A 57401-nucleotide genomic window follows, 5' to 3' on the forward strand; every position below is an offset into this window, starting at 1 on the left:
TATCCGGGTCAGTTCGATCATCCTGAGGTCGTGAAAACCATCGAGCAGGCCTTTGAGAGGTGCAAGGCCATCGGCATGCCCATTGGGCTCATGGATCTCAATGTAGAAGCCGCGAAGCGCTGGATCGAATTGGGATCAAGCTTTACCGCTGTGGCAGTGGATCAAGTTTTGCTCAGCCAGTCCATACTCGCGCTTCGTGCTGAGTTTTGACCCCGCAGAACCAAACGAACTGGATTAGGGAAGAACCAACAGCCAGAAAGATGCGATGATCACGGTCAGTGCAGTCCCGATCAAAACGGACGACGCAATCACCAGCTGCGCGACCCATTTATGATGGTGGGGCAATACACCCGATCAGGTCTGCAAAATGCTGTATTGGCTCAGCAGCAAGCCCAATCAAACTTGCACAAACTAGATCGCAAACTTGCGCCCAAGCAATTGCCGACTTGACAGACTCAACGAGGACAGGCACGTCGGTTTGAGATGGTTCTCGACGTGCCTCGGCACATAGGGATGAAAAGGGAACGCTGTGCGGCGCAACATATGTGCCAATTCAGCGACTGCCCCCGCAACTGTGAACGGTAAGCGCTCTGTCAAACCACTGGCCCCCATTCGGGCTGGGAAGGGATAGACCGATACAAGCCGTAAGTCAGGAGACCTGCCATCGAATGTGTAACTTAACCCGGGCGGGGTGGCTCGGAAGGTAGCTAATATGACTTCTTTTTCGGCCGTAGCCGTTCAAAAATCTGGCTCCTTTTTCGCCCCGCACATGCGCGGAGGGCGACATGGGCAAAACGACGTCTCATAGAATTACAGTTTGTACGAGCTGCAAGCACAAGGGCACGAGCTGTAAGCCGGGCTTTGATCTCATCAAGAAACTACGCAGCGCCATCGAAATGGCAGGTGATGCGATTCCCGAGGATTTTGAAATCTCTGGGGTCGCCTGCATGGCAGGGTGCGACCGGCCCTGCACCGTGGCGTACTATGGTTCGCAAAAGGCGACCTACCTGTTCGGCGATATTGACCCGGACACCGACATTCAGGACCTGGTCGAATTCGCTCAGCAATACGCCTATCTCCACGACGGCTGGTGTTCTTCGGTCGATCGTCCCGGCAAGCTGCGCAAGTCGACGCTCGCGCGGGTACCTTCGAGCATGATCGCGCTGGAACCGACAGAGGAGTTTGCGCATTGAGCCACGCGAAACTCACAGTCGAGAACCTCAGCTGGCGCCCCTCGCGAAAAGCGCCTTTTATTCTGCATCCCACCAGTTTTACGCTGGACTGCGGGCGTATCCTTGGTGTCGTTGGCGCAAATGGCGCGGGTAAATCCACGCTGCTTCGGTCCTTGTATCGCTATCAGGCCCCAACGACGGGCACGATCAAAGTCGACGACCAAGACATCTGGGCGATCGCGCCAAGGTCCGCGGCCCGCATTGTTGCGGCGGTCTTGCAGGAACAACCCAACGACTTTGCTCTGACCGTCCGAGACATCGTGACCCTTGGTCGCCTCCCCCATCGTTTGGGATTTTCCTCGCCGGGCCAGACTTGTGCGCAGATCATCGAAAGGGTTCTTGAACAGGCAGACCTGTCAGAGCTCGCAGATCGACAGCTTGGCACGCTGTCAGGCGGAGAACGCCAGCGCGTCATGATGGCCCGCGCCCTCGCGCAAGAGCCGCGTCTGTTGGTTTTGGACGAGCCCACGAACCACCTCGACATCCAACACCAGCTCGAGCTTTTGCAGCTGGTGAAAGATATGGATGTGACGGTCGTCGTCTCTTTGCACGACCTCAATGTAGCCGCAGCCTATTGCGATGATATTTTGGTGATGGAACACGGCCACACAATCGCATTCGGACCTCCTGAAGAGGTTCTGACAGAAACTCTGGTCTCTGGCGCATTCAGCGTGACTGCTCAGCTTGAAAAGCTAAGCAAAAGCCAGAACAACCACTTCTCTTTCCAATTAAATTCTTGAAAGGTTCCCCAATGAAACTCCTCCCTCTCGCTATGGGGCTGTCTTGTGTTGCGTCAGTGACGCTTGCTGAGACCACGGTGCAAAGCTGTGACCGCGAGGTAACTTTTGACGGCGTGCCACAGGCCGCGATCTCTAACGACGTCAACCTGACTGAAATGATGCTGGTGCTGGGACTGGCGGACAAAATGGTTGGCTACACAGGCATTTCCGGCTGGAAAACCCTGGACGAAGAGATGCGCGCGGGCGTTGAGGAACTGCCTGAGCTTTCGGCCAAATACCCAACCAAGGAAGTGCTGATCGGCGCGGATGCGGATTTCTTTTTTGCGGGCTGGAACTATGGCATGAAGGTCGGCGGCGAAGTCACGCCAGAGACCCTCGCGCCCTTTGGCATCGACGTCTATGAGCTGACCGAAAGCTGCATTCACATCAGTGAAAAAGGCAAAGCCAGCATGGATGATATGTACAATGACATCCTGAACCTCGGCACGATCTTTGACGTCAAAGACAAGGCCGAGGCCTTGGTTGACGGCTACAAGGCCGAGCTGGCCGAGTTCACCGGTTCTCTGGAAACCGCAGACGAGCCGCTGCGCGTGTTCGTTTATGACTCTGGCGAAGACACCCCGTTCACCGCAGGTCTTTACGCGATGCCAACCGCTCTGATCGAAGCAGCAGGCGGCACCAACATCATGAACGACTTTGAAAAAAGCTGGGGCACCGTCACTTGGGAAGCCGTGGTCGAGCGCAACCCAGAGGTCGTTGTGATCGTGAACTACGGCAATGTGACCGCCGAAGAAAAGCGTGCCTTCATGATGAACAACCCTGCTTTCGCAGATCTGGACGCCGTGAAAAACGACCGTTTCGTGACACTGGAATATGTTGAAGCGACCCCAGGTCCACGCAACATCAACGCGGTCAAGAAACTGGCCGACGGGTTCTGGAGCAACTGATGGTCCGCACCGAAGCCAGCAAAACCCGCCCGTTTAAATGGGCAGGCTCTTTGTCTCGCAACATTGTGCTTGCGGCGATTTTGCTGCTGGCTTCGGTCACCGTAGCCGTCAGCGTGGGCGCAGTTCCAGTGCCAGCGAGCACTGTCTGGGGGGTGGTGCTGAACAAGCTTTCCCCCGACTTGATTGAAACCAGCTGGTCTAAGGGCCGAACTGCGATTGTTTGGGACATCCGCTTCCCGCGCGCGTTGCTGGCCTTGATGGTTGGCGCTGGATTAGCCGCCGTGGGGGCGTCACTGCAAGCGGTGACACGCAACCCTCTGGCCGATCCGCATCTGCTGGGAATCTCATCTGGTGGCGCTTTTGGAGCGATCCTTGCATTACTGCACACGGGGCTTTTCCTTGGCCTTCTGACCGTGCCTCTGTTGGCCTTCGCAGGCGCATTGGTGGCAACCCTTTTGGTGCTTGCGGTGTCCAGCTTTGCTTCGGCCACAAGCGCCGACCGCCTCGTTCTGACGGGTGTTGCGATTTCCTTCATCATTATGGCCTGCGCCAATATTCTGATTTTTCTGGGCGATCCGCGCGCCACCCACACGGTCGTCTTTTGGATGCTCGGAGGCTTAGGCCTCGCGCAATGGTCCCACCTGATCTATCCGCTGATCATTCTGCTCCCCTGTCTGGGTTGGCTCTATGTCAGATCCGCTGACCTGAACGCGATGACCATTGGCGACGAAACAGCCGCCACTCTTGGCCTAAACGTCGTACGGTTCCGCCTGTCAGTCTTTGTAATTGGCGCGCTGATCACCGGGGTCATGGTGGCCTTTTCCGGTATGATCGGCTTCGTCGGCTTGATGATGCCCCATATCGCGCGGCTTTTGGTCGGTGGCGACTATCAGAAACTCATCCCCGTTTCAGCTTTGCTCGGAGCCGTTTTCGTGCTGTGGGCCGACATCGCCGCCCGCACGATCATGGCACCCGAGGACATGCCCATCGGCATCGTAACAGGCCTTATTGGCGGGTGTTTCTTTGTCTGGTTGCTGAGCAGACGCTAGGTGCAATCAGATCGCTGGCCCGCGATGGATTTCAGATATAGCCTAGACCCAGCGTAGCAGTTGCAAAGGGCCAGCACATGACGATCCCGCCATTTTCCACTCGGACTATGAACCTGGCCCATTTCCCCGAGCAACAGGCCCGTCGGCTTAAAGACCAGCCAGCGGTCATCTGGGGTGACAAGGTCTGGGATTGGGCCGCCTTTGATGCGCGCGTTAAGGCCATGGCCGCTGTTTTCGCAGATCATGGCGTCTCTAAAGGCGACCGGGTTCTGGTGCAGTCGCGCAATTGCAACCAGATGATCGAAAGCATGTATGCCTGCTTTCGCCTGGGTGCGGCATGGGTGCCCGCGAATTTTCGCGGCGCGCCCGATGATCTGGCGTGGATGGCCGAGCTTTCAGGGGCCAAGCTCCTTTTGTGCGACGCAGCCTTCCCCGAGCACGCGAAGGTCAAGGGCCCTGAAAAGATCATCGCAATCGGTGACGCCGATTTCGCGCCGAGCATTGACACCCTGATGGGCGAGGTCACATCTACGCCACCTCTGGCCGTGGTTGACCGCGACGATCTAGCTTGGCTGTTTTTCACATCCGGCACGTCTGGCCGACCCAAAGCCGCGATGCTTACTCAAGGGCAGTTGGGGTTCGTGATCAACAATCACCTCTGCGATCTGGTTCCCGGTGCTACAAAGGCGGACGCCTCGTTGGTGGTCGCGCCTTTGTCACATGGCGCGGGCATGCATCATCTGATGATCGCGGCCAAAGGCGCGCCGACGATCCTCCCCACCTCGCCACAGCTTGACACCGAGGAAATCTGGCGTCTGGTGGAGACATATGGCGTCACCAATATGTTCACAGTGCCCACCATACTCAAGCGTATGGTCGAGGCGCCCGAGGTCTCGCAGTTTGACCACAGCACGCTCAAGCACGTGATCTATGCCGGCGCGCCCATGTATCGGGCCGATCAGATCCGCGCGCTCGAAACTCTGGGGCCTGTGATCGTCCAATACTTCGGCCTCGGAGAGGTCACGGGCGCGATCACTGTCTTTCCAACCGAAGACCACAGCGCCACCGATCACAGCCGCGACGGCACCTGCGGCTATCCCCGCACCGGCATGCAGGTCGAGATCCAAGCCGAGGACGGCACCCCCTGCGCACCGAATGTCACCGGTGAAATCTGCGTCACCGGCCCTGCGGTCTTTGCGGGCTATTGGCAAAACCCGAAAGCCAATGCCGAGAGTTTCCGCAATGGCATGTTCCGCACCGGCGACCTTGGGCATATGGACCCCGACGGCTATGTCTATATCACCGGGCGGGCGTCAGACATGTATATCTCGGGCGGCTCCAACATCTATCCGCGCGAGATCGAAGAGAAGTTGTTGACCCATCCGTCAGTCTCCGAGGTGGCCATCTTTGGCATTCCTGATGACACCTGGGGAGAGATCGGCGTCGCGGTCGTGGCGTTGGAAATTGACGAAAATGTTCAAGCAGCCGAACTGGAGGCCTTTCTTAAGGACAAAATCGCGTCCTACAAGATGCCCCGTCAGTTCCATATCTGGGACGAGATCCCGAAGTCAGGCTACGGGAAAATGGCCAAACGTCTCGTGCGCGCGGAACTGGAACGGCGTCAATCAGGGGGCTTAGCCTGATGCGAACGATTAAACATCCGGGGCCGATCGCAGTTGAACGTCAACAGGTCGTGGCCTGCGAAGGCCGTCCCATCGCTGTGACACTTGCGGCGGGTATCCCACTGGAAACCGCAGTCGCCGAAGCCTTGAAAGATCAAGGGGTCGACAGTGCCTGGCTCACTCTTTCCGGGGCTCCGTTTGAGAGTCTGAACTACGTGATCCCCGACCACGCGCCGGACGACAAGCATGTGGCGTGGTACTCCAAAACCCACAGCCTTGAGAACGGCCTGATCACGCGTCTTGGCATTATCGTTGGGCAGCACAAAGGTCAGAGCTTTCTGCACGGCCACGGGCTATGGGGCGATGCGACAGTCGAGGACGCCTTCGGCCATATCCTCGCGCCCAACAGCGTTTTGTCTGAACCCGTTGTGGCAAAGGGCATCGGCTTGATCGGGGCTCAATTTGATCGACAACCCGATCCTGAGACGAACTTTGATCTGTTCACGGTAAAGAACTTGGATGCGCGAGACCAAGGCTATGCCGCGCTAAAATTGACGCCGAACCAGGACGTCACAATCGCGTTGGAAGCTGCGGTGCAAGACCTCGGTTGGGGCGCTGCCGAGTTTGTGGGATTGGGCAGCCTGATCGGAGCCGTGTTTGAGGACGGTTCTGTTTTGGACAGCCACGCCACCGAATTTCTGTTCACAGACGCGCGCGTTGGAGCTGATGCCCCCACGCCAGAAATCGTCATCGTAGGGATTGACGGCAGCGAGATCATGAGCGGCCGTCTCGCGCGAGGCGAAAACGCAATTTTAGTGACTGCTGAACTGGTTTTGCGACGCACCAGCTAAAGCGCGGAAACCAAGTCCGACATTGCAGATCGATAGCGCGAAAGGATTGCCTCTCGACGCACATGTAAACCGTCTTTCACCATATGTCGGCCCGCTGACCAGCAATCGGTGACAAGGTCATTGCCTCCCGCAAAACAAAACCCGTCCAGGAATTGATCTGGCCTTAGGGCGCAAAGAGACGGACGGTTTTGATCAAGCGCAACGAGATCCGCCCAAAGCCCGACTTTGATCTCTCCGGACGCGCGGCCAAGGGCCTGTGCGCCGCCCTTCGCAGCACCTAAATACAAAGCCTGTCCAACAGAGCCGGCCCTTTTGATCATAAGGTTGCGCTGCATGTCCCGCAGCCGTTGCGAATATTCCAGCGTTCGCAATTCTTCGGCCACAGAGATCCGCACGTTTGAATCCGAGCCCACGCCAAAAGCACCGCCGTGTTCGAGAAATTTGGGTCCGCTAAATGCTCCGTCTCCGAGGTTGGCTTCGGTGATCGGGCACAGACCCGCGACCGCGCCACTTTGGGCAAGCGCGGCGGTTTCAGCATCGCTCATATGCGTTGCATGAACGAGGCACCACCGCGTGTCGACCTCCACGTGATCAAGCAGCCATTCCACGGGGCGCGCACCTAGCTTGGCCTGCACCTCGTCGACTTCTCGTGTTTGTTCAGCAATATGGATGTGGACGGGGCCGCTGGGTGTGGCCTCAAGAACCTGTGTCAAATCGCCCGGAGAGGTTGCCCGCAAGGAATGAGGCGCGATGCCGAGATTGGAATCTTCCGGCAAATGACCCATCTGGGATACGCAGGCCTCGTGCAGTTTGAGAAAGCCCTCGACGTCGTTGGCAAATCGCAGTTGACCACCTGACAAGGGCTCTTGATTGACCCCGCCGTGGGTGTAGAGCACCGGCAAATGCGTCAGGCCAATGCCTGTGTCACTGGCCGCTGAAAACACACGCGCACTGAGTTCGGCCAGGTCGTCATAGGGCGCGCCACCCAGTTGCTGATGCACATAGTGGAATTCTCCGACCGAAGCGAATCCGGCCTCTTGCATCTCCATAAAGGCCAAGGCGGCGATGGCTTCGTAGTGGTCTGGCGTCAGGTGGTTCAGGAAGCGATACATGAGGTCGCGCCACGTCCAGAAACTCTCTTTGCCCGCCGCGCGCACTTCGGTCATTCCGGCCATGGCACGCTGGAACGTATGGCTGTGCAGGTTTGCGAGCGCAGGCAGTAGGATGTCGACGCGGTGGTCTTGAGAGGCGGGCTGCACACCGAGATTGATGGATGCGATTTTACCGTCGGCACTGGTCACCAGCGCGTCAGAAACCCAATTGTGCCCCATCAACATATGTCGGGCGTGAATACGCATCCCCTCAGCCCAAAATCGCAGGAAGCCGAAGACCGTTGACCCTTGCGCAGTCTTTCGCGGCCTCATATCCCGCATCCGCGTGACGCCAAACGCCAGAGGCCGGGTCATTCCACAAGACCCGCTTCAGACGCTCCGCTGCTTCATCAGAGCCATCCGCGCAGATCACGACACCTGCGTGTTGGCTGAACCCCATGCCAACGCCTCCGCCATGATGCAAGGAAACCCATGTCGCCCCTGACGCCGTGTTCACAAGTGCGTTCAGAAGCGGCCAGTCTGAAACCGCATCAGATCCGTCCATCATTGCCTCGGTCTCGCGGTTTGGCGACGCGACAGAGCCTGAATCCAAATGGTCGCGCCCAATCACAACCGGAGCCTTCAGTTCTCCGGTCTTGACCATCTCGTTGAAGGCCAGACCCAAGCGGTGGCGATCCCCTAGACCCACCCAGCAGATCCGTGCAGGTAGGCCCTGAAACGCGATGCGCTCGCGCGCCATATCGAGCCAATTGTGCAGATGGGTGTTGTCGGGCAGCAGCTCTTTGACCTTCTGGTCGGTCTTGTAAATATCCTCTGGATCACCGGACAAAGCGGCCCAACGAAACGGGCCAATACCTTTGCAAAAGAGCGGGCGGATATAGGCGGGCACAAAGCCCGGGAAGGCGAAAGCGTTCTTAAGCCCTTCTTCCAAAGCCACCTGGCGAATGTTGTTGCCGTAGTCGAGCGTCGGCACCCCATCGTTCCAGAAATCCACCATGGCCGCGACGTGCACTTTCATCGAGGCGCGGGCCGCGGCCTCGACCTCTTTCGGGGCGGTCTCTGCCTTGGCGCGCCATTCGGCGACGCTCCAGCCTTGCGGCAAATATCCATTCAGCGGGTCATGCGCCGAGGTCTGATCCGTCACGATATCCGGGCGAATGCCGCGCCTGTAGATCTCGGGGAAGACGTCAGCCGCGTTGCCAATAAGGCCAACGGATTTGGCCTCTCCTGCCTTTGTCCATTGCTCGATCATCGCAAGGGCGTCGTCCAGATTATGGGTAATCTCATCGACGTAGCGTGTACGCTTGCGGAACTCGGCGGATTTTTCGTCGCATTCCACGGCCAGACAGCAGGCCCCCGCCATGACGGCTGCCAAGGGTTGCGCGCCGCCCATACCCCCAAGACCGCCTGTCAGGATCCAGCGCCCTTTGAGGTCGCCGCCATAGTGCTGCCGGCCTGCCTCAATAAAGGTTTCATAAGTGCCCTGAACGATGCCCTGCGAGCCGATATAGATCCACGATCCCGCGGTCATCTGGCCATACATCGCGAGGCCCTTCTTATCGAGCGCGTTGAAGTGATCCCAATTTGCCCAATGCGGCACGAGGTTAGAATTCGCGATCAAGACCCGTGGTGCATCTTTGTGGGTCTTGATGATTGCGATGGGTTTGCCGGATTGCACGATCAGAGTCTCATCGGCCTCAAGATCCTTGAGGCTGTCGACGATCAGATCGAAATCCTTCCATGTCCGCGCCGCGCGGCCGATACCACCATAAACCACCAACTCATGCGGGTTCTCGGCTACATCCGGATGCAGGTTGTTCATCAACATCCGCAACGGCGCTTCCGTGAGCCAGCTTTTGGCATTGAGCTCGGTGCCTATCGGAGGAAAGACATCGCGGCTGTTCTTGCGAGGATCGCTCATTGGGTCACTCCTTTGCCAATGCGCCCGACAGGGCGAGGTCGTTTAGGGTTTCAAGCATGTGCTGCAGCACCGGGCGAACTTGATCCGCGCGGTCCTTGGCATAGGCCCAAGGTGCCGCCTCATGCATGTAGGCTCGCTGTGCGAGCTCCATTTGGATGGCATGGGTTCCGGCGTCAGGCCGCCCATAGTGGCGCGTGGTCCAGCCGCCTTTGAAGCGGCCGTTCAGAACAGAAGACATGCCCGAGGATTGCGCGGCGTCGTTCACTGCTGCCTCGATCTGAGGGGCACATGTTTCGCCCGAATTGGTTCCGGTGTTGAAGACAGGCAATTCTCCGTCAAACAAGAACGGGATGTTTGAACGGATCGAGTGGCAATCAAACAGGATCGCAACGCCATGCCTGGCCTTTGCGGTGTTCAAAGCATCCGACAAAGCCTTATGATACGGCGCGTGATAGGTCATACGGCGGGTTTCGATCTCGTCCTCAGACGGCTCTTGCCCGTGCTTCCAGATGGGCCGCCCATCGAAATCGGTCAAAGGCACCAGCGTCGTCGTGTTTTGGCCCGGATAGAGCGACAGGCCGTCAGGATCCCGATTGGCGTCGATCACATAGCGGTGAACATTGGATTTAACCACACTCGCCGACGGCAAAAGCCCTTCATAGAGTCTGGTTATATGCCAGTCCGTATCCGACAAAGCCGCGCCATTCTGGTTTAGCCGCACGGCAATTTCAGGCGGCACATGGGTTCCCCCATGCGGTTGGCCCATCACGATCGGACCATCGCCAGAGATGACATCAAATACCTGCATCACCCAAGCTCCGGCATGTCAGAGCCCATAGCAGCAATGATCGCACCCGACGCGACAAGCTCTTTCGCTCGACTGAGATCGGGCGCCATATAGCGGTCATCTGTCAGGGGCGAAATGTCTTCTCGCAGGCGGGCGACGGCGTTCTGCAAAGGCACGCTCGTGACCAAAGGCGCGCGGAACTCGACACCTTGGGCGGCACACAATAGCTCGACACCCAGAATGTGGTTCAGGTTTTCGCACATCTGCCCCAACCGCCGCGCCCCATGCGCGGCCATCGAGACGTGGTCTTCTTGGTTGGCCGAGGTCGGCGTGCTGTCGGTCACGCAGGGGTTGGCGAGATGTTTGTTTTCGCTCATCAAGGCGGCGGTGGTGACTTCGGCAATCATCAGGCCTGAGTTCAATCCGGGCTCAGGCGTCACGAACGGAGGCAGGTCAAAGCTGAGGGTAGGATCGACCATCAAGGCAATGCGCCGCTGGGCGATGGCCCCGATTTCTGACAGGGCCAAGGCGATCATATCGGCGGCGAAACCCACCGGTTCCGCATGAAAATTTCCACCGGACACGATCAACCCTGCTTCGGTCAAAACCAAAGGATTGTCCGTCGCGGCATTTGCTTCGATTTCAAGAGTCACGGCGGCTTGGCGCAAGACATCCATCGCAGCGCCTGTGACCTGCGGCTGACAGCGAATGCAGTAGGGATCCTGCACGCGGCTGTCGCCTTCACGGTGGCTCTCGCGGATCTCCGAACCCTCAAGGATCGCACGCATCGCACTGGCCGCCTCGATCTGGCCGCGATGACCACGCAAGGAATGAATCTCTGGCTGCAGCGGCGCGGTGGAGCCCATGATCGCGTCAGTCGACAACGCCGAAATCGCCAAAGCATTCCGTGCCGCGCGCCATGCCTCAAACAGGCCCGCCAAGGCGTAGGCTGTCGAAAACTGTGTGCCGTTGATGAAGGCCAGCCCTTCTTTGGGGCCTAGCTCAATGGCCGTGAGACCCGCTTTGGCCAAAGCTTTTTGTCCGGGGAGTGTTTCGCCCTGAAAATCCGCCTCGCCTTCGCCGATCAAAACCGCCGTCATATGAGACAAAGGCGCGAGGTCGCCTGAGGCTCCGACGGATCCCTGGGCGGGCACGATGGGGGTCACGCCGAGAGCCAACATATCCTGCAAAAGCTGAACGAGGTCCCATCGCACACCGGACGCGCCACGCCCAAAACTAAGCAGCTTGAGCGTCATCATCAGCCGGACCAATTCGGCGGGCATCGCCTCGCCGACGCCGCAACAATGGCTCAGGATCAGGTTGCGCTGCAGCTTGGCTGTGTCTTTGGCTTCGATCTTAAGGCTCGCGAGTTTTCCAAAGCCGGTATTTACGCCATAGACGGGCACATCCCCATCTGCAGCCTCCGCAATCCGCGCCGCCGCACGACCAACTGTATCGCGGCACCCTTCGTCAAGCTGTGCGACCGCCTCTTGACGATAGACGGCTTCCAATTGGGCCAAGCTCACTTGCCCGGGTACGAGCGTTATGCGCTGCACAGCTCACCTCCGAAAATACGTGTGTGTAAGGGGTTGAACCCGATGCGATAGGCAAGTTCAGACGGGTGGCTGACGTCCCAAATCGCAAGATCCGCACGCAGCCCTTGGGCAACGACACCCCGGTCCGCCAGACCCAAAGCCCGCGCCGCATTGCGCGTGACGCCGGCAAGAGACTCCTCTGGAGTCAATCGGAACAGCGTGCTCGCCATATTCATCGTCAGCAAGAGTGAGGTCAGCGGAGACGAACCCGGATTGCAATCCGTCGCCAGCGCAATCGGCACATTATGTTGGCGCAACAGATCGATGGGCGGCTTTTGCGTTTCGCGCAGCGTGTAAAATGCCCCCGGCAGGACCACCCCAATCGTGCCCGCGTCTGCCATCGCGATCACACCGTCTTCGTCGAGATATTCGATGTGGTCCGCGGACAAAGCACCGTAGGACGCGGCGAGTTTTGCGCCTCCGAGGTTGCTGAGCTGTTCTGCATGTAGTTTGACGGGCAAGCCAAGCGCTTTTGCCGCGTCAAAGACTCGCGCGATGTGATGGGGCTGGAACGCGATACCCTCGCAGAAACCGTCGACCGCATCGACCAAACCTTCTGCATGGGCGTCATCGAGCGCGGGAAGAACAACTTCGTCGATATAGGCATCCTCTCGGCCCTTATACTCCGGGGGAGTCGCATGCGCGCCGAGGTATGTTGTTTGAACATCAATCTGGCGCAGGATCGCGATCTGGCGTGCGGCCCGCAGCATCCGCAGCTCAGTTTCCAGATCCAGCCCATAGCCGGATTTGATCTCGATGGTAGAGACCCCCTCGGCGATCATCGCATCCACGCGCGGCAAAGCGTCTTGCACGAGTTCATCGAGCGACGCAGCACGGGTCGCTTTGACTGTCGAGACAATGCCGCCCCCTGCCCGCGCGACCTCTTCATAGGTCGCGCCTTGCAAACGCATTTCGAATTCCCGCGCACGATTGCCGCCGTAAACGACATGCGTGTGGCAATCGATCAAAGCAGGCGTGATCAGGCGGCCTTTTAAGTCGTGCTTTTCATATCCCTCAAAGGCTGTAGGCACATCGCTCGCAGCCCCAACCCACGCGATCAAACCATCCGCAACGGCAACGGCCCCATCAGGCAAAAGACCATAGGGCGCATCCCCATCCATGGTTGCGACCGGACCTCCAGCAAAGATTTTCCGTGACGACATGAACCCTCTTTCATCATCTATGTATTAGGTATGCTTTTTATATTTTTATGTCTATACATAAAAGCAGGCCTTCGCGCTTCTTATTTTGGGTTATGTCCACTATTAATGCGATTAACCCTCGGCAAATCAGGCACCAGACATGGCGACCCAACGCGACAATATGAGCTACAAAGACATCAAGCGCGTTGTGTTGGACCGCATCCAAAAGCGGATTTGGGCCCCTGACAGCCTTTTGCCCAGCGAAATTGAGCTGGCTGATGAGTTTTCCAGCACCCGCACGACAGTGAACCGCGCCTTGCGCGAACTGGCCGAAGAAGGGTTTCTGGAAAGAAAACGCAAAGCGGGCACACGCGTCCTGAACGCGCCCTTGCGCAAGGCTCAGTTCACCATTCCTCAAGTGGGCGACGAAATCGTCGAGGCAGGCCGGACCTATCGCTATTCATTGGTGAAACGAGAGGTCATCGACATTCCAAGCTGGTTGTCGGCGACGCTAGCCACGGGATCTGCGCAATCTGTTCTCTATCTGGAATGCATGCATTTTGCCGACAATACGCCGTTTCAATTCGAAGTACGTTGGATTGTCGTCGACAGCGCCCCCTCCGCTTTAGACACAGATTTCACCCAAATCGGCCCGGGCGCTTGGCTTGCGCAGGAGTTGCCCTTCACGGATCTTGAAGTCTCGTTCAGCGCCTCCAAGGCCGACAAGCATATCGCGGAATTTCTGGACGCGCGCGACGGCGACCCAATCTTTACCACGCAGCGCACCACCTGGCTGCGTGCGCAGCCGGTGACTCACGCGCGGCTTTACTTTGCCCCCGGCTACAAAATGACCACGCGCCTATGAGCGCAGCATCTGCGCAAAGGCCTTCATCGAATCCTTGGGTGTGCGTTTCAGCGTGTCAAAATCCACGTGCACAAGGCCGAAACATTTTTTATAACCTAGCGCCCATTCGTAGTTGTCGAGCAACGACCACGCGACGTATCCCGCGACTGGAACACCCTCTGAGATCGCTTGCTTGACCGCACCAAGGTGCTGGTTGAAATAGTCGATCCGAGCCTGATCCGGCACCACCCCATCCACGCAGACATCCGAATTGGCCATACCGTTCTCGGTGACGAAAAGCGGCAGGTCTCCGGTATATTCATCAGCCGTACGCTTCAGGAATTTGTAGAGACCTTCTGGATAGATTTCCCACTCCATTTGCGTTTTGGGCAAGGGGCCTTCGACCTCGTCGTGATGCGGCCAGGGGCCGTCATTTGGCGCGAGAAGTTTGCGGGTGTAGTAGTTGATACCGCACCAATCCAATGGCTGGGAAATCGTATCGAAATCATCCTGCCACCCAACCGGGAGGTAGCGCTCGAGCTCGGCTAACACATTCTCGGGATAAGCTTTTTTGAATACACCACCCAAGAAGAACCGATTGTAATACCCGTCATAAAGCGCTGCTGCTTCGGCGGCTTCGGCACTGTCATCTGCGGGATCTGCCCACTCGAGATTGAAAACACCTCCAAGGTTTTTCATACCCAAAGTGCGCATGGCCTGGATCGCTGTGCCATGAGAAAGCAACACATGGTGCATCGCCCGCGCGGCCGCGCGAATGTCTCGACGTCCCGGTGCATGGTGACCCAGGAAATGGCTTAACCAGCTGACACACCAAGGTTCGTTGACCGGCGCGACTGAATACATGCGATCCCCGATGCGACCCATGATGATCTCGGTGAAATCTGCGAACCATTTGGCGATGTCACCATTCGTCCAACCGCCTTTGTCCGCTAGGGCTGACGGCAGCTCCCAATGGTAAAGCGTGGCCATCGGCTTCAACCTGCGTTCAAGCAGGGCATCCGTTAGGCGATCATAGTAATCCAACCCTTCCTGATTGACCGTTCCCGTCCCCTCCGGCAGCACCCGCGCCCAGCTTGTGGAAAAACGATAGGCATCGAAGCCTGCGTCCTGCAGCAAGTCAAAGTCTTGTTCATAGAGGTGATAATGGTCACAGGCGCGCGCGCCATCCTCGGCCCGCACGACATTGCCGGGTGCCTTGGCGAAGGTGTCCCAATGGGTTTCGCCAGCACCGCCAAATTGGTGACCTTCGATTTGATACGCAGAGGTGGCCGCTCCGAACAGAAACCCGTTCGGAAAATCGCGTCGTGTGAATTTCATGTTTAGTCTCCGGTTGGGGCCGGTCCTGTGGACCTGCCAACAACAAGTTCAGCTTCTAGAAGTATTTGCTCTGGAACCACTGATGGCTCCTCGATCCGCCGCAATAGCATTTCGGCCAGCACCCGCCCCGCTTGATGCACGGACGATCGGGTCGCGGTGAAGATCGGAACATCTTGCCCGTTACGCAGATAGGACAGCTCATCGTCATGGGTGATGACCGAGACATCCTTGCCAATCGTCAGCCCCGCTTCTTCGATTGCGCGCCGCACGCCAATTGCAGAAATCATCGAGGCCGCGAGGATAGCAGTCGGGGGATCGGACAAGGCCAGCATGTCGCGTGTTTCGTGGTGACCATAAACCTCAGTCATCTCGGCGCTGCGCATCAATGCCGGGTCAGGCGTGACACCACGCTCAGCCAGCGCCTCAAGGTATCCAGCGCGGCGACGTTGCGCGAAGTCCATGTCTTCGAGACCGTTGATCAAAGCGATGCGGCGATGCCCAAGATCCAGAAGAAACTCTGTTGCCCGCTTAAAGGAGCGGCGGTTGTTCACATCGACCCAACTATAGTCCTGCCCAGCGCCCGAGGACCGTCCATGCACCACAAAGGGCAACCCAAGCCGCGTCAAAACCTCGATCCGCGCGTCGTTTACTTTTGGGCCCTGCACGATAACGCCATCGACCGTCCCTTTGCGCTTGAGATCTGTGTAGGCGCGTTCTTCGTCCCCATCGGTGACATGCGAAAACAGCATGTCGTAGCCTTCCTCACCATAGACGCCTGCAGCACCCGCTACGAAATCCCCAAAGATCGGGTTGACCATTTCGTGCTGCGTCGAGGCAGGAATAACGTGACCAATGGTCATTGACCGGCCAGTCGCCAAGCTCGTCGCCCGCCGGTTCGGACTGTAGTTATGCTTGCGCGCCGCAGCCTCAACCCGCTCGCGCGTTTCCGCGTTCACCTCAGGATAGCCGTTCAGCGCGCGGCTGACGGTTGTTTGGGACAATCCCAAGATCTCTGAGAGCTCTTTCAGGTTCATACTGCGTCCAAAGCGGTTTCAAATTTCCTAAGGCGTACGATTCGTCTCAAAGGTTTACATCGGATTTCGCGAACCACGCAAGAAAGTTAATTTTGTCCATATATAAAAGGGGATTATTTAGAGTCTGAAATTTCCTTGTTGACATCCGGGCTGTCGTTAGCGCTATAAAAATGCCATTCAAAGCGCTTTGAAAGCCTTTGAAATCGAATTACGAGTTAGCGCGAGAGCGCATTTTGGGAGGAAAACCATGAAATCTGCACTTTACGCAGGCTCAGCGGCTATTGCCCTGTCGGCCGGTGCTGCTTCTGCCGGTGGCCATTTGGCATTTCCGGTGGGCGAAGGCCCCTTCAGCTGGGACAGCTACACAACCTATTCCGATGGCGCTCCGGACCTGTCCGGTCAGTCCGTCACCATCTCTGGCCCATGGCTGGCCCCAGAGGATGGCTTCTTTGACAACATGATCGCTTACTTCGAAGCAGCGACCGGTGCAGACGTAACCTACGTCGGCTCTGACAGCTTTGAACAGCAGATCGTTATTGACGCCGAAGCAGGCGCAGCCCCCAACATCGCAGTCTTCCCGCAGCCGGGTCTCGCAGCAGACCTTGCAGCGCGTGGCCTTCTGAGCCCACTGCCTGCAGGCATGGGCGACTGGGTTGCGAACAACTACGGCGCAGGGTCTTCCTGGGTTGATCTGGGCACCTATGCCGACGCAAACGGCGCGGATCAGCTGTTCGGCTTCTTCTACAACGTGAACGTAAAGTCTTTGGTCTGGTACAACCCAGAAAACTTCGAAGACGCGGGCTATGACATCCCGACCTCGATGGAAGAGCTGCGTGCTCTTACCGATCAGATTGTCGCCGAGGGTGAGACCCCATGGTGCATCGGTCTGGGTTCCGGCGCAGCGACCGGCTGGCCAGCGACCGACTGGGTCGAAGACATCATGCTGCGCACCCAGCCAGCAGACGTCTATGACGCATGGACCAGCAACGAAATGGCCTTCAACGACCCACGCGTCGTTGCTGCGATCGAAGAGTTTGGTTGGTTTGCACGTGACGACGCGAAAGTGTCTGGCGGTGCGGGCGCAGTTGCCTCCACCGACTTCCGCGACAGCCCTAAGGGTCTCTTCTCTTCGCCTCCACAGTGCTACATGCACCGTCAGGCGTCCTTCGTTCCAGCATTCTTCCCAGAAGATGTTGAGTTCGGCGTAGATGCGGACTTCTTCTACTTCCCATCTTACGCGAGCAAAGACCTCGGCAACCCAGTTCTGGGCGGTGGTACTCTGATGGCGATCACCAACGCCTCTGACGCAACCACCGAGTTCATGAACTTCCTGCAGCTGCCAATCGCACATGAGATCATGATGGCACAGACCGGCTTCCTGACACCACATAAAGGCGTCAATCTGCAAGCCTATCTGAACGACACGCTGCGCAAGCAGGGTCAGATCCTGATCGACGCGACCACCTTCCGCTTCGACGGCTCTGACCTGATGCCAGGCGGCGTAGGTGCAGGCACCTTCTGGACCGGTATGGTCGACTACACTGGTGGCAAGGACGCTCAGACCGTTGCGGATGAGATCCAAGCTTCCTGGGATGCTCTGAAGTAAGATCTTCCTCCTGCTCTAGGGGCGGCATGACTTAACCGCCGCCCCTAGGCTATCCTTCTCCTTAACAATTTCTCAACGGTACGAGGGCCCCATGCATCCAGCGCTTCAAGGCGTGATGACCATCGCAATTGGTGTGATTGGCTGCGTCGGATATTTCTACTTTTCAAACCTGTTTCTGGATAAGGTGCTCTACCCTGCCAAGGGTCCCAACGCTGGTCGCAACATCAACCGCGCCAACCAGATCCGCCCTTGGCTGTTCCTGTTTCCAGCCTTTTTCGCCCTGTCGCTCTATCTGGCCTATCCGGTGTTTGAGACCCTGCGCCTGTCGCTGACCGAACGCCTTCCTGGCAATCGTTATGAGTTCGTGGGACTTGAGAATTACACAAAAATGTTCGCGGAACCCAAGTTCTGGGAAAGCATGCGCAACAATATGCTCTGGCTTTTTGTGGTGCCTGCGGCCTCGACCGGTTTTGGTTTGCTGGCCGCGCAGCTGACGGACCGCATTTCCTGGGGCAATATCGCGAAATCGCTGATCTTTATGCCCATGGCGATCTCTTTGGTCGGCGCCTCGGTGATCTGGAAACTGGTTTATGACGCGCGCCCCGAAGGCACCGAGCAGATCGGCATCCTAAACGCGCTCTATATTTTCTTTAGCGGCGGAGAGCCGCAGACTTGGCTAACCGTTCCCTTCTGGAACAACTTCTTCCTGATGATCGTCCTGATCTGGATCCAAACGGGCTTTGCCATGGTGATCCTGTCGGCCGCTTTACGTGGCATTCCCGAAGAAACCGTCGAGGCCGCGATTGTAGACGGCGCGAACCCGTTCCAGATCTTTTTCAAAATCAAAGTGCCTCAGATCCGCAATACGATCCTTGTGGTCTGGACGACGATCACGATCGCCGTGCTCAAGGTCTTTGACATCGTCTTTGCCATGACCAACGGCCAATGGGAAACGCAGGTCTTGGCCAATTACATGTTCGACAAACTGTTCCGTGCCAATGACTGGGGCATGGGGTCGGCCGCCGCGATGGTCATCATGCTGCTCGTGACGCCGATCCTTGTCTGGAACGTGCGCAACGCGCGCCGAGAAATGCGCTGAGGGAGGGCGGATCTATGGACAATATCGCAGGCCAAAAATCGACGCTCACCTGGGTCGTACATATATCAGTCGCGGCCCTTGTGGTGCTCTGGATGTTCCCGACGGTTGGGCTGTTCGTGTCATCCTTCCGCACGACGGATCAGATTTCGACCGGCGGCTGGTGGAAGGCGCTGTTCCCGGCTGAGCAGAACCTGACGATCCGGGCGGCTGCGCCTGACACTCAGGTCAATATCGATGGCATGTTCGTGATCGAAGGCACGCTTTTCGAAGAAGGCTTTGACGCATCGGTGTCCAGCTGGGGCATTAGTTCCCGAGACATCAACGCCTTTGTTCCCGGCGAGGCCGCAGAGTTGCGGCGTGGCGGCACGATCACTGTAGATGCGGCTGGCAACTACCGGATGGAAAACACTGAGGAGTTCTCGGGCTCTCGCGGTCAACGCGTCTTTGTAACCGCGACCACACCACCAGAGTTCACCTTGGACAACTATAACAAGATCCTCTTCAGCGGGTCGCCTTCGGAGAACATGGGAACTGCTTTTGTCAGCACACTCACGGTGACAATCCCCGCGACCATCATCCCGATCTTGATCGCAGCTTTTGCGGCCTATGCATTGGCGTGGATGGAATTTCCGGGGCGACCGCTGTTGATCGCGTTCGTCGTGGGACTCTTGGTGGTGCCGCTGCAACTGGCGCTGATCCCTCTGTTGAAACTGCACCTCGGCATTGGCATCGGCAAAGGCTACCTTGGCGTCTGGCTTGCGCACACCGGGTTCGGCCTGCCGCTCGCGATCTATCTTTTGCGCAATTATATGGTCGGCCTACCCCGTGACATTATCGAGAACGCGCGCGTAGACGGAGCGACGGACTTCCAGATCTTCACCAAGATCATCCTGCCACTGAGCTTCCCGGCGCTGGCCTCTTTCGCGATCTTCCAGTTCCTCTGGACGTGGAATGACCTCTTGGTTGCCAAGGTTTTCCTGATCGACGCCACCGGCCAGACCACCGTGATGACGAACCGCATCGTCGAGATGCTGGGCACACGCGGCGGCAACTGGGAGATCCTCGCCACCGCAGGCTTTGTGTCCATGGCGGTGCCCCTTCTTGTTTTCTTTGCAATGCAGAAATACCTGGTCCGCGGTTTGCTGGCCGGGTCCGTGAAATAGGACAACTTAAATGACTCAGGCCGCAGAACTCGCACCTGTTAAATCCACATCAAACGCCGATTGGTGGCGCGGCGGGGTGATCTATCAGATCTATCCGCGCAGCTTCCAGGACAGCAACGGCGACGGCATCGGAGACCTTAAGGGCATCACCAGCCGTCTTGACTACATCGAGTCCCTTGGGGTCGATGCGATCTGGATCTCGCCATTCTTCAAGTCTCCGATGAAGGACTTTGGATATGACGTCAGCGATTATCGCGACGTGGACCCGATGTTTGGCACGCTGGCGGATTTCGACGAGCTGCTCGACAAGGCGCATGCCCGCGGCATTCGCATTATGATCGATCTTGTGTTGTCGCACACCTCGGATCAACACGTCTGGTTCGGTGAAAGCCGCAAGTCGCGCGACAATCCGAAATCTGACTGGTTCGTCTGGGCCGATCCCAATGAGGACGGCACGCCGCCCAACAACTGGCTGTCGATCTTTGGCGGCTCGGCTTGGCAATGGGATACACGTCGCGAGCAGTACTATCTGCACAACTTCCTCGCCTCTCAGCCGGATCTGAACTTCCACTGTGTCGACGTGCAGGACGCACTGTTGGATGTCGCGCGGTTCTGGCTGGATCGCGGCGTGGATGGGTTCCGCCTGGACACGATCAACTTCTATTTCCACGACAAGGAACTGCGCAGCAATCCCGCCCTGCCGCGCGAGGCCCGCAATGCCTCGATCGCGCCGATGGTGAACCCCTATAACCATCAGGATCACCTCTATTCCAAAAGCCAGCCCGAGAACCTTGCGTTCCTGGAGCGCCTTCGCGCGCTATGTGACGAATACGAGGGCCGTGCTTGCCTTGGCGAGGTCGGTGACGCCCAGCGCGGGCTGGAGATCATGGGCCAATACACCGACGGCGATAAGCGCATGCATATGTGCTATGCCTTCGAGTTCCTCGAGTCCAAACCCGCAACAGCAGATTTCGTCAAAGACGTGATGGACAAACTGAACGCGGTGGCAAGCAACGCTTGGGCCTGCTGGGCGTTTTCCAACCACGACGTGAAACGACACGCATCGCGCTGGAACCTGTCGGAAGAGGCCGCCAAGACCTATGCTACGCTGATGATGTGCCTGCGCGGATCAGCCTGCCTTTACCAAGGCGAAGAGCTTGGCCTGCAGGAGGCCGACGTACCGTTTGAGGCCCTACAAGATCCCTATGGCATTGAATTCTGGCCAGAATTCAAAGGACGCGATGGGTGCCGCACGCCGATGGTCTGGCAGGCACAGGACGAATTTGCGGGCTTTGGTTCCAGCAAACCCTGGTTGCCGGTCAGTGAAATGCAGGCCGCCATGGCCGCGGATCGACAGCAGGATGACCCGGGGTCGATGCTGAACCACTACCGCCGCGCGATTGCACTGCGCCAATCAAACCCGGCCCTTTCGACCGGCGATCAACTGGATCTTGCGGCCGAAAACCGCGTTCTGAGCTTCACCCGCAAGGGTGAGACGCAGACCATCTTCTGCGCCTTTAACCTGTCTGAAGCGCCCTCAGAGGTGAGCATGCCAGCCGGCGCATGGACCTCGATTGGCAGCACTGTCGGCGCCGTTGCGCCAAGCTCCACCCTCACCCTTGCCCCCTGGCAATGCGTGATCGCGACAAAACAAGGATAGACCCATGGCTGACCTGAAACTGACCGATGTCGAAAAGACCTATGGCGGCAGCGTCAATGTCCTCAACAACATCAATCTGGACATCAAAACCGGAGAATTGATCGTTTTTGTGGGCCCATCCGGCTGCGGCAAATCCACCTTGCTGCGCATGATTGCGGGGCTGGAAAAGATCACCGGCGGCGTACTGGAAATCAACGGCGAAGAGATGAACGACATCCCGCCCGCCCAGCGCGGCATTGCAATGGTGTTTCAAAGCTATGCGCTCTATCCGCATATGACCGTGCGCGAGAATATGTCCTTTGCTCTGAAAATCGCGAAGAAGAGCAAAGCCGAAATTGATGAGGCCGTAACCCGCGCGGCCAAAATCCTGCAGTTAGACGAATATTTGGATCGCCTGCCCAAGGCGCTTTCTGGTGGTCAGCGTCAGCGGGTCGCGATTGGCCGTTCGATTGTGCGGGACCCTAAGGTCTATCTGTTTGACGAACCGCTCTCCAACCTCGACGCGGCTCTTCGGGTGGCGACGCGGATCGAGATCGCGCGTCTGAAAGAGGCGATGCCCGACAGCACCATGATCTATGTGACCCACGATCAGGTCGAAGCCATGACTCTGGCCAGCCGCATCGTCGTTCTGGCCAACAAGGGCATCGCGCAGGTGGGCACGCCGCTTGAGCTTTACGAGACTCCGCAAAACGAATTTGTGGCACAATTCATTGGCTCGCCTGCAATGAACCTTTTTGCAGGTGAAATCGTTGAGACTGGCGCGCAGACGAAAATCGCGCTGAAGAATGGCGGCAGCGCTGTATGCAATCTGGCAACCACGGACGGCGACAAGGGCCGGACTGTCAATCTGGGTGTCCGTCCTGAGGACCTGACCCTCACAGACGGGGACGCGGTTCTTTCAGGCGACGTGAGCTACACCGAAGCACTCGGCGAAGTCACCTTGATCTATATCGACAAGGCAGAGGGCCAAGACCCTTACATTGCCAAGCTACCGGGTATCCACAAAAACCTGCGTGGCACGTCGGTGCGGCTGACGGCAGATCCCTCCAAAATGCACGTCTTTGACGCCACAACTGGCCTGCGCATGTAGGTCACAAACCTTTTGCGAGCGGGGTGTTTCTCGAATTATAGTTTCGAGAAACCCGAAGGAACGTGCCCATGCCCGCTCACCGCAAGGATCTCAGCCTCAAATGGCTCGAGCTATTCCAGATCTGCGCGCGCAAAGGGTCTTTGCAGGACACGGCGGCGGAAACGGGCCTGTCGATCAGCACGGTGTCTCATCACCTTAAAAGCCTCGAGGATCACCTCGGCATTGCGCTGTTTGATCACAGCCGCAGACCGATGGTCCTGACGCCCAAAGGGCATGTTTTTCTGCGCAACATCGATGATGCCTTGCTCGCAATCCGCAAGGCGCAGGCCGAGGCCTCGTCGGGTAACCTCATCGAAGCACGGTATCTGCGGATCGGGAGCATCGAGGATTTCGACAGCGACATCACCCCGGCGCTGGCTGTGCATCTGGCGCGTCTAATGCCCGAATGCGATTTCCTCTATCACACCGCCTCAAGTCGCGACGTTCTTGCCAAGTTGCGAGACCGAAAGCTGGACATGGGGATCACAGTCAGCCCGCCGGAACGGCTGCGCGATCTGGAAGAGAAACCTCTGCTGCGCGATCCTTTCGCCGTGGTCTTGCCCGCCAAAGGCGCGCCGAGCGTGGATGCGATCTTTGCAGGCACTGGCGATCTTCCGTTTCTGCAATTCACCAGCGATCTCATCATCGCGCAGCAGATCGAGGCCCAACTGGCGCGGCTGGGCATTACTATCCCAAGGAATTTCGCCTGCGACAGCAACCAAACGCTGATGGCAATGGTCGCCGCAGGCGCGGGCTGGACGATCACGACACCGCTTTTGTTTGCGCGAGCGCGTCGGTTTCAGCCGGATTTGGTGCTACATCCATTTCCGGGCAAAAGCTTTGGTCGTCGGTTGTCTTTGGTTTGGACGCCGGATTGCGCACGGTCAGTTTTGCGCCAAATCGACACATTCCTGCGCGCGCGCATTGAAGCAGATCTCGTTTCCTCGATGCATGCGCAGGCTCCGTGGCTCAAAGGTCAATTTGGCTTGATTGACTAGGCCGAAAGAATGTTAAACCGCGCCCTTATTTCTGCGTCTTGCTCGGGCGTCAGATAGGCTGGGTGATGCTCCGCGAGGATGGTTTTCGCCTTCTCCCGCGCCCGCGTCCAAGCATCCACAGATCCCGCGTCCGTCCATGCTTTGGGGTCATTCCGGTCCGCCAGATCGGGATAGAAATAGTCCCGTTCCATGGCCTCAAGCGTTTGCTGACCTCCAAGAAAATGTCCTTCGCCCAGAACCGCCTCGCAGATGGCGTCGAACCCAAGACTGTCTTCGCTGACCTCAATTCCTCGCAGGGCACGGTAGGTGTTTGAATGCATCTCGTCATCCAGAACGAAGCCCTCAAAGCTTGCGCCCAAAAGCGACGACGTCATGCCTGAGCTTTCATAGATCAGGTTCCCCCCAGCCAAGGCCGCTGCCATCGACGTCAGACCCTTTTCAGCGCCATATTGTGCATCGATCGCCTTGGCGTCGGTCATTGAACTGGCCACGCCCGACGGCAACCCCAACCAGTTCGACAGTTGCGCTGAGGCCGCGTTGAGAACGGCAGTCTCCCCGCTCCCTCCGGCAAAAGCTCCGGTCCGCAGGTCGATGACGAAGGGCCAATTGGAGAAGATCATCGGAAAACCCGGCTGAATGGCGTGGACCATCACGAGGCTGGCGAGAGTTTCCGCCAGCGATTGCGCCAAAAAGCCCGCCAAAGGTGCGGGGGCCGTTGCACCTGCCTGCGCGGCAGTGATGCAGGACATCGGCACGTTGTGTTTGATGCATTCATAGACCACGTCCACCGCGTCCTCACCGTAGCGCATCGGTGAAATAATCGGGCTGATGTGGGCTTTGACAAAGGGGCGCTTGGCGAATTCACCCGGGCCTCCGGCGGCGATGTCAAACATCTCGACGATGGGGGCGACATGTTCGGCCAATGTGAACGCGGTCGCGGTGGGCTTTGTGGTGTTCTTGATCAGCGCATAGGCCGTGTTGATGTCCAGATCATAGATATCCTCGACATCGGTCGCGATGCAGCAGCGCGTGAACCAACTGACATTGGCAAGCGTATCCTGAAGCCGCGTGAAATCATGCAGGTCCTGCAAGGTCGAAGGCCGATAGGCCTGCGTGTCGATATCAAGGGCCTGAACCGCGGCACCGCCTGTCCCGAAGTAGACCTTGTTGCCCCCAACTTCGACAGATCGCGCCGGATCGCGGCCATGCAGGACAAAGGTCTTGGCGGCTTGATCAATCGCAGCCTCAACGAGCGCAGGAGGAAAGAGTACCCGCCCGTTGCTGGCCTCCTCAGCACCGACTGCCAGCAGATCTTTGCGCAAACGATCGGGCACCTCACCCAACCCCAGCTTCGCCAAAAGCGCGAGCGTCGTGTCAAAAATCTGCGAAAGCTCGCCTTCGGTGAGCGGCTTATATGCGCCGCCGATCTGACCTGGAGGACAGGGATCGATCACGGGCTTCGCCGCCCGTTGCGCAAGGCGCGATTTGCGACCGCCTCTTTTGCTGCGTTGTGTGTCCATGGGCCTCACTGCTTTTGACCCGTTTAGTGAAAGCCGCATGCGGGTGTTTCGCAATCAGAAGTGCATTGGTGCGAAATATTCGAAATAGAATTTCTAAATTCTCAAACATCATCGGTTTCCGTTGATCATGCGGGATTTCTGGCAAACCTGAAGGCTGCACTGCGCTTGGGAGTTCAAAATGAAGTCACGCACGAAAGTTGTTGTCATCGGCGGAGGCATCGCCGGCTGTTCCACGCTCTATCACCTGACCCAAGAAGGGTGGAGCGACGTGGTGTTGGTCGAACGCAATGAGCTGACGTCTGGAACGACCTGGCATTCAGCCGCGCAAGTGACGAACTTTGGCATGAACCAGACGATGGTCGGGCTAAAGTCCCATTCCATCGCGCTTTATAAAGAGCTGGCCGAGGACCCAGATTATCCGATCAATTACCACCACGGCGACGGCGGCATTCGGCTGGCCAATACAGCGGAACAGATGCAGGGCTATCACCATTTCGCCTCTATGGCGCGCGGGATGGATGTGCATTTCGAAGTCATCGACGCCGAGGAATGCGCGCGCAGGCATCCTCTGATCTCCACGGACAATCTGGTGGGTGGCCTCTGGGATCCTCTGGACGGAGACATTGACCCAGCGCAGCTCTGTCAGGCCTTGGCGCGGCGGGCGCGCAAAGCAGGGGCCGAGGTCTATCGCAATACGCCTGTGGTCGCCTTGACCCAGCACAAGGATGACACCTGGACAGTTCATACCGAACACGGCGACATCGATTGCGATATTGTTGTGAATGCCTGCGGCTATCGCGTCAATGAGGTTGGCGCCATGATGGGCGTTCACCACCCTGTCGCCTCGATGGAGCACCAGTATTTCCTGACCGAGGACATCCCCGCCATTGTCGAAGCAGGCCAACGTATGCCCCTCCTGCGCTGCCCGATCAGCGACTATTATTGTCGTCAGGAAAAACAGGGGCTGTTGCTTGGGTTCTATGAACAGGATTGCAAACCCTGGGGCATGGATGGGATCGATCCGAACTTTGTGAACGCTCTGTGTCCTGATGATCTGGACCGCGTGACCGATGTTCTGGAAGGTGCTTTCGCGCGCATGCCTGCGTTGATGGAAACCGGTATCCGTACGGTAGTGAATGGTCCGATCACCTATACAATCGATGGCGCGCCTTTGGTGGGCAGGGTCCCCGGCAAACGCAACGCCTTCTGCATCATAGGATTGCGTGCGGGGCTTGGTGAAGGCGGCGGTCACGGTTGGCTTTTGGCGCAGCAGATTGTGCATGGCGAGGCATGCTATGACACGTGGTGTCTGGACCCGCGTCGGTTTACGGGCCACGCGAATGTGGAACTGACCTCGCTTAAGGCGATTGAGGATTATCAGAACGAATTCAGGTTCCACTTCCCGCATGAACATCGCCCTGCAGGGCGACCTGCGAAAACCACACCGCTCACGCCGATTTTGGCCGCAGAGGGTGCTGAGTTCACTGTGGTGAATGGCTGGGAACGGGCAGAGTATTTTAAGCCGACCCCAGACTTTCACCCCTCTCTCAGCTTCCATTTTGACGAGGCCTTTTATGTCGTGGCGAAAGAGGTTACTGCCGTTCAAACCGGCGTTGGACTGGCTGAAGTCAATGGGTTCAACCGCATTGAAATCACAGGCAAGGATCGCCACGTCTTTCTGGACCGCATGTTCTGTGGCGCCGTGACGAAACGCGACGGGCGGCTTGGTCTGGGCTATCTTTTGAACCATCATGGCATGGTCAAAGCCGAGGCAACCGTTGCGAATATTCCGGCCTCTGATCGGGGGCCAGACCGGGTCTGGTATGGCTCTGCGGCCGCTGCAGAGTTTCACGATATGGATTGGCTGACGTCACATGTGCGCGATGACGAGGACGTTCAGCTCAAAAGCCTCACGAACGATCAAACCATATTGGTCCTCGCCGGTCCAAAGGCGCGCGATGTACTGTCCGAGGTCAGCCGAGGCGATTGGTCCAAAGAGGCCTTCCCGTGGCTTTCCCTACGCGAGTGTTTCATCGGCTTTGCGCCTGCGACAGTGATGGGCGTCAGTTTCTCAGGAGAGCTGGCCTATGAGATCCACATTCCCAATGCCTCGCTCTATGCCGCCTATCTCGCGTTGCGCGCGGCAGGAGAGACCCATGGGATGACCCTCTTTGGCGCGCGCGCGGTAGAGTCCATGCGCATGGAAAAAGGCTTCCTTCACTGGAAGAGTGATCTGATCACCGAATTTGATCCCTTCGAAACCGGCTTGGATCGCTTTGTGAAAATAAACAAGCCCGGCTTTTTGGGCAAAGAGGCCCTGATGGCGCGTCAGGCTGAGGGGCCGCGCAAAATGCTGGTCTCTTTAGAGATTGATGCCACCCATGCCCCGGCCCACCCGGGGGCGTCTTTGATGCACGACGGGGCCGTGGTCGGCACGATTACCTCCGGCGACTGGGGGCATCGGGTTGGCAAAAACCTCGCCTATGCCTTTGTCGATCCGGCCATGGCTGCCGAGGGCACCGAAATGGCGCTCGACCTTCTGGGCGTGCAGGTGCCGGCAAAGGTCATCACCGCCGTCCAGTATGATCCTGATCACAGCCGGATGCGCGCTTAGACCTTGTCCGGGTGCGCGTCTTGAAAGGCAGGAAGCGCACCACAAGCGGCTTCGAGCGCTTCAATGCGCGGGCAGTCCTCATAGGAGACGCCCCAGCGATTGGCATTGTAGAGCTGGGGGATCAAACAGATCTCGGCCAGCCCTGGCGTTTCACCATTCACGAAATCACCCTCGGGGAAGCCAGTCAGCAGAGCCTCAAAAGCGCGCAGGCCGGGGGCTATGAAATGATGCATCCAGTCGGTACGCGCAGGTTCCTCGCCACCCGTCGCGTGCTTCATGACCGACAGGTTGCAGACTGGGTGTACGTCCACCGCAAGTGACATCGCCAAAGCACGCGTCTTGGCGCGCAAAGTAGGATCTTGCGGCAGAAAACCGGCATCACGGGTCTCGTTCAGATAGTCCAGAATGGCCAGTGACTGGGTCAGCCTTTGGCCGTCAATATCCAGAACCGGCACAAGCCCTTGCGGGTTGCGAGCCAGATGATCCCCACCACGGTGGCTGCCATCCAGCAGGTTCACGGTTTCGATAAGGTAGCTTTCCCCAAGCAGGTTCAGGGCAATGCGCAGCCGATAGCTGGCCGAGGATTTGGGGTAGTCCCAGAGGACGGTCTCAGTCATGGCATTGCCCTTTCACAGGTTTACTTCGGAAACGTCACGGCAGGCTTGATGGTGCCGACCACTTCGCCAAATCCGATTTGATAGCCGTCGCCCTTGGCAGCCCCTTTTAGGGTCAAGGTATCTCCGTCCTCGATAAAGGTCCGGACCTCGCCGGTGTCCAAAGTCAGAGGCTCTTTGCCGCCCCATGTCAGTTCCAAAAGGCTGCCGCGTTCGGATTTCTCTGGGCCCGAAATGGTGCCCGATCCCAAGAGGTCGCCTGTCGACATTGCACAGCCGGAGCTCGCGTGGTGCGCCAATTGCTGCGCCGCCGAGTAATACATCCGGTTGTAGTTGGTCTGAGCAATCGTGGTCGCAGGCTTGCCTTCTGGTGCCATGGTGACATCCAACGCGATATCAAACAGCATCGGGGACGGCTCTTGCAGATAGGGCAAAAGGTCTTTTTCCCGTTCTGGGGTCGACGTGCGGAACGGTTCAAGCGCCGCTGGCGTGACAATCCATGGGCTGATCGAGGTGGCAAAGGCTTTGGCTTGGAATGGGCCGAGTGGCTGATATTCCCAGGCCTGAATGTCCCGAGCAGACCAATCGTTGAGCAGCACGTAGCCAAAGATCATCTCATCAGCTTGCGCGACAGAGATCGGCTGACCAAGCTCAGATCCGGTACCGACGATGGCGCCCATTTCCAGTTCGATGTCCAGCCGCTTGCTGGGGCCAAAGCTTGGCATATCCGCGTCAGGCGCTTTCGTTTGCCCGTTGGGACGGACAACATCCGTGCCAGAGACGACGACAGAGGACGCGCGGCCATTGTAGCCAATCGGAATATGCAGCCAGTTCGGCGGCAGGGCGTTTTCCGGGCCGCGGAACATTGTGCCGACGTTCATCGCATGGTGTTTGCCTGCGTAGAAATCTGTATATTCGGCGACCTGAAACGGCAGGTGCATCTGCGCATCAGCCTGCGCGATGAGTGGCGCCGAGGTATCACCCCCCTCGCTTAGCAGAGCCGTCAACTGAGCACGCAAGTCGGCCCAGACGTCTGGCCCCATCGCCATCAACTTGTTCCAGCTTGGTGCGTCAAAGGCGGTCTCTGGCAAGGACACGAGACCCTTCGTTTCGGCCTCAGTCAGATCGAGGATCATATCACCAATCGCAACGCCGCATCGCGCGGGTGCATGCCCAACAGAGAACACGCCATATGGCAGGTTATTGAGCGGAAATGGTGTCTCTGCAGAATTTGCCGAAGGCACCCAGCTTGTCATCAAAGTCATTGTCATAGTCCTATTTCTTTCCTGGCGTTCCATCGAATTTCTTTTCGATGTCAGCCCAGCAATCGATGTAGTCGTCCTGCAAGGGGGCTTCGTTTGCGGCAAAGGCAGTCAGATGCTGGGGGAAGCGGGTTTCAAACATGAAGGACATGGTGTTGGCGAGGTATTCCGGTTCCAGATCCGCATTGGACGCGCCTTCAAAGGCCTGTTTGTCAGGCCCGTGCGGCAGCATCATGTTGTGCAGGCTCATACCGCCGGGAACAAAGCCCTCGGGCTTGGCATCATAGACGCCATAGATATTGCCCATCAGCTCGGACATGACATTCTTGTGGTACCAGGGCGGACGGAAGGTATCTTCGGCCACCATCCAGCGATCCCGGAACAGAACAAAGTCGATATTTGCGGTGCCTTCGACGCCCGAGGGCGCTGTCAGCACGGTAAATATCGAGGGATCGGGGTGGTCAAACAGGATCGCTCCGACGGGGCAATAGGTGCGCAGGTCGTATTTGCAGGGCGCATAGTTGCCGTGCCACGCGGCCACGTCCAGCGGGCTATGGCCGATCTTGGTTTCGTGGAATTGACCGGCCCATTTCACGGTCACTGTTGAGGGCACTTCGCGGTCCTCGAAAGCCGCGACAGGCGTTTTGAAGTCGCGGGGGTTCGCCATGCAGTTCGCGCCAATCGGTCCGCGTCCCGGCAGTTCGAATTTCTGTCCATAGTTTTCACAGACAAACCCACGGCACGGGCCGTCGATCACTTCGACTCGATAAACCAAACCGCGAGGGATCACTGCGATCTCTTGAGGTTCCAGATCGATCACACCCAATTCGGTGCAGAACCGTAGACGGCCTTCTTGCGGCACCACCAACAACTCGCTGTCGGCCGAGAAGAAATAGGCATCCACCATGCTTTCGGTGACCAGATAGACATGGCTCGCCATGCCGACCTGCGTGTTCACGTCGCCAGCTGTCGTCATGGTGCGCATACCCGTGAGCCAGGTCAGAGGCTGATCGGAATGCGCGACAGGATCCCAGCGGTATTGACCCAAAGAGGTCACATCCGGATCAACCAGTGGCGCGGATTTCCAATAGGGCAGATCGATCTTTTCAAACCGATGCGTGTGTTTCACAGACGGGCGGATGCGATAGCACCATGTGCGTTCGTTTTGGTGGCTTGGCGCAGTGAAGGCTGTGCCCGAAAGCTGCTCTCCGTAAAGGCCATAGTTCACCTTTTGCGGCGAGTTCATACCTTGAGGCAAGGCGCCCGGCAGAGCTTCGGTTTCAAAGTCATTTCCGAACCCCGGCATATAGCCAGCATGAGTCCCCACAGGCGTATCCGCAACGTGTAATTCAATCGAGTTTGCGCTCTTGGTCATGAGATAGTCCTTTTTGAAACTAACACCGACCTAGTAGTTGCTTTTGTAACTAACAACGTTTATTTTCACGCAATGACGCAAAATGACACCTTCGAACTTCAGGGCTTCACGCCCTATCTTCTGAACCAGGCGGCAGAGGCCACTGGGTCTCGGTTCCAATCCATCTACAAGTCCAAATACGGAATGCTGCGCACGGAATGGCGCGTGCTTTTCCATCTGGGCTGCTACGGAGACATGACGGCGAAGGACGTTTGCGACCGAGCCGGCTTGCATAAAACCAAGGTCAGCCGCGCCGTAAGCGCTTTGGCTCAGAAGAGGTTTCTAGAGCGACATGAATTGCCCGAGGATCGTCGGCACGAACGCCTAACCCTTACACGCGCAGGCCGTCGCGCCTTTGAAGACCTTGTCGAGGATGCGCAAAATTTCGATCAGCAACTTATCGAGCACTTTAGTGAAGGAGAGATCGAAACCCTAAGGCTGGTGTTGAAAAAACTTGCTGAGCTCTAGGACTCGGAAACTTTGAAAGTTTCCGACGTCGATTTCTTTCAAAGAAATCGCGCTGACGCTGGGTTAGCTTTCACCCGCGTTGATTTCGTAGCCGTGATATGCTGCCGTACCCATGTTTCAGGTATTTTGGGAGGGGTATCATGGAAATCTTAGTAGAGGTGTTTTTACCGCTATCCTTGGCAATCATTATGCTGAGCCTTGGGATCGGGCTTACGCCTTCAGATTTCAGGCGCGTGGTCGAACGGGGCTGGGCTTTTGGCATAGGCGCTCTCTGTCAGCTTATCCTCATTCCACTCTTCGCCTATGTGATCGTTCTGACCTTTGGCTTCACGGGTGCCATTGCAGCAGGCGTTATGCTTTTGTCCTTTTGCCCCGGCGGCGTCACCACTAACGTCATGGCGCGCTTGGCGAACGGGGATGTGGCTCTGTCTGTCTCGTTGACCGCATTAATCTCTCTTTTGTCCATTATCACCGTACCGGTTTTGGTGGGCTGGGCGGTAACGCGTTTTATGGGAGCAGATGTGCCTGAATTCTCGGTGACCGAGATCGCAATTGCGATGTTCCTGATCACCACCCTTCCCGTTTCCATCGGAATGCTGATCCGCTACCTGGCACCCGGCTTCGCGGATCGGGCTGAACCCAAGCTCTTCGTGTTGGCCGGTGTGCTCTTTGTGGTCATTGTTCTGGCTGCCATCGCCACAAACTGGGACCTGTTCGTCGCAAATTTCACCGCCCTTGGTCCTGCATTGGCCGTGTTAAGCATCACGACGATGCTCGCAGGTCTGACGATAGCTGGAGTCTTTGGGCTCACTTGGGCAGAACAGAAAACGGTGGCCGTCGAGGTGGGTCTTCAAAACGGCACGTTGGGGATCACGCTGGCACCAATCATCGCAGGCGTGGCGACTGGAATTCCTGAAATCGGCCTGCCGGCGGCGATCTATAGCGTGATCATGTATCTGACTGGGATTCCCATCGTGCTCTGGCTACGGAGCCGACGCCGTGAAAGCTGATGTCATCGTCGTCGGCGCAGGGCTCGCAGGCCTTGCCGCCGCAGCCGAACTTGGCGATCGCGGCAAGCACGTCATTGTCGTCGATCAGGAAGGCCCGCAGAACCTGGGCGGTCAGGCGCATTGGTCCCTAGGTGGGCTCTTTATGATCGACACGCCCGAGCAACGGCGTATGGGGATCAAGGACAGTCGCGCCTTGGCGCTAAATGACTGGATGGGCTCTGCCCAGTTCGATCGACCAGAAGACGACTACCCGCGCCAATGGGCCGAAGCCTATTTAGACTTTGCAGCAGGCGAGATGCGTCCATGGCTTTATGATATGGGCTTGCGCTGGTTTCCGGTGGTTGGATGGGCAGAACGCGGGGGGAGTTTCGCCAATGGCCATGGCAACTCTGTTCCGCGCTTTCACATCACATGGGGCACGGGTCCCGGTGTGTTGGAACACTTCATTCGCCGGTGCAAAGAACACGAAGCCGCTGGGCTGGTTTCCTTCAAGTTCCGTCATCAAGTCGACCAGATCGAGATGCAAGACGGTGCGGCAGTGGGTGTCAGCGGATCGCTTTTGGCCGAGGATGATGCGGTGCAGGGCGCTGCAACCTCTCGCGAGGTGGTGGGAGAGTTTCGCCATGACGCGGGATCCGTCATCGTGGCCTCCGGCGGCATCGGCGGGAACTTTGAGCTGATCCGCAAAGTCTGGCCGAAGGATCGGCTTGGCCGTGCGCCCAAATCAATGTTGTCCGGCGTGCCAGCTCATGTGGATGGCAGGATGCTGGGTATCTCAGAAGAAGCGGGCGGCCATGTTATCAACAAAGACCGACTGTGGTTTTACACCGAAGGCGTCAAAAACTGGGATCCGATCTGGCCGCACCATGGCATTCGGATTTTGCCTGGTCCGTCCTCGTTGTGGTTTGACGCAGAGGGTAACCGATTTGCTCCACCTGCCCTTCCCGGATTTGACACCAATGGCACGTTCAAGGCCATCCTGGACAGCGGGTATGACTACAGCTGGTTCATTCTAACTCAAAAGGTGATCAAGAAAGAGTTTGCCCTGTCTGGGTCGGAACAGAACCCAGACTTCACCGATGCCAAGTGGAGCAAAGTGATCAAAGAACGTTTCTTGGCAGGTGCGAAGGCAACAGGGCCAGTGGAGAAATTCAAAGAACACGGCGAAGATTTCATCGTCGCGGATACGCTGTCCGAGCTGGTCAAGGGCATGAATGCTCTTACCGAGGACGCTTTGATTGACGAAGCCCACATTCAGGCGCAGATCGAGGCGCGGGACTCTCAGGTCGACAACCCGTTTTGCAAAGACGCACAAGTCATCGCGATCCAGACGGCACGGCACTATCGCGGTGACAAACTCAGCCGCACAGCCAAGCCTCATCGCTTCCTTGATCCCGACAATGGCCCTCTGATTGCGGTGCGCCTGAATCTGATCACACGCAAAACACTCGGAGGCCTGCAGACAAATCTCGACAGCCAGATGGTGGGCTCAAACGGACAAGTCATCCCGGGCCTGTTTGCAGTCGGAGAGGTCGCCGGTTTTGGCGGCGGTGGCTATCACGGCTACAATGCACTTGAGGGCACATTTCTAGGGGGTTGCATCTTTTCGGGCCGCGCGGCGGGGCGCAGCAAGGCGATTTCCTAGCGGTAAGTCTCGCGCAGAAGGTTTTTCTGCACTTTACCCATCGTGTTTCGGGGCAGAGCCTCAATCAATTCATATCTTCTTGGATGTTTAAATCGTGCGAGCTTCTCCTCGACCCCAAGCGCCAGTGCCTTTGGGTCGAGAGCGGCGTCAGCCTTTGGCACGACCGCCGCTATGATCGCTTCACCAAAATCCGCATCGGGCACGCCAAAGACTGCGCTCTCCACGACGCCTTCGATGTCATTCAGAACGTCCTCGACTTCTTTGGGATACACATTGTAACCGCCTGTAATAATCAGGTCTTTTGAACGCCCGACAATCGAAAGATATCCATCCGCACTGAGAGACCCGAGATCACCGGTGATGAAAAACCCAGAATCACGCAACTCTGCCGCGGTTTTCTCCGGCATGTTCCAGTAGCCCGCAAAAACATTCGGGCCACGCACTTCAATCATGCCGACCTCGCCTTGTGAGACATCTTTACCTGTTTCGGCGTCGGTCAGTCGCACCTCGATATCAGCAATCGGGCGCCCGACAGTGCCTGCCCGCCGTTCGCCGTCAAATGGGTTTGAAGTGATCATATTGGTTTCTGTCATACCATAGCGTTCCAGGATCCGGTGGCCGGTTCGCGCAGTGAAGGCCTCATGAGTTTCTGCCAGCAAAGGAGCGCTGCCAGAGACGAAGAGGCGCATCTTCTGCGTCGCCTCTTTGGTCAAACGCGCATCCCCGAGCAACCTCGTGTAGAACGTCGGCACGCCCATCAGCATGGTGGACTGGCTCATCGCTTCAAAGATCGCATTTAGATCAAATCCGGTTTGGAAATCCAAACGAACACCCGCCAAAAGAGATGTGTTCAATGCGACGAACAAACCATGCGTATGAAAGATCGGAAGAGCATGGATCAACGTGTCAGAACTTGTGATTTGCCAAAGATCACAGAGAGCGCGCGCATTTGAAAGCAGATTGCCGTGGGTCAGCATAGCGCCTTTACTGCGACCCGTCGTACCTGAGGTATAAAGCAATGCTGCCAAATCGTTCTTAGTTCTTGGAACGGGGTCGAAATGACCAGGCATGCCTTCGATTCCGTCGGTCAGAGTGCCCTTTCCATCGGAGTTCAACGTGAGAACATGCCCGTCACCAGCCACAGCCCGCACTTCGATTTCGCGCGCCCCGTCACACACGACAATTCTTGGTGTCGCATCCGCGATGAAATAGGCCAGCTCGTCCCGCTTGTAAGCGGTGTTCAAAGGCAGAAACACGCCTCCCGCCTGAAGGGTCGCGATATACAGTGCGACCATTTCAACGGTTTTCGGGGCTTGCACGACAACCCTGTCACCCGGCAAAAGCCCTGCCTCAACAAGACGATTTGCCAGACGTGAGGCGAGTGTTGCAAACTCCCGAAAGCTCAAATCAGGTTTACCCGATTGGCGCACAAAACAACGCTCGCTCGAGGCTTGAGGCGCCATAAGGGCGTCGTAGAGATGATTACTCATGCGAGGATCCGTTTTCTATTTGTGGCCATGCCTTGGGAGTTTTTGAATTGTGGTGCGAGGCTGACCTCTTGGTCCTGCACGAAACGCTCGTGGTTCTGTTCAATCTTCGACAAGTCATATTGATAGTTCACCATCGCGCCAAAAGATTGCGACACGCCGTTCTCGCTTAGGTCGGCTTCTGCATGCACCGCATAGACCTGAGCACCATTGCCAAGATGAAACCGCGCTACTGGATCAAAGGGACGGCCTTTTGCATCCTTAGCCGTCAGTAGATAGTCGCTGGCTGCTTCTCTGACAGACCTATCGTCTGATGGGTCTTCGCCATTCACAGAGCGCGTCCACTCTGCCAACCTTGGGATTGGCGAGAGAGTTACGAAAGTTTCGAGCTGCGGCAATTCTCGCGACAGTTCCGCAACCACCTGCTTGATCAGCATCGAGCCAAAGGACACGCCCGCCAAACCCTCTTGGCAATTGGAGATCGAATAGAATACCGCGACCTTTGTTTCTTCAGCTTCACGTTGGTCTCTATGCTCGGAAAGCACGTGCTGGATCGAATCTGGAACACCCAGCGTCAGGGCCACCTCGACGAATATCAAAGGCTCGTCGGGCATACTTGGATGAAAAAACGCGAAACAGCGCCGATCTTGAGGGTAAAGCCTGCGCCTGAGGTCATCCCAGTCTTGAATGGCGTGGACGGCCTCATAGGCGACGATCTTTTCCAGAATACTGGCAGGCGTATCCCAGTTGATTTGGCGCAGAACCAGAAAGCCGCGATTAAACCAGCTGCGCAGAAGATGCTGGAAATCCTGTTCAGTGCGCGCGAGATCCGTATCCCGCGCTTTCGCACGGATCAAATCCGCCCGCATATTGACAAGAGCTTGCGTGGCGCCTGTCGGCTGATTGAGGCGGCGCAGCAATTCCTGGCGTCGCGGCTCGGCTAGTCGTCCTATTCTGCGATAGTCTTCGATAGATTGTCCGTTTTGGAACCCACTAACAGCCGCTCGCAACGCTGCCGGATCGATCTCGAGATCTGTATTTAGAAACTGAAAGAACCGCAGTTTCTCGTCTGGGTCCATGCCTGCGTAGCGGTCAAGAACGGCTTCGGCCAAAGCAATGCCGGAAACTTCACCTTCCACATCCAGGAGCGCATGGCACATCTCTTCAATGGACCGGGACTGAAGCACACTGCCTTTTGACCCCCGCCGCTCAAATAGTGTCTGCACGATATCTGCAAAGGTGCTGCGACCCGACATGGCAGGTTCTAACCCAATTGAACCGTTTGCGCGGACAGACTAACCGACAGAGACAAGCTGCCCTCATTGATCAGCCAGCGTCGAAGTGTGAAGCTGCGCGCGCCTTTGGAATGCATTGGGTCATTTTCGGCCAGACTGCGCGCGGCATTCAGGCTTTCGGCACGATAAATGATCAGCCCAACACCCTGCATTTGATCACCTGTCTCATCAGACATGGGCCCTGCAAGGAATAGATTTCCAGCGGCCTCTTGCTCTGCCTGATACGCCAGATGCTCTGGCAACACCGCCCTGACCTCTTCCGGCGATCCGACCGGCGTTGACTGCACCACATAAAGCTCATGAGCGAGCGCTCCACGTGCTTTGGCCTCGGCCTTATAGTCATTCCAAAGGGGCATCCTGACCTCCTGCGTGATTTAAAAAAATCGATTTTATTTGACTTAAGGATTTTTTATCGCCAAAAAGTGAGTCGATCAACAGGGAGTTTTCTATGCGTTTTCTCGTTGGAACAATCGGACCCACTCAGAGTGTTTTCGCCGTTTCAGAGGGCATGGCCGTCAATCTGACCGAAGCTGTTCCAGCCATCGGAAGGGATCTCGCAGCACTCACGGCCTCTGATGATCTCATGGCGCAGGCCAAAGAGATTGCCGAAACTCGGACAGGGGATGCGGTCCCAGTTCCGGCAATCACGCCCGCCTTGCCGATTGCGCGCCCTCCTTCGGTTCTGTGCCTTGGCTTGAACTACATCGAACACATCAAAGAGGGCGGCTATGACATTCCGGACTATCCGGCGATGTTCATCCGGACGCCCAATTCGATCATGGCAGCCGGCGCGCCGATGGTGCGCCCTGCCTGCTCTGAAACGCTCGACTATGAGGCCGAGATGATGATCATCATCGGCAAAGGTGGGCGGCATATCTCCGAGGAAACCGCATTGGAGCATGTCTTTGGATACACCGTCTTCAACGACGGCTCCGTACGCGAATATCAGCGCAAAACTCACCAATGGACGCCGGGTAAGAACTTTGATGATACCGGCGCGATTGGGCCTTACGTCGTCACGCCCGATGAGCTGCCAGAGGGCGGCAAGGGTTTGAAAATCGAGAGCCGTGTTGGCTCGGAAATCCTACAGTCGTCCAATACGTCGAATATGATCTGGTCCGTGGCCCAAACCATCGCGATCATGTCTCAGTTCAAGACTCTGGAAGTCGGCGACCACATCGCGCTTGGAACGCCTCCGGGTGTGGGACATGCCAAGAAACCCGGCCCACGCTGGCTGCGCCCTGGTGAAACTGTGGATATCGAGATCGAAGGCATTGGCATCTGTTCCAGCCCCATCGTCGCCGAAGAGTCCATGACCAAGACCGAGGCGGCTGAATAAATGACCGCAGACGCGCCTACTCTAGATCACGCACGACAGGCCGCGCAGCAAGCGGTGCGGGACTTGCGCTCGCGCGTGACGCGGCTGGGGGATGGCGAAATCGATCTGATCCTGCGGGATGCACGCTCCCACTACGCGTGGACCGACCGGCAAGTGCCCGACACCATCCTGCGTGCGCTGTTTGAGATCACGATCCAAGGCCCCACCAGCATGAACACCTGCCCCGCTCGGTTCATCTTTGTGAAAAGCGACACGGCCAAGGATCGACTGGCGAAGTCTTTGAAAGCAAAGAATATCGACAAAATGCGCGCCGCACCGATGACGGCCATCATCGCGTGGGATCCGCTTTACTGGCAGCGTCTGGACTTCTTATTCCCGCATGAAGATCGCAAGCCGCTGTTTGCCGGAAACGAGACCTATGCCCATGACACCGCCTATCGCAATTCCACTCTGCAAGGCGCTTATTTCATGATTGCCGCCCGCGCCTTGGGCTTGGACGTTGGCGCGATGTCCGGCTTCTCCAACGAGATCGTCGATCAGGAGTTTTTCAGCGAAAACGGATGGAAATCGAATTTCCTCTGCAATTTCGGCTATGCTGATGAAACCGCATTGTTCCAAAAACTCCCGCGGTTCTCCTTTGATGACGTCTGCGAGGTAATCTAGCCATGGCGATCAGACAAAAGACAGTGATGACGATCAAACTGGCAGGGCGTGGCACAAGCCACTCTCGCAGCGAGGCCCATGTGCGCGATCTGGTGCAGGTCGTGGACGAGCCGATCGAGCGTGGCGGCACCAACGAAGGCCTTGCGCCAACCGAAACAGCCTTTTCCGCCTTGATCGGCTGCACCAATGTCATCGGTCACAAATGCGCCGCCAAACTGGGCGTCGATATAGGAGATCTGGACTTCGCAATGGAGGTCGATTTCGACCGTCGCGGCGTCCTGTTGATGGAAGAAGTGGAGGTGCCATTCAAAGCCATCCGCCTCTCTGTCACATCCAAAGGCAGTGCCACCGCAGAAGAGCTTCAGCGCGTGGCAGAGGAGACTGCCAAATATTGTCCAATCGCAAAACTCTATGAAAACTCGGGCACTGAGCTGACCGTGACTTGGGAGAGCGGCTGACGGGCAAGTTTACGTAATGGTACTGGGAGGAGAACTATGACGACATTCAAATCAACGGCCTTTGGCCTGGCGCTTGCGACGCTCGTCGCGGCTCCGGCCTTTGCGACAGAGACGATCAAAGCGGTCGTGATCGACGGCTATCCGGCGCGGGCGCTCTGGGTGAAAGAGTTCACGAACTTCTTTATTCCCGAAGTCGACAAGCGTCTGGCGATGACCGGCAACTATAAGATGGACTGGCAGGAAAGCTATGGCGGCACGATTGTGAAGCCAAAAGGCGTTCTTGAGGGCGTTAAGCTGGGTCTGGGTGACATTGGTATCGTGACCACGATCTTCCACAACTCGAAACTGCCAAGTCAGGCGATTTCTGCGGCGACGCCGTTCATTGCGGCAGACGCGCGTGCGGTTGCGAAAGCGGTCGATGAGATCGCCAAGGAATTCCCGGCGATGCAAGCGGAATTTGACAAGCAGAACCAGGTCTATCTGGCGACCGGCGTCGTTCTGGACACCTACCAGGTCTTCTCGCGCAATCCGATTAACTCGCTGTCTGACCTTGAAGGCAGCAAAGTCGCCGGCGCGGGTATGAACCTGCGGTACCTTGAAGGCATCGAAGGCGCAGCCGGTGTTCGCGGCGGTCTGACAGACTTCTACAACATGGTCCAAACGGGCCTTGTGGATCACGCGATGCTGTGGCCTGAGGCCGCCAAGACCTTCAAGATTGCAGAGGTCGCACCTTACATGCTGCGCGCCGATCTGGGGGCCGTGAACTCCAAAACTATCACGGTCAATAAAGACTATTGGGCGAAGCTTCCGGATGAGGTCAAAGACGTGCTTCTTGAGGTCGCCGTTGCCTACCGCGACCATGTTGCGGGCATCGCAATGGACCGCGCGGAAGCCAGCCGTCAGGCCTATGTTGACCAAGGTGGCACCGTGGTCGAGATGGATCCAAACGAGCGTCTCGCTTGGGCCGCCAGCATGCCAAACATCGCTGCAGAATGGGCCGCAGGTCTTGACGCATCAGGCCAGCCCGGCACCGAGATGCTGAACGCCTACATGGCGAAGCTCTCTGACGCTGGCTTCACCCCAGTCCGTGACTGGGCTGCCGAAGCGGCTACGAACTAGGGCCGCTTCGTGAAGGAGCTGATCCATAAAATCGCCAGCGGCGTGGCCATCATGGCCAACGCCGCTGGCACATTTGTCGTGGTCGGACTGATCGCCGTGGTGAGCTATGACATCATCGCGCGCGGGATCTTTAACCGCCCGTTCCTTGGTGCTGTCGAGGTCGTACAATTCTCGATGGTACTGATTGTTTTTCTACAGCTGCCTGACGTGATCCGCGTTGGACGGCTGACCCGCTCTGACGGTTTTCTCGGCCTGTTGCGCCACCGTCGCCCCGCCGCGGGGCACATGCTGAGCCGCGTGATCGATCTCATCAGCGCGACCTTTATGGTGCTTGTCGCCATCGCGATCTGGCCCGAGTTTGTCGAGATGTGGGAGACCCGCGACTATTTCGGCGTGCCCGGCGTTTTCACCGCACCTTGGTGGCCAGTTAAGTTGGTGATCTTCCTAAGCGCCTGTCTCTGCACCGTGCATTTCGCGCTGCATATTTTGTTCAACGCGGGCGATGACGTCCCAAGTCAGGAAAGCGGTTCATGAGCCCAGTTGAAATTGGCCTGATTTCCATCGGCGCCATCATCTTCATGATCTATCTCGGCGTTTATATTCCGATTGCCCTTGGCGTCGTAAGCTTTGTCGCGATCTGGATTATGCGTGACAGCTACGAGCTGTCCTTTGCGCTGCTGAAAATCGCCATCGGCGACAGCGCGATGGAATATACATTTGCGACGATCCCCTTGTTCACCTTTATGGGATTAATCGTCTCTAAAGCTGGGCTTGGGGCCGATATTTACGCCGTGATGAACCAAGGGTGCCGCCGCATCACAGGTGGCATCGGCATGGCAACCGTCGGCGCAAATGCGGTCTTTGCGGCGGTCACTGGGTCTTCGATTGCCTCGGCCTCGGTGTTCTCGAAGATGTCCGTGCCAGAGATGCTCAAACACGACTACAACCCGCGTTTCGCAGTAGGGGTCGTCGCAGGATCGTCGGTCTTGGGCATGATCATTCCGCCGTCGGCCATGTTGATCATCTATTCCTTTGTGGCCGAACAATCTGTCGGAGAAATGTTCCTCGCAGGGGTCGTGCCCGGCTTGATGTTGGCGGCTGCTTACGTTTTGGCAATCTGGTTTATGGGCCGGTTCACGCCCGCCTTCGTGGGCGGCAGCAAGATCAAAACTGAAACCCTCATGCCTTGGTCTGAGATCGCTGCGAAAACGATCCCGATCCTTGTGCTGATCGTCGTCGTGCTAGGCGGAATTTACACCGGCTGGACCACCGCTGTCGAAGCGGGGGCTGCTGGATCGCTGCTTGGCATCCTGATCGCCGCCGTCCGAGGCCGCATCAATCTGCGCAGCTTCTGGGAAACCGTGATCGAAACTGGCCATATCACGGCTGCCATCTTGTTCCTGATCACAGCCGCGTCGATGTACGCGCGGATGCTTGGCCTTGCGGGTCTGCCGAACGAGCTTCAGACCCTCTTGGCGACTGTAAATTTCGACTTTTTCTGGATAATGGTGATCCTCGTCGTCCTGATGCTTTTCCTTGGCACAATCCTGGACACGGCTTCGATCATCCTGATCGTGGTTCCGTTATTTTTGCCTTTAATAGACTCTATGGGCCTGAGCCTCGTGTGGTTCGGCATCGTCGCAGTTGTCGCCGCGGAGATCGGGCTTTTGACCCCTCCGCTGGGCCTCAGTTGTTTCGTGATCAAAGCCACCCTGGACGATGATCGCATCAAACTGAAAGACGTCTTCCTAGGCGCCCTGCCCTTCGCCTTTGTCATGCTCTTGGTGCTGATCCTTCTGATCCGATTCCCTGCCTTGAGCCTTGCAATCCTATCCTAACCTGAACGAGTCCTCACATGCGTAACGTCACAAAAGAGAGCATCACCGATGTCTTCATGGGATACCTCGGAGACGACGTGAACCCGCGTCTGCGCGAGGTCATGGGCAGCCTTGTGAAGCACCTGCATGACTTCGCCCGCGAAGTGAACCTGACCCATGAAGAATGGAACACAGGCATCGCGTTCCTCGAGCGCGCGGGCGAGATTTCGGATGCCGAGCGACACGAGTTTGTGCTGCTGTCTGACGTGCTGGGTCTCTCGTCTCTGGTCGATATGCTGCACTCGACACCCGAGGGCACGTCGTCCTCAGTCCTTGGCCCCTTCCACATTTCAGGCTCTCCGCCACTGGCTGTGGGTGGCGACATGCGCAAGGGCTTTGATGCGCCGGTTCTTTTGGTCGAAGGCACGGTCAAAGACACCAACGGCAAACCCATTCCGGGTGCAACCCTGGACATCTGGCAAACCGCGCCGAATGGTCTCTATTCCAGCCAGGATCCGGATCAGGACACCTATTCTTTCCACGGCTTTCAAACCGTCGGTGCGGACGGTCGCTATGCCTTCACCACCGTGCGTCCTGTGGAATACACCGTGCCCTCAGATGGCCCCGTCGGAGACATCCTGCGCGCGTGTGGGCGTCATCCGTGGCGCCCGTCTCACCTGCATTACATCGCCGAGGCGGACGGGTTCAAACCACTGGTTACAGAGGTCTTTCCCGAGGATGATCCCTACCTTGATCAAGACACAGTTTTTGGCGTGCGTGACGATCTAGTAATGAGCTACCAACAGATGCCCGCGGGCAGTTTTCCGGAGACTGGCTTTGATCTAAGCGGTCACGTCGAGGGAGACTACCTCAAGGTCACATTCGACCTAGTTCTTGTTGCCAAATAACTCGGCGTTCAGCGCCGAGCCTTCACCCCAAAGCCCCGCCAAATAGGCCCCCGTCAGCTGGTAGTGTTTGAACAACCGTTCGCTTGCCATATCCGCGTCCCTTGCGACAGCGGCCTGCAGGATGCTCGCGTGCTCTTCGTCCACATCGCGCAGCTGATAATTCAACCCGCTGCCCGCCAGATAGCGATAGCGGATGTTGAGATCATAAAGCTGCGAGCAGAACTGCAAAAGGATCGGTGACGGCGCATTGGCAATGAGCGCCATGTGAAAGCCTTTGTGCAGCTCTTCGAAATCGTCGCCACCTTTGGCCTTGACCATGCGGTGGTGCGCGAGCACGACATTCTCTTCCCAGTCTTGGGTCGCATTGGCGATGCTTTCGCGCAGGGCGAGGTCTTCGAGCGTGCGCCGCAGAAGCAGGATTTCCTGAAAATTCTCGGCACTCACTTCGGCGGTCCGGAACCCGCGTTGATCCAAACGATCGACCAATTTATCCGACGTCAAAAGGCTTAGCGCCTCGCGGATCGGAGAGGCGCCCGTGTCCAGCCGTTTGCGCAGAACTTCGATCTTGAGCTTCTCGCCGGGTTTGAGGTCTCCGGTCACGATGAGGTGTCGCAAACGCCGATACGCCTGCTGCGTCGCAGAGCCGTCTGACCCGGAAATATCAAGCGCGTTCATCGTGTTGGCCTCCCTCACAAAATATCGATTATTTTGCCTCTTCTGTCAAATAATCAACTAGCGCAAATTTCGCGGTTTCCAAGGGAAAACCACGACTTGCGACAGAGGGTTTTCGATGCAAATCTCGGGATCGCAAAGGGCAGAATATGACAGACAAGCGGTACGAAAACTGGATAGGTGCTCAGCAATCCTCGCGGGATTGGCTCGCCCCTCAACCTGCGCGGTTTATGCAGGCCACTTTGGACCGAGACCAAGATCTGCGCGACGGGGATCACTTGCCGCTTCTGTGGCATTGGCTCTACTTTTTAGAGGCAAAACCCGCCAGCGAATTGGGCCGCGATGCGCATCCAAGGAAAGGTGGGTTTCTTCCACCAGTCGATCTGCCGCGTCGAATGTGGGCGGGTGGTAGGTTCGAATTCAATGCGCCACTCAGACTGGGCGATTGGGCCGAGAAACGCTCGACCATTTTGAATGTTTCCGAGAAGTCGGGGCGCAGTGGAGCGCTCTGCTTTGTCACTGTCCAACACGAAATCTTCCAGCAGGACCGGCTCTGCCTGATTGAAGAACACGACATCGTCTATCGCGAAGACCCTGCCCCCGGATCCCCGAAGCCAGCTCAACAAAAAGCGCCAGAGAGCCATGAGTTTTCGCGCAGCGTGACTCCTACGGCAGTCATGCTATTCCGCTATTCGGCCCTGACATTTAACGGTCACCGCATCCACTACGACGTCGACTACGCGCGGGATGTAGAGGGGTATGACGGGCTGGTCTTTCACGGCCCCCTTACGGCCACGCTTTTGGTGGATCTCGCCTGCGCAGAGGCGGGTCGCCACCCCAAGTCCTTTTCGTTTCGCGGAGTTTCCCCGCTGGCAGGCATGCAGCCGTTTGACATCCAAGGCACCAAGTCTGGGTCAACTCTCGATCTTTGGGCAAAAACCGCGGGCGGGGATCTGGCGATGTCGGCTCAGGCTGTTTTCTGAGGCGCTGGTCCTAGGGATCCGCGCAGCCTTAGCGTGGCTTCCAACTCGACGCTTTCCCCCAAACTGCGATCATTGCGCATTGCAATCAATGTGGTGGCAGCATGTTTGCCCATAGCGCGATGCGGGACATGCACCGTCGTAAGGCGGGGTGTTACGATTTCGGCAATTTCGATGTCGTCAAAACCGGTGATGGACACATCCCCAGGCACATCGACGCCCATCCGATGAGCCCGCGAAAGAGCTCCTGCGGCCAGAACGTCGTTGCCGCACATCACCGCTGTCGGAGGGGTTCCCGAACGCATCAACCGTTCAAAGGCATCGCCTCCATTGGCGATGGAATAGGTCGTTTCTATCACGTTGAGGTCCTGGGCATTCAAACCAAACTCGGCAACGGCATCCATGGCACCCTCATAACGCTGCCGCGCGCGGTCATTGCAATCTCGTTTACCCGCAATGAGCGCCAGCTTGCGGTGGCCTTGTTTTAGAACCTCAAGAGCAAGGGCTTTCATGGCTTTGCGATTGTCAAAGCCAACTGAGACCCTTGGTTCAGCTTCATCATAAACCCAGGCCACGACATGAGGGATCTGGCGTTTTTCAAGGAACTCATAGCTTTCTGACGTCCGGGTGTGGCCAATCAAAAACAGCGCGTCTGCACCTCGTGCCACAAGGTTGCGGATCTGCTCTTCTTCGACATCAGGGTCATATGAAGAGCTTGCCACAAGCAAGGTAATCCCATGCTGCCCGAGCTCTTCTTGAAAAGCCTGAAGACCCCGCGCAAAGATCGCGTTTTCCATCGTGGGCACGATAGCCCCAAAGGTATTCGTGCGTTTCGCCGCCAAGGCCTGAGCCCCGAAATTTGGCGCATAGCCCAGGTCTTTGACCGCTGCCATGACTCTGTCTCGCGTGGATGCGCTGACTTGCGATGGCGAGTTCAAACACCGGGACACGGTCGCCGTCGAAACCCCAGCCTGCTTGGACACATCCGCCAGAGTTGGCGACAGCGAGGGCTGGGTTGTGCGGGTCTTGGCCATTGGGTCGTCTTGGTCCGTCCAGATCTGATTTCGGCGTTTTATCATATTTTGAGCAATCGTAAGCACCAAAAGCTTGTAGCTCTTTGGGTACCAGAATGTAAGCGCTTGCAGGAAAAATTGTAAGCGCTTACATTTGACGCGAATCGTCCGGTGCAGGTGCGCATTGAACGGATCGTCTCGCGAATGACTTCAAACGTGCTGACGAACTGTTTGCACCAAAGCCACTAGCTGCAAATAGGATCGAACATGGCCAGAGAATACCTCAAAAAAGCAACACTAACCGCCAAAAGCGATGCGACAGAAACAAAGAAAATCGTTCGCGAAATTCTGGACGATATTGAAGCAGGTGGCGATGAGGCCGCGCTGAAATATGCTGCTAAGTTTGACCAATATGACGGCGAGATCATCCTGTCAGAAGCGTCAATCGCTGCGGCCACAGCCTTGGTGCCGGAAAAGCTGAAACGCGATATTCAGTTCGCCCATGCCAATGTGAAACGTTTCGCCGAAGCGCAGCTTGGCACCGTAAACGACTTCGAAGTCGAAGTCGTTCCGGGCCTCGTCGCAGGTCAAAAGGCGATCCCAGTCACGGCAGCGGGATGCTATGTGCCCGGTGGCCGTTACAGCCACATCGCCAGCGCAATCATGACCGTGACAACCGCAAAGGTCGCCGGATGTAAGAACATCGTCGCCTGCTCTCCTCCGCGCCCCGATGTAGGCATCAACCCTGCAATCATTTATGCCGCCCATGTTTGCGGTGCAGACAAAATCCTCGCTATGGGAGGCGTGCAGGGTGTCGCGGCCATGACATTCGGTCTCTTTGGATTGCCAAAGGCCAATATCCTCGTCGGCCCCGGCAACCAATTCGTGGCAGAAGCCAAGCGGATGCTCTTTGGTCGTGTCGGCATCGACATGATCGCAGGCCCGACAGACAGTTTGATCCTTGCTGACAGCAAGGCCGATCCGGCGGTTGTTGCCGCAGACCTCGTGGGACAAGCCGAGCATGGCTACAACTCTCCGGTCTGGTTGGTCACAGACAGCCGCGCTTTGGCCGAAGAAGTCATGACGCTGGTGCCCGAACTGATCGACGATCTACCAGAAGTGAACCGCGACAACGCCACCGCAGCTTGGCGCGACTATGCCGAAGTCATCGTCTGCGCAGATCGCGAAGAAATGGCCACAACCTCTGATGACTACGCGCCTGAACACCTTACCGTGCAGGCCGAGGATTTGGATTGGTGGCTTGACCGGCTGAGCTGCTATGGCTCACTCTTCCTTGGTGAAGAAACCACAGTTGCGTTTGGTGACAAGGCCTCGGGCACGAACCACGTCCTGCCGACGTCTGGCGCAGCCAGCTATACGGGAGGGCTCAGCGTTCACAAGTACATGAAGATCGTCACATGGCAGCGCGCCACCAAAGAAGGTGCGCGTCCGGTGGCTGAGGCGACGGCGAGGATTGCGCGCCTTGAAGGGATGGAGGGCCATGCCCGCACCGCGGACATTCGACTGAAGAAATACTTCCCTGACGAAGTCTTCGACCTGACCGCTGAAGTATAAAATGAAAGCAGACGACAGTATATTTTCGGTGCGCGGGCGTGTGGCCTGCGTCACTGGGGCGAGTTCCGGTTTGGGTCAACGCGCGGCAACTGTGTTGGCGGGGGCCGGTGCGAAAGTTGTCGGCGTTGCGCGCCGCGCAGAGGCGTTGGAACAATGGTGCTGGGAAACACAGGGCGATTGCGCCTCTGTGGCGGGCGATGTCGCAGATCGCGACGGTCTGGATGATCTCGTGGGTCGGATTTCCGCCCCCTTCGGTGCGCCTGACATCGTGATCCACGCAGCAGGGCTAAACACGCGTCAGCCCGCGGATGAGGTCACAGCCGAGGGCTGGGACGCCACCATCGCAATCAATCTGTCGGCGCCTTTCTTCCTTAGTCAGAAATTGGTTCCAGCCATGCGCGAGAAGGGCTGGGGCCGCATCGTCAACTTTGCGTCTCTCCAGTCTTTCCGCGCGTTTCCCGGTGGAATCGCATACGGCGCGACAAAGGGGGGTGTCGCGCAGTTGACCCGGGCAATGGCAGAGGCTTGGTCCAAAGTGGGTGTGACCGCTAATGCCATTGCTCCGGGCTTTTTTCATACAGAGCTGACGGCGGCGGTCTTTGACGACCCCGAACGCGCGGCCCGCAACGCCGCCCAGACCTGTATCGGCCGTAACGGAGAGGACGCGGACCTTGACGGACCGCTGTTATTTTTGTGCTCTGACGCGTCCCGTTATGTGACGGGGCAAGTGATGATGCTGGATGGGGGGTTCACAGCGAAATGAAGGCTCTTGTCTACACAGGTCCTGAACAATTGGAGTTTCAGGATTTCGCAGACCCTACGCCTGCGGATGGAGAAGTGATCGTTAATGTCGAAAGCGTCGGCATTTGCGGATCCGACATGCATGCGTTTTTGGGGCACGATGAACGTCGACCCGCGCCTCTGATCCTAGGCCACGAAGTCGCTGGTACCATGATGAAATGGGGCACGCATGAAACCCGTGTCACGGTGAACCCGCTTGTGTCTTGTGGCGAATGTCGCGCGTGCAAGGCTGGGCAAGACAATCTCTGCCCCAATCGTCAGATCATTTCGATGCCGCCGCGCGAAGGTGGTTTTGCTGAGCAGATCACCATGCCGACTGGCAATCTGGTGGAAGTCCCAGATCATGTCAGCGCGGATCAAGCCGCCTTGGCAGAACCGATTGCCTGTGGCTGGCATGCTGCCCGTATCGCGCGGAGTCATCCGGCAGGCGCTGGAATGGACGTGCAAGCCTTGGTCATTGGCGGAGGCGCTATCGGCCTTGGTGCAGCGCTGAGCCTGAAAGCGCAAGGCGTGTCTGACGTGGTGATGATCGAACCCAACGACCTACGGCGTCGGTATTTGATTGATCACTGCGGGCAAACGGTCATTACCGAAGGCGATCTTTTTGAGGAGCATCAGATTGACGTGGTCGTCGACGGCGTCGGCTATGCACCAACCCGCGCGCTGGCTTCTGCCAAAGTGAGGCCGGGAGGCGTGATCGTCCACATTGGATTAGGCAGCGCCGAAGGTGGCCTTGATATCCGTCGTGCAACCTTGCAGGAAATCACCTTTGTCGGAACCTACACCTACACGGCGCAGGACTTCCGTGATTGTGCGCAAGCGATGTTTGACGGCAAACTTGGCGCTCTGGATTGGGTGGAAACGCGGCGCCTATCAGAGGGCGCACAGGCTTTTGCGGACATTCGCGCGGGCACCGTTGCGGCCCCAAAGATCATCCTGAAACCTTAAGCTATTTCAAGTCCACAAAATAGGACGTGGCACCAGTCAAATACCGGCTGGTGCGCAGTTCTACCACGCGGTCTTGCAGGTCCCGCGCTTGTCTGCGTGCAACGATCACGGGCGTGCCTTTGGGTTGATCCAAAGCCTGCGCCAAATCATCCGACAAAGTCTCGGCCACCAGATGTTCTTGCGCCGAAATAATGATGCAGGAATAGGCGTGCTGAAACAGAACATAGAGCGCGTTTGGCAGGTCTCCGCGATCCTTGAGGCCGGGGAAAAGATTGGCCGGAACGACACTACGTTCATGGCACAGAGGCGCGCCTTTAAATGACCTTAAACGATTGATTTCATAGACTTTATCCGGCGTGTCAAAGAGTGCGGCCTTCTCGTCCTTCAGTGCATTGCGAAGTACGATGGACTCTTGTTTCAACTCCGGTGCAACCTGCTGTCCGTCCTGATCCCGCAGCCGGAAAAAATGGAACAGAGAATTCTCGGGTGTGCGCAGTGTCACAAAGGTGCCCTTGCCCTGACGACGCTGCACAATGCCCATCTGCTCAAGCTCGATAAAGGCCTTGCGCGCGGTGCCCTGACTGACCTCAAGTTCACCGGCAAGATCAAACTCGCTGGGCAGCATAGAGCCGGGCACATAGCTGCCCTCTACGATGCGCTGCACGACCGTATTGAAGACCTTCATATAAAGCGGTTCTGACACCCTGCCCTCCGTTTTCGGTCTGCTAGCACACCCAAGCCAATCCTCGCAATAATGTAGATTGACTCTTATATAAGAGTAAATATATATTTTGCCCAAGCTGTTTTAGTAAGAATCGGAGTACCCCATGGCTGAAATCCCGCATCTTTTGGTTCACGAGCACGACGACAACGTCGGCGTTGTCGTGGTTGAAGGCCTGACCGCAGGCACGGACATGCTGGTCTGTGTGACCCACGACAATTCCACCTTCCGCCTCACCTCGGGCATGGATGTGCCGATCGGGCACAAGATCGCTCTGAAGGATTTCAAAGAGGGCGACACCGCGATCAAATACGGCGAAGACATCGGCAAAATCATCGCCGACATTGCCAAGGGCGACCACGTCCACACCCACAATTGCAAAACCAAACGCTGGTAAGGAGAGACGTCATGGCTTCCAAATATTCAAACCTGACCGTCAAAGGCTACCGTCGTGAAAACGGCCGTGTGGGTGTGCGCAACCACGTGGTGATCCTGCCGGTGGACGACATTTCGAACGCGGCCTGTGAAGCGGTTGCGAACAACGTCAAAGGCACAATGGCCTTGCCCCACGCCTATGGCCGTTTGCAATTCGGCGAAGACCTTGAATTGCATTTCCGCACCATGATAGGCACCGGCGCGAACCCAAACGTCGCCGCTGTTGTGGTGATCGGGATCGAACCCGGCTGGACCAAACGCATCGCCGACGGCATCCGCGCGACCGGCAAGCCTGTGTCCGAGTTTTCGATTGAACAGAAGGGCGATTTCGAAACGATCCGCGCCGCAAGCTGGGCCGCGAAGGAATACGTCCACTGGGCAACCGAGCTGCAACGCGAGGAATGCTCGATTTCCGAACTCTGGGTCTCGACCAAATGCGGAGAGAGCGACACGACGACGGGTCTTGGTTCCTGCCCGACTGTTGGCAATATGTATGATAAGCTGCTGCCAGAAGGCATCTACGGTTTCTTCGGCGAAACCTCTGAGATCACCGGTGCCGAGCACATCTGTCAGAAACGGGCGATCAACGAAGAGGTTGGTGAGCGTTGGTACAAGATGTGGAAAGCCTATCAGGACGATGTGATTTTCGCACACCAAACCGATGACCTTTCTGATAGTCAGCCGACCAAAGGCAACATTGAAGGCGGTCTGACCACCATCGAGGAAAAAGCTCTGGGCAACCTCGAGAAGATCGGCCGGACATCGCAGTACATCGACATTCTGGAACCAGCCGAAATGCCAGCCTCTGGAAATGGCCTCTACTTCATGGACAGCTCGTCTGCGGCAGCGGAATGTGTGACCCTGATGGCCGCAGGGGGCGCCGTGATCCACACCTTCCCAACCGGGCAAGGCAACGTGGTCGGCAACCCGATCGTGCCTGTAATCAAGATCACTGCGAACCCGCGCACCGTCCGCACCATGAGCGAGCACGTCGACGTGGATGTCTCGGGCATCCTGCGCCGCGAGATGACCATTGATGAAGCAGGTGACGAGTTGATCGACATGATCTGTCGCACCGCGAATGGCCGCAACACGGCAGCCGAGGCTCTGGGTCACCGCGAGTTCTCGATGACCAAGCTTTATCGCTCGGCATAAACCAAACTGGCGGCCCTTGCCAAAGGGGCCGCCGATCTGCCTAATCCCCCCATGAGCGACGTTGAAAATATCAGCCTTTCTGAGGCCAGATCCTTGATGACCCGCGCCTTTCGCGCTGCGGGCGCACCAGAAGCCACAGCCGCGTCAGTCGCCGCAGCGCTCGTGCAGGCCGAAGCCGAAGGGCAAGTCGGCCATGGGTTTTCCAGGCTTTCTGACTACGTGGCGCAGGCCAACAGCGGCAAGGTGGATGCCAGCGCCATAGCAAAGCTCTCTAAACCGTCAACGACTGCGATCCACGTGGATGCAGGCAATGGCTTCGCCTATCCAGCTCTAGATATGGCGTCAGAGGCTTTGATCGAGACGGCACAGACTCACGGCTGCGCCTTTGCAACCATCGCGAATTCCCACCACTGCGGTGCGCTTTCTGTTCAGGTCGACCGGATCGCGCAGTCCGGTTTGGTTGGCATCATGATGGCCAACACGCCCAAAGCCATAGCCCCCTGGGGCGCGAAAGACGCTATGTTTGGCACGAACCCAATTGCCTTCGCCGTGCCGCGTGCGGATGAACCGCCGATGGTGATCGATCTGTCCTTGTCCGTCGTTGCCCGCGGCAAAGTCATGCACGCCAAGAAGTCGGGCAACGCGATCCCCGCTGGCTGGGCCTTTGACGCGGACGGCAGTCCCACGACCGATCCAGAAGCGGCGCTCGCAGGGACAATGGCCCCAATCGGTGGCGCAAAGGGGACCGCTTTGGCGCTGATGGTAGAAATCCTCGCGGCCTCAATGACCGGCGCAAATCGCAGCACCGAGATGTCGTCCTTCTTTACCGCCGATGGCCCGCCGACAGGCGCAGGACAATTCCTTATGGCGCTGAAGCCACATGACGCAGAGGGGTTTTCCGCAAGGTTAGAGCCTCTTTTGAGCGACATCGCGGGGCTTGAAGGCGCGCGCCTTCCCGGCACGCGGCGCATCGTGTCTTTGGAAAACGCGCAGGAAAACGGGTTGAGTGTTCCTAAGGCCTACTTGGACCAAGCACGCGAATTGGCGGGTTAGGCTTCAACCCACATTTTTGAGATCTCTGAATGCGCCGTCTCTACAATGTCTGGGAAGGCCACGTCTGATCGCCGTAGCAGAAACACCTTGCGGCGCTCCGTCAGCTCTTCGATGTCGCGAAAAACCAGACCGTCGCCGCCCAAAGGCACCACCGAAGGTGGCAGAACTGACACCCAATCCCCTTCACGCAGCATCGCGAGCAGGGATTGCAAGTTGCGGACAGTCAGGCCCACGTTGCTCAGCCGAGTGCGAAACTTGGACAGCTGAATCTGGTCGCAAAGCTCGTTTCGAATGAACTCAGCTTCAAACACGTCGGCCAGCGTAAGCGGACCCGGTTTCAGCGCCAAAGGGTGCGCCTCGGACATAACGAGGCCAAAGGCATCGCTGAACAGCTCGACCGCCGTCACGCCTTTGATCGGCTGTGTTGCCGAGGCAATACCGAGGTCAGCCCACCCACTGCTCAGCGCCTCGATGACTTGCGGCGTATCCGTGTCGCGCAACTCCAGCTTAATCCCAGGAAACGCGCGCGACAGGGCGCGCACCAGCTTGGGAAAAACCAGAGCAGCCAAAGACGGCACGGCGGCGACTTTCAAAACCCCTTGCGGTGCCTGCGCCAAAAGGTCGATCGACTGAACCGTCGTGTCAAAACTGCGCACCTGAGACTGGCTGAGGTTCAAGACCTGCTGCCCGAGAAGGGTCAGGCGATTTTTGCGGTCGCTTTCAAACAAGGGGCGACCAAGATGGTCCTCTAACGCCTTAAGGGTCATGGACACAGCCGATTGAGTCCGCCCGAGTTGCGCCGCGGCATCCGAAAGATTTCCCGCCTCGGCCACGGCGCAAAAGGCGCGCAGCATCTCTAGCTTGATCGTCACTTCAGATTTCCTGAAATTTACTTCAATTGTTTAAATTTGACTGATGCGACGATGAAAGTCCACTCTGACCTAAACTTCCAAAAGATCGAGAGCGCACGTGACTCATAAGAACCTCATCGCCGGTGACTGGCTGGATGGCGAAACAAGCATCGAAAACCGCAATCCTTCGGATGTGACGGACCTCATCGGCCGCTATGCGCAGGCCTCATCGGAGCAACTCGAGGCAACACTCGATCAAGCGCGTCAGGCCCAGCGCGAATGGGCGGCCTATGGGCTGGAACGCAAACAAGCTGTTCTGAACGCAATCGGCAATGAAATGATGGCGCGGGCCGAGGAACTTGGCCACCTGCTGAGCCGCGAAGAAGGCAAACCGCTGGCTGAGGGCAAAGGCGAGGTCTATCGCGCGGGGCAGTTCTTTACCTATTACGCGGCCGAATGTCTGCGCCAAATCGGTGAGAACGCGGATTCGGTACGCGACGGGATCGAGATTGACGTGCGCCGTGAACCGGTCGGCACGGTCGCTATCATCAGCCCTTGGAATTTCCCGACGGCCACGGCCTCGTGGAAAATCGCTCCGGCGCTCTGCTACGGCAATGCCGTGGTCTGGAAGCCGGCCAATGTGACACCTGCCTCCGCAGTCGCACTCACGGAGATCATCGCAAAACAGGACATCCCAAAGGGTCTGTTTAGCCTTGTGATGGGGGCAGGTGGCACGATTGGTCAGGCGCTTGTCGAAAGCCCAAAGATCGACGCAATTTCTTTCACTGGCTCTGTGCCCGTGGGCAAAGGCATTGCGGCGGCGGCGATCCAGAACCTGACCAAAGTGCAGATGGAAATGGGGTCCAAGAACGCTCTGGCCGTCATGGATGATGCAGATCTGGATCTGGCCGTGTCGCTCGCTTTGGGCGGCGCTTTTGGCGGTACGGGGCAGAAATGCACGGCCTCGTCGCGGCTGGTGGTGCATGCGGGCGTGCACGATGCTTTTGTCGAGAAACTGATCGCAGGCGCGCTGGCCATGAAGGTCGGCCATGCACTGGAAGACGGCACCCAGATCGGTCCGGTGGTTAGCCAGCAGCAACTGGATGATAACCTCGCTTATGTAGAGCTTGGCAAATCGGAAGGGGCAGAATTGGCCTGTGGCGGAGCACGACTGACGATGCCGCATGACGGGTTCTATATGTCTCCGGGCGTATTTCTGGGCACGAATAACCAGATGCGGATCAACCGAGAAGAGATGTTCGCGCCTCTGACCTCGGTGATCAAAGTCGACAGCTACGATGAGGCTCTGGCCGTGGTGAATGACACCAACTTTGGTCTGACCTCCGGCATCGTCACCCAAAGCCTTGCCCGCGCCACCCATTTCCGCCGCAATGCACGTACAGGTGTTGTCACGGTAAACCTGCCGACCGCAGGCACCGACTACCACGTGCCATTTGGCGGACGTGGAGACAGCTCTTATGGCCCGCGCGAACAGGGCAAGGCGGCGGCTGAATTCTATACGACGGTGAAGACCGCCTATATCTCGGCCGGGGATCCAAGCTGATGCTCATCGACGGCCTTCAGTATGCCAATTGGTCGGAAAAGATCTTTCGCCAGATGCGTGAAGGGGGCGTTGATGCGGTGCATGTCACCATCGCTTACCACGAGACATTCCGCGAAACGGTTCTGAACTTTGAAAAATGGAACCGCTGGTTTGAGCAATACCCGGATCTGATCTTGAAGGGTCAATGGGCCAGCGACATTGACCGGGCGCGGGAAACGGGTCGCACTGCGGTGTTTTTCGGCTTTCAGAACCCCTCGCCGATTGAAGACGACATTGGCCTTGTCGAAATCCTCCACACGCTCGGCGCTCGGTTTATGCAATTGACCTATAACAATCAGTCGCTGCTTGCGACCGGCTGCTACGAGGCAGAGGACACCGGCATCACGCGTATGGGCAAGCAGGTCATCAAGGAAATGAACCGCGTCGGTCTGGTCATCGACATGAGCCACTCGGCGGATCGCTCCACGATTGAAGCCGCCGAGATTTCGGAACGCCCCATTGCCATAACCCACGCCAATCCCCACGCGTGGCACCCTGCCCTGCGCAACAAGCGCGACGATGTGATCCGCGCGGTCACCGAGAATGGCGGTATGATTGGCTTTTCCGTCTATCCGCACCATCTCAAGGGGAAGACGGACTGCACTCTTGAGGACTTCTGCGAGATGATTGCGCGTACGGCCGACAGGTTTGGCGTAGAGCATTTGGGGATCGGCACCGACCTATGTCAGGATCAACCGGATTCGGTTGTAGAGTGGATGCGCGTGGGACGCTGGAGCAAAGATATCGACTATGGCGAAGGCTCTGCCGCAGCGCCGGGCTTTCCAGAAATGCCGAGCTGGTTCAAGGACAACCGCGACTTTGGCAACATCGCCCAAGGCCTACGCGCGACTGGCATGAACTCTGACGAAGTGGCAGGGATCATGGGTGGCAACTGGTACCGCTTCTTTGCTGAAAATTTCGGACCTCAGGGATGATCGAGCGCCGCCCCGCCCGTCAGGTCATGCGCCTCAAACGGCTGGGGTCTTTGCATCAATGCCGGCTAAGCTTCATGCGCCAGCTCACCCGTCGTATGGCGTCAGAAAACTGGACCTTTGAGCGGATGGTCTTCGACATTGATGCGGCGGGCGTGGGTCATGCGGTCTATGCCACGACGGGGCCTGACAGGTCATACTCATTGGTCGCCTTCGCACATGACCTGCCAGACGACATGCGCAGCGACAGAGTCATCGCGACCGCCTGGGATACGACCTTTGCTCTTTTTGATGGCACCCCTACCGCGGACGACATCGAGCGTTTGTCAAAGAACGTGCCCTTCCAGGAAGCCGGGCGGATCTCGGAAAGCGAGCTAACTCTTTCGCGCGCCAATCGGTCGATGCGTCTTTGGTCGCATGTGGTCTCGGCTTTGGCCTCTGGGCAACAGCCCGATCCCGCGCAGATCGAGGCGGTTGGATACCTAATGCGCACGACGGCGGTCTATGGGTCAGGAAAATTCGGTGCGGCGGATCGCGCGACATATGCCAAGCGACCTGAGTTCCAGAGTCCGTTCCAAGCTGAACTTCTAACGGTTTATTTGATCCGCTGGTTTGTCCGTGATCTGATCGAGCATATGGCACGAGTTCAAGGCGGTGCATCTGCGGTACCTCTGGCCCCAGCTATCGCCCGACAACTTGGAATTGGAAACTCGACTGGCCTTGGCATGGCGCCTTTCCTGATCAATCACCCAGTGCTGTTCAACAACTGGATCATGGCGCGCGAAGAGGCGATTGCCCGCGTACGGCGTATACCCGAGGCTTCGCCGCTTGAGGTGTCGACTTTTGAAGCGCTGTTTGTGCGTACTAAGGTTTCAGTGGCGCGCTGGCGGTCAGAGCATCCGATCCAGATTGAGAAACTGGCCGACTTGCGCCGGGACTTAGGGAAACTGGAAGCAAGGCTGGCTAATGGTGTTCTGAACCAGAAAGATCCATGGAACTCACTGTACCGATGGGGCGAAGGGAACCTGAGCGAAGAGGGGCAGGAGCTCGTCGCCTCGCTCATGCTGGAGGCCTATCCAGAGCTAACGGACGGCTTGGCAAGCTGCATGACCGATGCCCGCGAAGATGCCTTGGCTCTGGACGGCAGCGCGTCGGTGGCA

The 57401-nt window shown here is 57.4% G+C and carries 52 protein-coding genes, 1 pseudogene and 1 riboswitch (1 of these 54 running past the window's edge); of the genes and pseudogenes, 35 read left to right on the forward strand and 18 right to left on the reverse strand.

Features of this window, described 5'->3' with window-relative positions; genetic code table 11:
- From WG622_RS14960 to WG622_RS14990, 7 genes and pseudogenes are all read left to right on the forward strand, one after another.
- A pseudogene (locus WG622_RS14960) lies at positions 1-210 on the forward strand (4-hydroxy-2-oxo-heptane-1,7-dioate aldolase); the annotation flags it as partial.
- Between the two features lie 257 nt (positions 211-467).
- Positions 468-680, forward strand: a riboswitch (cobalamin riboswitch).
- Between the two features lie 105 nt (positions 681-785).
- Positions 786-1193, forward strand: coding sequence for a DUF1636 family protein (locus tag WG622_RS14965; RefSeq protein WP_209357504.1), 408 nt, complete (start codon positions 786-788; stop codon positions 1191-1193).
- Positions 1190-1972, forward strand: a complete 783-nt coding sequence (locus tag WG622_RS14970) for an ABC transporter ATP-binding protein (protein ID WP_339404321.1) — start codon at positions 1190-1192, stop codon at positions 1970-1972. The genes WG622_RS14965 and WG622_RS14970 overlap by 4 nt, the downstream gene beginning before the upstream one ends.
- Positions 1973-1983: 11 nt before the next feature.
- Positions 1984-2919, forward strand: coding sequence for an ABC transporter substrate-binding protein (locus tag WG622_RS14975; protein ID WP_339404322.1), 936 nt, complete (start codon positions 1984-1986; stop codon positions 2917-2919).
- Positions 2919-3968: a FecCD family ABC transporter permease gene (locus WG622_RS14980; protein WP_339404323.1), complete on the forward strand. Its 1050-nt coding sequence runs from the start codon at positions 2919-2921 to the stop codon at positions 3966-3968. The genes WG622_RS14975 and WG622_RS14980 overlap by 1 nt, the downstream gene beginning before the upstream one ends.
- Before the next feature lie 77 nt (positions 3969-4045).
- Entirely contained in the window at positions 4046-5611 is a 1566-nt protein-coding gene (locus WG622_RS14985; RefSeq protein WP_339404324.1) for an acyl-CoA synthetase, read from the forward strand.
- The gene (locus tag WG622_RS14990) at positions 5611-6441 is read left to right on the forward strand and encodes a hypothetical protein (protein WP_339404325.1); all 831 of its coding nucleotides are present in this window, start codon (positions 5611-5613) and stop codon (positions 6439-6441) included. Before WG622_RS14985 ends, WG622_RS14990 begins: the two co-directional genes overlap by 1 nt.
- Here WG622_RS14990 and WG622_RS14995 read toward each other — a convergent pair.
- The 5 genes from WG622_RS14995 to hutI are packed head-to-tail and all read right to left on the reverse strand — an operon-like array spanning position 6438 to position 13019.
- Entirely contained in the window at positions 6438-7799 is a 1362-nt protein-coding gene (locus WG622_RS14995; protein ID WP_339404326.1) for a formimidoylglutamate deiminase, read from the reverse strand. The genes WG622_RS14990 and WG622_RS14995 overlap by 4 nt on opposite strands.
- A gap of 4 nt (positions 7800-7803) precedes the next feature.
- Positions 7804-9474: a urocanate hydratase gene (gene hutU, locus WG622_RS15000; RefSeq protein WP_339404327.1), complete on the reverse strand. Its 1671-nt coding sequence runs from the start codon at positions 9472-9474 to the stop codon at positions 7804-7806.
- A 4-nt stretch (positions 9475-9478) separates the two neighbouring features.
- Entirely contained in the window at positions 9479-10282 is an 804-nt protein-coding gene (hutG, locus tag WG622_RS15005) for an N-formylglutamate deformylase (RefSeq protein ID WP_339404328.1), read from the reverse strand.
- Positions 10282-11817 carry a histidine ammonia-lyase gene (gene hutH / locus WG622_RS15010; RefSeq protein WP_339404329.1) on the reverse strand — a complete coding sequence of 512 codons (1536 nt, stop codon included), beginning with the start codon at positions 11815-11817 and terminating at the stop codon, positions 10282-10284. Before hutH ends, hutG begins: the two co-directional genes overlap by 1 nt.
- Positions 11805-13019 (reverse strand): imidazolonepropionase, encoded by a 1215-nt coding sequence (gene hutI / locus WG622_RS15015; protein ID WP_339404330.1) that lies wholly within the window; start codon positions 13017-13019, stop codon positions 11805-11807. The genes hutH and hutI overlap by 13 nt, the downstream gene beginning before the upstream one ends.
- Positions 13020-13158: 139 nt before the next feature.
- Here hutI and hutC point away from each other — a divergent pair, with 139 nt between their 5' ends.
- Positions 13159-13863 carry a histidine utilization transcriptional repressor HutC gene (hutC, locus tag WG622_RS15020; protein ID WP_339404331.1) on the forward strand — a complete coding sequence of 235 codons (705 nt, stop codon included), beginning with the start codon at positions 13159-13161 and terminating at the stop codon, positions 13861-13863.
- On the opposite strand, the gene WG622_RS15025 is transcribed toward hutC, so the two are convergent.
- Both WG622_RS15025 and WG622_RS15030 read right to left on the reverse strand, forming a co-directional pair.
- Complete coding sequence (locus WG622_RS15025) at positions 13858-15180, reverse strand: GH1 family beta-glucosidase (RefSeq protein ID WP_339404332.1); 1323 nt, start codon at positions 15178-15180, stop codon at positions 13858-13860. The two genes, hutC and WG622_RS15025, sit on opposite strands and share 6 nt — an antisense overlap.
- A 2-nt stretch (positions 15181-15182) precedes the next feature.
- Positions 15183-16214 (reverse strand): LacI family DNA-binding transcriptional regulator, encoded by a 1032-nt coding sequence (locus WG622_RS15030; protein ID WP_339404334.1) that lies wholly within the window; start codon positions 16212-16214, stop codon positions 15183-15185.
- A gap of 247 nt (positions 16215-16461) precedes the next feature.
- On the opposite strand from WG622_RS15030, the gene WG622_RS15035 reads away from it, so the two are divergent.
- The 6 genes from WG622_RS15035 (at position 16462) to WG622_RS15060 (ending at position 23869) form a co-directional block, all read left to right on the forward strand.
- Positions 16462-17820, forward strand: coding sequence for an ABC transporter substrate-binding protein (locus WG622_RS15035; RefSeq protein WP_339404335.1), 1359 nt, complete (start codon positions 16462-16464; stop codon positions 17818-17820).
- Positions 17821-17911: 91 nt separating this feature from the next.
- Entirely contained in the window at positions 17912-18919 is a 1008-nt protein-coding gene (locus WG622_RS15040) for a carbohydrate ABC transporter permease (RefSeq protein WP_339404336.1), read from the forward strand.
- A 14-nt stretch (positions 18920-18933) separates the two neighbouring features.
- The gene (locus WG622_RS15045) at positions 18934-20082 is read left to right on the forward strand and encodes a carbohydrate ABC transporter permease (protein WP_339404337.1); all 1149 of its coding nucleotides are present in this window, start codon (positions 18934-18936) and stop codon (positions 20080-20082) included.
- Between the two features lie 10 nt (positions 20083-20092).
- Positions 20093-21742, forward strand: a complete 1650-nt coding sequence (locus tag WG622_RS15050; RefSeq protein WP_339404338.1) for an alpha-glucosidase family protein — start codon at positions 20093-20095, stop codon at positions 21740-21742.
- Between the two features lie 4 nt (positions 21743-21746).
- Positions 21747-22832, forward strand: coding sequence for an ABC transporter ATP-binding protein (locus tag WG622_RS15055; protein WP_339404339.1), 1086 nt, complete (start codon positions 21747-21749; stop codon positions 22830-22832).
- A 68-nt stretch (positions 22833-22900) separates the two neighbouring features.
- On the forward strand, positions 22901-23869 hold the full coding sequence (locus WG622_RS15060; RefSeq protein WP_339404340.1) for a LysR family transcriptional regulator: 969 nt from the start codon (positions 22901-22903) through the stop codon (positions 23867-23869).
- On the opposite strand, the gene WG622_RS15065 is transcribed toward WG622_RS15060, so the two are convergent.
- Positions 23866-25389, reverse strand: a complete 1524-nt coding sequence (locus tag WG622_RS15065) for a trimethylamine methyltransferase family protein (protein WP_339404341.1) — start codon at positions 25387-25389, stop codon at positions 23866-23868. The genes WG622_RS15060 and WG622_RS15065 overlap by 4 nt on opposite strands.
- Before the next feature lie 178 nt (positions 25390-25567).
- Between WG622_RS15065 and WG622_RS15070 the strand changes: the two genes are divergently transcribed.
- The gene (locus WG622_RS15070) at positions 25568-28003 is read left to right on the forward strand and encodes a GcvT family protein (protein WP_339404342.1); all 2436 of its coding nucleotides are present in this window, start codon (positions 25568-25570) and stop codon (positions 28001-28003) included.
- Here the strand turns inward: WG622_RS15070 and maiA are convergent.
- The 3 genes from maiA to hmgA are packed head-to-tail and all read right to left on the reverse strand — an operon-like array spanning position 28000 to position 31254.
- A complete protein-coding gene (maiA, locus tag WG622_RS15075; protein WP_339404343.1) occupies positions 28000-28620 on the reverse strand; it encodes a maleylacetoacetate isomerase in 621 nt (206 codons plus the stop codon). The genes WG622_RS15070 and maiA overlap by 4 nt on opposite strands.
- A gap of 20 nt (positions 28621-28640) precedes the next feature.
- Entirely contained in the window at positions 28641-29882 is a 1242-nt protein-coding gene (gene fahA / locus WG622_RS15080; protein ID WP_339404344.1) for a fumarylacetoacetase, read from the reverse strand.
- Between the two features lie 10 nt (positions 29883-29892).
- Positions 29893-31254 (reverse strand): homogentisate 1,2-dioxygenase, encoded by a 1362-nt coding sequence (gene hmgA, locus WG622_RS15085; protein WP_339404345.1) that lies wholly within the window; start codon positions 31252-31254, stop codon positions 29893-29895.
- A 72-nt stretch (positions 31255-31326) separates the two neighbouring features.
- Between hmgA and WG622_RS15090 the strand changes: the two genes are divergently transcribed.
- The 3 genes from WG622_RS15090 (at position 31327) to WG622_RS15100 (ending at position 34416) form a co-directional block, all read left to right on the forward strand.
- Positions 31327-31761: a MarR family winged helix-turn-helix transcriptional regulator gene (locus WG622_RS15090; RefSeq protein WP_339404346.1), complete on the forward strand. Its 435-nt coding sequence runs from the start codon at positions 31327-31329 to the stop codon at positions 31759-31761.
- Between the two features lie 140 nt (positions 31762-31901).
- On the forward strand, positions 31902-32771 hold the full coding sequence (locus WG622_RS15095; protein WP_339404347.1) for a bile acid:sodium symporter family protein: 870 nt from the start codon (positions 31902-31904) through the stop codon (positions 32769-32771).
- Positions 32761-34416, forward strand: coding sequence for an FAD-binding dehydrogenase (locus WG622_RS15100; RefSeq protein ID WP_339404348.1), 1656 nt, complete (start codon positions 32761-32763; stop codon positions 34414-34416). Before WG622_RS15095 ends, WG622_RS15100 begins: the two co-directional genes overlap by 11 nt.
- On the opposite strand, the gene WG622_RS15105 is transcribed toward WG622_RS15100, so the two are convergent.
- From WG622_RS15105 to WG622_RS15115, 3 genes are read right to left on the reverse strand one after another with little or no spacing between them, the layout of a single operon-like run.
- Positions 34413-35906, reverse strand: a complete 1494-nt coding sequence (locus tag WG622_RS15105; protein WP_339404349.1) for a malonate--CoA ligase — start codon at positions 35904-35906, stop codon at positions 34413-34415. The two genes, WG622_RS15100 and WG622_RS15105, sit on opposite strands and share 4 nt — an antisense overlap.
- Complete coding sequence (locus tag WG622_RS15110) at positions 35903-37159, reverse strand: malonyl-CoA decarboxylase (protein WP_339404350.1); 1257 nt, start codon at positions 37157-37159, stop codon at positions 35903-35905. The genes WG622_RS15105 and WG622_RS15110 overlap by 4 nt, the downstream gene beginning before the upstream one ends.
- 8 nt (positions 37160-37167) lie before the next feature.
- Positions 37168-37554 (reverse strand): YciI family protein, encoded by a 387-nt coding sequence (locus WG622_RS15115; protein ID WP_339404351.1) that lies wholly within the window; start codon positions 37552-37554, stop codon positions 37168-37170.
- Between the two features lie 92 nt (positions 37555-37646).
- Here WG622_RS15115 and WG622_RS15120 point away from each other — a divergent pair, with 92 nt between their 5' ends.
- Genes WG622_RS15120 through WG622_RS15150 form a run of 7 tightly spaced genes read left to right on the forward strand, consistent with a single transcriptional unit; the run spans position 37647 to position 43502 of the window.
- Positions 37647-38537, forward strand: a complete 891-nt coding sequence (locus WG622_RS15120; protein WP_339404352.1) for a fumarylacetoacetate hydrolase family protein — start codon at positions 37647-37649, stop codon at positions 38535-38537.
- Positions 38538-39200 carry a malonic semialdehyde reductase gene (locus WG622_RS15125; RefSeq protein ID WP_339404353.1) on the forward strand — a complete coding sequence of 221 codons (663 nt, stop codon included), beginning with the start codon at positions 38538-38540 and terminating at the stop codon, positions 39198-39200.
- A gap of 2 nt (positions 39201-39202) precedes the next feature.
- The gene (locus tag WG622_RS15130) at positions 39203-39658 is read left to right on the forward strand and encodes an OsmC family protein (protein ID WP_339404354.1); all 456 of its coding nucleotides are present in this window, start codon (positions 39203-39205) and stop codon (positions 39656-39658) included.
- Between the two features lie 36 nt (positions 39659-39694).
- On the forward strand, positions 39695-40777 hold the full coding sequence (locus WG622_RS15135; protein ID WP_339404355.1) for a C4-dicarboxylate TRAP transporter substrate-binding protein: 1083 nt from the start codon (positions 39695-39697) through the stop codon (positions 40775-40777).
- Between the two features lie 9 nt (positions 40778-40786).
- Positions 40787-41311: a TRAP transporter small permease subunit gene (locus WG622_RS15140; RefSeq protein WP_339404356.1), complete on the forward strand. Its 525-nt coding sequence runs from the start codon at positions 40787-40789 to the stop codon at positions 41309-41311.
- A complete protein-coding gene (locus WG622_RS15145) occupies positions 41308-42615 on the forward strand; it encodes a TRAP transporter large permease (RefSeq protein WP_339404357.1) in 1308 nt (435 codons plus the stop codon). Before WG622_RS15140 ends, WG622_RS15145 begins: the two co-directional genes overlap by 4 nt.
- A gap of 17 nt (positions 42616-42632) precedes the next feature.
- Complete coding sequence (locus WG622_RS15150; RefSeq protein WP_339404358.1) at positions 42633-43502, forward strand: dioxygenase family protein; 870 nt, start codon at positions 42633-42635, stop codon at positions 43500-43502.
- Here the strand turns inward: WG622_RS15150 and WG622_RS15155 are convergent.
- A complete protein-coding gene (locus WG622_RS15155) occupies positions 43482-44177 on the reverse strand; it encodes a GntR family transcriptional regulator (RefSeq protein ID WP_339404359.1) in 696 nt (231 codons plus the stop codon). The two genes, WG622_RS15150 and WG622_RS15155, sit on opposite strands and share 21 nt — an antisense overlap.
- A 146-nt stretch (positions 44178-44323) precedes the next feature.
- Between WG622_RS15155 and WG622_RS15160 the strand changes: the two genes are divergently transcribed.
- A complete protein-coding gene (locus tag WG622_RS15160; protein ID WP_339404360.1) occupies positions 44324-45157 on the forward strand; it encodes an HTD2 family dehydratase in 834 nt (277 codons plus the stop codon).
- Here WG622_RS15160 and WG622_RS15165 read toward each other — a convergent pair.
- The gene (locus WG622_RS15165) at positions 45142-46188 is read right to left on the reverse strand and encodes a LacI family DNA-binding transcriptional regulator (protein WP_339404361.1); all 1047 of its coding nucleotides are present in this window, start codon (positions 46186-46188) and stop codon (positions 45142-45144) included. The two genes, WG622_RS15160 and WG622_RS15165, sit on opposite strands and share 16 nt — an antisense overlap.
- A 246-nt stretch (positions 46189-46434) precedes the next feature.
- Between WG622_RS15165 and hisD the strand changes: the two genes are divergently transcribed.
- Genes hisD through WG622_RS15180 form a run of 3 tightly spaced genes read left to right on the forward strand, consistent with a single transcriptional unit; the run spans position 46435 to position 49491 of the window.
- Positions 46435-47742, forward strand: a complete 1308-nt coding sequence (hisD, locus tag WG622_RS15170) for a histidinol dehydrogenase (protein ID WP_339404362.1) — start codon at positions 46435-46437, stop codon at positions 47740-47742.
- Between the two features lies 1 nt (position 47743).
- Complete coding sequence (locus WG622_RS15175; RefSeq protein ID WP_339404363.1) at positions 47744-48505, forward strand: SDR family NAD(P)-dependent oxidoreductase; 762 nt, start codon at positions 47744-47746, stop codon at positions 48503-48505.
- Positions 48502-49491, forward strand: coding sequence for a zinc-dependent alcohol dehydrogenase (locus tag WG622_RS15180; protein WP_339404364.1), 990 nt, complete (start codon positions 48502-48504; stop codon positions 49489-49491). Before WG622_RS15175 ends, WG622_RS15180 begins: the two co-directional genes overlap by 4 nt.
- Before the next feature lies 1 nt (position 49492).
- On the opposite strand, the gene WG622_RS15185 is transcribed toward WG622_RS15180, so the two are convergent.
- Positions 49493-50194 (reverse strand): GntR family transcriptional regulator, encoded by a 702-nt coding sequence (locus tag WG622_RS15185; protein WP_339404365.1) that lies wholly within the window; start codon positions 50192-50194, stop codon positions 49493-49495.
- A 124-nt stretch (positions 50195-50318) separates the two neighbouring features.
- Between WG622_RS15185 and WG622_RS15190 the strand changes: the two genes are divergently transcribed.
- Genes WG622_RS15190 through WG622_RS15200 form a run of 3 tightly spaced genes read left to right on the forward strand, consistent with a single transcriptional unit; the run spans position 50319 to position 52855 of the window.
- Complete coding sequence (locus tag WG622_RS15190; RefSeq protein WP_209357547.1) at positions 50319-50609, forward strand: UxaA family hydrolase; 291 nt, start codon at positions 50319-50321, stop codon at positions 50607-50609.
- An 11-nt stretch (positions 50610-50620) separates the two neighbouring features.
- On the forward strand, positions 50621-51802 hold the full coding sequence (locus WG622_RS15195; RefSeq protein WP_339404366.1) for a UxaA family hydrolase: 1182 nt from the start codon (positions 50621-50623) through the stop codon (positions 51800-51802).
- A 51-nt stretch (positions 51803-51853) separates the two neighbouring features.
- Positions 51854-52855, forward strand: coding sequence for an Ldh family oxidoreductase (locus WG622_RS15200; protein WP_339404367.1), 1002 nt, complete (start codon positions 51854-51856; stop codon positions 52853-52855).
- Here WG622_RS15200 and WG622_RS15205 read toward each other — a convergent pair.
- Positions 52852-53727, reverse strand: a complete 876-nt coding sequence (locus WG622_RS15205) for a LysR family transcriptional regulator (protein ID WP_339404368.1) — start codon at positions 53725-53727, stop codon at positions 52852-52854. The two genes, WG622_RS15200 and WG622_RS15205, sit on opposite strands and share 4 nt — an antisense overlap.
- Before the next feature lie 97 nt (positions 53728-53824).
- Here WG622_RS15205 and WG622_RS15210 point away from each other — a divergent pair, with 97 nt between their 5' ends.
- The 3 genes in view from WG622_RS15210 to WG622_RS15220 are tightly spaced (each overlapping or abutting the next) and all read left to right on the forward strand, a layout consistent with a single transcriptional unit that may run on beyond the window.
- Positions 53825-55270, forward strand: coding sequence for an aldehyde dehydrogenase family protein (locus WG622_RS15210; protein WP_339404369.1), 1446 nt, complete (start codon positions 53825-53827; stop codon positions 55268-55270).
- A complete protein-coding gene (locus WG622_RS15215) occupies positions 55270-56244 on the forward strand; it encodes a membrane dipeptidase (protein WP_339404370.1) in 975 nt (324 codons plus the stop codon). The genes WG622_RS15210 and WG622_RS15215 overlap by 1 nt, the downstream gene beginning before the upstream one ends.
- Positions 56241-57401 carry the 5' portion of a hypothetical protein gene (locus tag WG622_RS15220; RefSeq protein WP_339404371.1) on the forward strand. Its footprint extends 507 nt past the window's final position, so only the first 1161 of its 1668 coding nucleotides appear in the window; its start codon is at positions 56241-56243; its stop codon lies beyond the right edge, outside the window. Before WG622_RS15215 ends, WG622_RS15220 begins: the two co-directional genes overlap by 4 nt.

Source organism: Cognatishimia coralii, assembly GCF_037478305.1.
Classification (GTDB): Bacteria; Pseudomonadota; Alphaproteobacteria; order Rhodobacterales; family Rhodobacteraceae; genus Cognatishimia; species Cognatishimia coralii.

What these genes read in the sequence shown, in the direction of transcription:
- WG622_RS14965 (WP_209357504.1), top strand. Translation starts at nt 786, where the DNA reads ATGGGCAAAACGACGTCTCATAGAATTACAGTTTGTACGAGCTGCAAG.
- WG622_RS14975 (WP_339404322.1), top strand. Translation starts at nt 1,984, where the DNA reads ATGAAACTCCTCCCTCTCGCTATGGGGCTGTCTTGTGTTGCGTCAGTG.
- WG622_RS14980 (WP_339404323.1), top strand. Translation starts at nt 2,919, where the DNA reads ATGGTCCGCACCGAAGCCAGCAAAACCCGCCCGTTTAAATGGGCAGGC.
- WG622_RS14985 (WP_339404324.1), top strand. Translation starts at nt 4,046, where the DNA reads ATGACGATCCCGCCATTTTCCACTCGGACTATGAACCTGGCCCATTTC.
- WG622_RS14990 (WP_339404325.1), top strand. Translation starts at nt 5,611, where the DNA reads ATGCGAACGATTAAACATCCGGGGCCGATCGCAGTTGAACGTCAACAG.
- WG622_RS14995 (WP_339404326.1), bottom strand. Translation starts at nt 7,799, where the DNA reads ATGCGTATTCACGCCCGACATATGTTGATGGGGCACAATTGGGTTTCT.
- hutU (WP_339404327.1), bottom strand. Translation starts at nt 9,474, where the DNA reads ATGAGCGATCCTCGCAAGAACAGCCGCGATGTCTTTCCTCCGATAGGC.
- hutG (WP_339404328.1), bottom strand. Translation starts at nt 10,282, where the DNA reads ATGCAGGTATTTGATGTCATCTCTGGCGATGGTCCGATCGTGATGGGC.
- hutI (WP_339404330.1), bottom strand. Translation starts at nt 13,019, where the DNA reads ATGTCGTCACGGAAAATCTTTGCTGGAGGTCCGGTCGCAACCATGGAT.
- hutC (WP_339404331.1), top strand. Translation starts at nt 13,159, where the DNA reads ATGGCGACCCAACGCGACAATATGAGCTACAAAGACATCAAGCGCGTT.
- WG622_RS15025 (WP_339404332.1), bottom strand. Translation starts at nt 15,180, where the DNA reads ATGAAATTCACACGACGCGATTTTCCGAACGGGTTTCTGTTCGGAGCG.
- WG622_RS15030 (WP_339404334.1), bottom strand. Translation starts at nt 16,214, where the DNA reads ATGAACCTGAAAGAGCTCTCAGAGATCTTGGGATTGTCCCAAACAACC.
- WG622_RS15035 (WP_339404335.1), top strand. Translation starts at nt 16,462, where the DNA reads ATGAAATCTGCACTTTACGCAGGCTCAGCGGCTATTGCCCTGTCGGCC.
- WG622_RS15040 (WP_339404336.1), top strand. Translation starts at nt 17,912, where the DNA reads ATGCATCCAGCGCTTCAAGGCGTGATGACCATCGCAATTGGTGTGATT.
- WG622_RS15045 (WP_339404337.1), top strand. Translation starts at nt 18,934, where the DNA reads ATGGACAATATCGCAGGCCAAAAATCGACGCTCACCTGGGTCGTACAT.
- WG622_RS15050 (WP_339404338.1), top strand. Translation starts at nt 20,093, where the DNA reads ATGACTCAGGCCGCAGAACTCGCACCTGTTAAATCCACATCAAACGCC.
- WG622_RS15055 (WP_339404339.1), top strand. Translation starts at nt 21,747, where the DNA reads ATGGCTGACCTGAAACTGACCGATGTCGAAAAGACCTATGGCGGCAGC.
- WG622_RS15060 (WP_339404340.1), top strand. Translation starts at nt 22,901, where the DNA reads ATGCCCGCTCACCGCAAGGATCTCAGCCTCAAATGGCTCGAGCTATTC.
- WG622_RS15065 (WP_339404341.1), bottom strand. Translation starts at nt 25,389, where the DNA reads ATGGACACACAACGCAGCAAAAGAGGCGGTCGCAAATCGCGCCTTGCG.
- WG622_RS15070 (WP_339404342.1), top strand. Translation starts at nt 25,568, where the DNA reads ATGAAGTCACGCACGAAAGTTGTTGTCATCGGCGGAGGCATCGCCGGC.
- maiA (WP_339404343.1), bottom strand. Translation starts at nt 28,620, where the DNA reads ATGACTGAGACCGTCCTCTGGGACTACCCCAAATCCTCGGCCAGCTAT.
- fahA (WP_339404344.1), bottom strand. Translation starts at nt 29,882, where the DNA reads ATGACTTTGATGACAAGCTGGGTGCCTTCGGCAAATTCTGCAGAGACA.
- hmgA (WP_339404345.1), bottom strand. Translation starts at nt 31,254, where the DNA reads ATGACCAAGAGCGCAAACTCGATTGAATTACACGTTGCGGATACGCCT.
- WG622_RS15090 (WP_339404346.1), top strand. Translation starts at nt 31,327, where the DNA reads ATGACGCAAAATGACACCTTCGAACTTCAGGGCTTCACGCCCTATCTT.
- WG622_RS15095 (WP_339404347.1), top strand. Translation starts at nt 31,902, where the DNA reads ATGGAAATCTTAGTAGAGGTGTTTTTACCGCTATCCTTGGCAATCATT.
- WG622_RS15105 (WP_339404349.1), bottom strand. Translation starts at nt 35,906, where the DNA reads ATGAGTAATCATCTCTACGACGCCCTTATGGCGCCTCAAGCCTCGAGC.
- WG622_RS15110 (WP_339404350.1), bottom strand. Translation starts at nt 37,159, where the DNA reads ATGTCGGGTCGCAGCACCTTTGCAGATATCGTGCAGACACTATTTGAG.
- WG622_RS15115 (WP_339404351.1), bottom strand. Translation starts at nt 37,554, where the DNA reads ATGCCCCTTTGGAATGACTATAAGGCCGAGGCCAAAGCACGTGGAGCG.
- WG622_RS15120 (WP_339404352.1), top strand. Translation starts at nt 37,647, where the DNA reads ATGCGTTTTCTCGTTGGAACAATCGGACCCACTCAGAGTGTTTTCGCC.
- WG622_RS15125 (WP_339404353.1), top strand. Translation starts at nt 38,538, where the DNA reads ATGACCGCAGACGCGCCTACTCTAGATCACGCACGACAGGCCGCGCAG.
- WG622_RS15130 (WP_339404354.1), top strand. Translation starts at nt 39,203, where the DNA reads ATGGCGATCAGACAAAAGACAGTGATGACGATCAAACTGGCAGGGCGT.
- WG622_RS15135 (WP_339404355.1), top strand. Translation starts at nt 39,695, where the DNA reads ATGACGACATTCAAATCAACGGCCTTTGGCCTGGCGCTTGCGACGCTC.
- WG622_RS15145 (WP_339404357.1), top strand. Translation starts at nt 41,308, where the DNA reads ATGAGCCCAGTTGAAATTGGCCTGATTTCCATCGGCGCCATCATCTTC.
- WG622_RS15150 (WP_339404358.1), top strand. Translation starts at nt 42,633, where the DNA reads ATGCGTAACGTCACAAAAGAGAGCATCACCGATGTCTTCATGGGATAC.
- WG622_RS15155 (WP_339404359.1), bottom strand. Translation starts at nt 44,177, where the DNA reads ATGAACGCGCTTGATATTTCCGGGTCAGACGGCTCTGCGACGCAGCAG.
- WG622_RS15160 (WP_339404360.1), top strand. Translation starts at nt 44,324, where the DNA reads ATGACAGACAAGCGGTACGAAAACTGGATAGGTGCTCAGCAATCCTCG.
- WG622_RS15165 (WP_339404361.1), bottom strand. Translation starts at nt 46,188, where the DNA reads ATGGCCAAGACCCGCACAACCCAGCCCTCGCTGTCGCCAACTCTGGCG.
- hisD (WP_339404362.1), top strand. Translation starts at nt 46,435, where the DNA reads ATGGCCAGAGAATACCTCAAAAAAGCAACACTAACCGCCAAAAGCGAT.
- WG622_RS15175 (WP_339404363.1), top strand. Translation starts at nt 47,744, where the DNA reads ATGAAAGCAGACGACAGTATATTTTCGGTGCGCGGGCGTGTGGCCTGC.
- WG622_RS15180 (WP_339404364.1), top strand. Translation starts at nt 48,502, where the DNA reads ATGAAGGCTCTTGTCTACACAGGTCCTGAACAATTGGAGTTTCAGGAT.
- WG622_RS15190 (WP_209357547.1), top strand. Translation starts at nt 50,319, where the DNA reads ATGGCTGAAATCCCGCATCTTTTGGTTCACGAGCACGACGACAACGTC.
- WG622_RS15195 (WP_339404366.1), top strand. Translation starts at nt 50,621, where the DNA reads ATGGCTTCCAAATATTCAAACCTGACCGTCAAAGGCTACCGTCGTGAA.
- WG622_RS15200 (WP_339404367.1), top strand. Translation starts at nt 51,854, where the DNA reads ATGAGCGACGTTGAAAATATCAGCCTTTCTGAGGCCAGATCCTTGATG.
- WG622_RS15215 (WP_339404370.1), top strand. Translation starts at nt 55,270, where the DNA reads ATGCTCATCGACGGCCTTCAGTATGCCAATTGGTCGGAAAAGATCTTT.